Origin of the sequence: Peribacillus sp. Bi96, from assembly GCF_918698115.1 — a bacterium.
GTDB lineage: Bacteria > Bacillota > Bacilli > Bacillales > DSM-1321 > Peribacillus.
In genome coordinates this window covers 1-57,671 of record NZ_CAKKLV010000015.1, presented here as the reverse complement: position 1 = coordinate 57,671, position 57,671 = coordinate 1, and the positions used below count along the sequence as shown (strand labels likewise).

General features: G+C 37.3%; 59 protein-coding genes and 2 pseudogenes (1 of these 61 running past the window's edge). 47 read left to right on the top strand and 14 right to left on the bottom strand.

Annotated features, from left to right (window positions below; translation table 11 throughout):
* Both LQ203_RS17790 and LQ203_RS17785 read left to right on the top strand, forming a co-directional pair.
* Nucleotides 1-244: the final stretch of an alpha/beta fold hydrolase gene (locus LQ203_RS17790; protein ID WP_356714738.1), read on the top strand. 1,289 nt of this gene lie to the left of the window's left edge; the window shows 244 of its 1,533 coding nt (coding positions 1,290-1,533); its start codon lies beyond the left edge, outside the window; the stop codon is at nt 242-244.
* Nucleotides 245-376: 132 nt separating this feature from the next.
* Nucleotides 377-539: pseudogene (locus LQ203_RS17785) on the top strand (IS5/IS1182 family transposase); the annotation flags it as partial.
* 95 nt (nt 540-634) lie between these two features.
* Here LQ203_RS17785 and LQ203_RS17780 read toward each other — a convergent pair.
* Entirely contained in the window at nt 635-922 is a 288-nt protein-coding gene (locus tag LQ203_RS17780) for a hypothetical protein (RefSeq protein ID WP_230159748.1), read from the bottom strand.
* 732 nt (nt 923-1,654) lie between these two features.
* On the bottom strand, nt 1,655-2,278 hold the full coding sequence (lexA, locus tag LQ203_RS17775; RefSeq protein ID WP_230159747.1) for a transcriptional repressor LexA: 624 nt from the start codon (nt 2,276-2,278) through the stop codon (nt 1,655-1,657).
* A gap of 155 nt (nt 2,279-2,433) precedes the next feature.
* Here lexA and LQ203_RS17770 point away from each other — a divergent pair, with 155 nt between their 5' ends.
* The 12 genes from LQ203_RS17770 to LQ203_RS17715 all read left to right on the top strand — a co-directional run bounded on the left by LQ203_RS17770 (nt 2,434) and on the right by LQ203_RS17715 (nt 11,224).
* On the top strand, nt 2,434-2,745 hold the full coding sequence (locus LQ203_RS17770; RefSeq protein WP_230159745.1) for a LysM peptidoglycan-binding domain-containing protein: 312 nt from the start codon (nt 2,434-2,436) through the stop codon (nt 2,743-2,745).
* 19 nt (nt 2,746-2,764) lie between these two features.
* Nucleotides 2,765-3,421: a recombinase family protein gene (locus LQ203_RS17765; protein ID WP_230159737.1), complete on the top strand. Its 657-nt coding sequence runs from the start codon at nt 2,765-2,767 to the stop codon at nt 3,419-3,421.
* Nucleotides 3,422-3,486: 65 nt separating this feature from the next.
* On the top strand, nt 3,487-3,720 hold the full coding sequence (locus LQ203_RS17760; protein WP_230159735.1) for a DUF896 domain-containing protein: 234 nt from the start codon (nt 3,487-3,489) through the stop codon (nt 3,718-3,720).
* A 230-nt stretch (nt 3,721-3,950) separates the two neighbouring features.
* Nucleotides 3,951-5,954, top strand: coding sequence for a transketolase (gene tkt, locus LQ203_RS17755; protein WP_230159733.1), 2,004 nt, complete (start codon nt 3,951-3,953; stop codon nt 5,952-5,954).
* 292 nt (nt 5,955-6,246) lie between these two features.
* Nucleotides 6,247-6,687, top strand: coding sequence for a sporulation inhibitor of replication protein SirA (sirA, locus tag LQ203_RS17750; protein ID WP_230159731.1), 441 nt, complete (start codon nt 6,247-6,249; stop codon nt 6,685-6,687).
* Nucleotides 6,688-6,771: 84 nt separating this feature from the next.
* The gene (locus LQ203_RS17745; RefSeq protein ID WP_230159729.1) at nt 6,772-6,987 is read left to right on the top strand and encodes a YneF family protein; all 216 of its coding nucleotides are present in this window, start codon (nt 6,772-6,774) and stop codon (nt 6,985-6,987) included.
* A 589-nt stretch (nt 6,988-7,576) separates the two neighbouring features.
* Nucleotides 7,577-7,786, top strand: coding sequence for a hypothetical protein (locus LQ203_RS17740; RefSeq protein WP_230159727.1), 210 nt, complete (start codon nt 7,577-7,579; stop codon nt 7,784-7,786).
* A 15-nt stretch (nt 7,787-7,801) separates the two neighbouring features.
* Nucleotides 7,802-7,990, top strand: coding sequence for a hypothetical protein (locus tag LQ203_RS17735; RefSeq protein WP_230159725.1), 189 nt, complete (start codon nt 7,802-7,804; stop codon nt 7,988-7,990).
* A 725-nt stretch (nt 7,991-8,715) separates the two neighbouring features.
* Nucleotides 8,716-9,135: an Rrf2 family transcriptional regulator gene (locus LQ203_RS17730; RefSeq protein WP_230159724.1), complete on the top strand. Its 420-nt coding sequence runs from the start codon at nt 8,716-8,718 to the stop codon at nt 9,133-9,135.
* Nucleotides 9,136-9,244: 109 nt separating this feature from the next.
* On the top strand, nt 9,245-9,631 hold the full coding sequence (locus tag LQ203_RS17725) for an IDEAL domain-containing protein (RefSeq protein WP_230159722.1): 387 nt from the start codon (nt 9,245-9,247) through the stop codon (nt 9,629-9,631).
* Nucleotides 9,632-9,678: 47 nt separating this feature from the next.
* Nucleotides 9,679-9,993, top strand: a complete 315-nt coding sequence (trxA, locus tag LQ203_RS17720; RefSeq protein ID WP_230159720.1) for a thioredoxin — start codon at nt 9,679-9,681, stop codon at nt 9,991-9,993.
* A 106-nt stretch (nt 9,994-10,099) separates the two neighbouring features.
* Complete coding sequence (locus LQ203_RS17715) at nt 10,100-11,224, top strand: NADH-dependent flavin oxidoreductase (protein ID WP_230159718.1); 1,125 nt, start codon at nt 10,100-10,102, stop codon at nt 11,222-11,224.
* Between the two features lie 679 nt (nt 11,225-11,903).
* On the opposite strand, the gene LQ203_RS17710 is transcribed toward LQ203_RS17715, so the two are convergent.
* Complete coding sequence (locus LQ203_RS17710; protein ID WP_230159716.1) at nt 11,904-12,728, bottom strand: hypothetical protein; 825 nt, start codon at nt 12,726-12,728, stop codon at nt 11,904-11,906.
* A 1,537-nt stretch (nt 12,729-14,265) separates the two neighbouring features.
* Nucleotides 14,266-14,664 carry a DoxX family protein gene (locus tag LQ203_RS17705; protein ID WP_230159714.1) on the bottom strand — a complete coding sequence of 133 codons (399 nt, stop codon included), beginning with the start codon at nt 14,662-14,664 and terminating at the stop codon, nt 14,266-14,268.
* 1,230 nt (nt 14,665-15,894) lie between these two features.
* Here LQ203_RS17705 and LQ203_RS17700 point away from each other — a divergent pair.
* The 12 genes from LQ203_RS17700 (at nt 15,895) to LQ203_RS17650 (ending at nt 28,209) form a co-directional block, all read left to right on the top strand.
* Nucleotides 15,895-16,677: an IclR family transcriptional regulator gene (locus tag LQ203_RS17700; protein WP_230159712.1), complete on the top strand. Its 783-nt coding sequence runs from the start codon at nt 15,895-15,897 to the stop codon at nt 16,675-16,677.
* Nucleotides 16,678-16,818: 141 nt separating this feature from the next.
* Nucleotides 16,819-18,036, top strand: coding sequence for a CaiB/BaiF CoA-transferase family protein (locus LQ203_RS17695; protein ID WP_230159710.1), 1,218 nt, complete (start codon nt 16,819-16,821; stop codon nt 18,034-18,036).
* Between the two features lie 32 nt (nt 18,037-18,068).
* Nucleotides 18,069-18,851 carry an enoyl-CoA hydratase-related protein gene (locus LQ203_RS17690; protein ID WP_230159708.1) on the top strand — a complete coding sequence of 261 codons (783 nt, stop codon included), beginning with the start codon at nt 18,069-18,071 and terminating at the stop codon, nt 18,849-18,851.
* A gap of 76 nt (nt 18,852-18,927) precedes the next feature.
* A complete protein-coding gene (locus LQ203_RS17685) occupies nt 18,928-20,103 on the top strand; it encodes an acyl-CoA dehydrogenase family protein (RefSeq protein WP_230159706.1) in 1,176 nt (391 codons plus the stop codon).
* Between the two features lie 15 nt (nt 20,104-20,118).
* Nucleotides 20,119-20,478 carry a hypothetical protein gene (locus tag LQ203_RS27370; RefSeq protein ID WP_253074196.1) on the top strand — a complete coding sequence of 120 codons (360 nt, stop codon included), beginning with the start codon at nt 20,119-20,121 and terminating at the stop codon, nt 20,476-20,478.
* Nucleotides 20,479-20,492: 14 nt separating this feature from the next.
* A complete protein-coding gene (locus tag LQ203_RS27365; RefSeq protein WP_253074195.1) occupies nt 20,493-20,975 on the top strand; it encodes a hypothetical protein in 483 nt (160 codons plus the stop codon).
* Nucleotides 20,976-21,005: 30 nt separating this feature from the next.
* The gene (locus LQ203_RS17675) at nt 21,006-22,199 is read left to right on the top strand and encodes a thiolase family protein (protein ID WP_230159704.1); all 1,194 of its coding nucleotides are present in this window, start codon (nt 21,006-21,008) and stop codon (nt 22,197-22,199) included.
* A 74-nt stretch (nt 22,200-22,273) separates the two neighbouring features.
* Nucleotides 22,274-23,569: an acetyl-CoA hydrolase/transferase C-terminal domain-containing protein gene (locus tag LQ203_RS17670; protein ID WP_230159702.1), complete on the top strand. Its 1,296-nt coding sequence runs from the start codon at nt 22,274-22,276 to the stop codon at nt 23,567-23,569.
* Nucleotides 23,570-23,607: 38 nt separating this feature from the next.
* Nucleotides 23,608-24,519 carry an SDR family NAD(P)-dependent oxidoreductase gene (locus LQ203_RS17665; RefSeq protein ID WP_230159700.1) on the top strand — a complete coding sequence of 304 codons (912 nt, stop codon included), beginning with the start codon at nt 23,608-23,610 and terminating at the stop codon, nt 24,517-24,519.
* Between the two features lie 195 nt (nt 24,520-24,714).
* Nucleotides 24,715-25,887, top strand: a complete 1,173-nt coding sequence (locus LQ203_RS17660; RefSeq protein ID WP_230159698.1) for an acyl-CoA dehydrogenase family protein — start codon at nt 24,715-24,717, stop codon at nt 25,885-25,887.
* A gap of 490 nt (nt 25,888-26,377) precedes the next feature.
* Nucleotides 26,378-26,806 carry a VOC family protein gene (locus tag LQ203_RS17655; RefSeq protein WP_230159696.1) on the top strand — a complete coding sequence of 143 codons (429 nt, stop codon included), beginning with the start codon at nt 26,378-26,380 and terminating at the stop codon, nt 26,804-26,806.
* Between the two features lie 635 nt (nt 26,807-27,441).
* Nucleotides 27,442-28,209, top strand: a complete 768-nt coding sequence (locus tag LQ203_RS17650; RefSeq protein WP_230159688.1) for a hypothetical protein — start codon at nt 27,442-27,444, stop codon at nt 28,207-28,209.
* Between the two features lie 438 nt (nt 28,210-28,647).
* On the opposite strand, the gene LQ203_RS17645 is transcribed toward LQ203_RS17650, so the two are convergent.
* A complete protein-coding gene (locus LQ203_RS17645) occupies nt 28,648-29,385 on the bottom strand; it encodes an IclR family transcriptional regulator (protein ID WP_230159686.1) in 738 nt (245 codons plus the stop codon).
* Nucleotides 29,386-29,534: 149 nt separating this feature from the next.
* Between LQ203_RS17645 and LQ203_RS17640 the strand changes: the two genes are divergently transcribed.
* The 6 genes from LQ203_RS17640 (at nt 29,535) to LQ203_RS17615 (ending at nt 37,563) form a co-directional block, all read left to right on the top strand.
* The gene (locus tag LQ203_RS17640; RefSeq protein WP_230159684.1) at nt 29,535-30,413 is read left to right on the top strand and encodes an arginine deiminase family protein; all 879 of its coding nucleotides are present in this window, start codon (nt 29,535-29,537) and stop codon (nt 30,411-30,413) included.
* 17 nt (nt 30,414-30,430) lie between these two features.
* Entirely contained in the window at nt 30,431-31,192 is a 762-nt protein-coding gene (locus LQ203_RS17635; RefSeq protein ID WP_230159675.1) for an arginine deiminase family protein, read from the top strand.
* 128 nt (nt 31,193-31,320) lie between these two features.
* A complete protein-coding gene (locus LQ203_RS17630; RefSeq protein ID WP_230159666.1) occupies nt 31,321-32,928 on the top strand; it encodes a M20/M25/M40 family metallo-hydrolase in 1,608 nt (535 codons plus the stop codon).
* Between the two features lie 634 nt (nt 32,929-33,562).
* The gene (locus LQ203_RS17625) at nt 33,563-34,324 is read left to right on the top strand and encodes an arginine deiminase-related protein (RefSeq protein WP_230159663.1); all 762 of its coding nucleotides are present in this window, start codon (nt 33,563-33,565) and stop codon (nt 34,322-34,324) included.
* 28 nt (nt 34,325-34,352) lie between these two features.
* Complete coding sequence (locus tag LQ203_RS17620; RefSeq protein WP_230159662.1) at nt 34,353-35,789, top strand: amino acid permease; 1,437 nt, start codon at nt 34,353-34,355, stop codon at nt 35,787-35,789.
* 94 nt (nt 35,790-35,883) lie between these two features.
* Nucleotides 35,884-37,563: a M20/M25/M40 family metallo-hydrolase gene (locus LQ203_RS17615; RefSeq protein ID WP_230159659.1), complete on the top strand. Its 1,680-nt coding sequence runs from the start codon at nt 35,884-35,886 to the stop codon at nt 37,561-37,563.
* Nucleotides 37,564-37,972: 409 nt separating this feature from the next.
* Here LQ203_RS17615 and LQ203_RS17610 read toward each other — a convergent pair whose 3' ends face one another.
* The 7 genes from LQ203_RS17610 to LQ203_RS17580 form a co-directional block, all read right to left on the bottom strand.
* On the bottom strand, nt 37,973-38,590 hold the full coding sequence (locus LQ203_RS17610; RefSeq protein WP_230159658.1) for a cell wall hydrolase: 618 nt from the start codon (nt 38,588-38,590) through the stop codon (nt 37,973-37,975).
* Nucleotides 38,591-39,375: 785 nt separating this feature from the next.
* Nucleotides 39,376-40,005, bottom strand: coding sequence for a 2OG-Fe(II) oxygenase (locus tag LQ203_RS17605; RefSeq protein ID WP_230159910.1), 630 nt, complete (start codon nt 40,003-40,005; stop codon nt 39,376-39,378).
* 404 nt (nt 40,006-40,409) lie between these two features.
* Complete coding sequence (locus tag LQ203_RS17600; protein WP_230159656.1) at nt 40,410-41,246, bottom strand: TIGR03943 family protein; 837 nt, start codon at nt 41,244-41,246, stop codon at nt 40,410-40,412.
* A gap of 14 nt (nt 41,247-41,260) precedes the next feature.
* Nucleotides 41,261-42,115 (bottom strand): permease, encoded by an 855-nt coding sequence (locus LQ203_RS17595; RefSeq protein ID WP_230159908.1) that lies wholly within the window; start codon nt 42,113-42,115, stop codon nt 41,261-41,263.
* A gap of 386 nt (nt 42,116-42,501) precedes the next feature.
* Nucleotides 42,502-43,242 carry a polysaccharide deacetylase family protein gene (locus LQ203_RS17590; RefSeq protein ID WP_230159906.1) on the bottom strand — a complete coding sequence of 247 codons (741 nt, stop codon included), beginning with the start codon at nt 43,240-43,242 and terminating at the stop codon, nt 42,502-42,504.
* Between the two features lie 189 nt (nt 43,243-43,431).
* Nucleotides 43,432-43,605 (bottom strand): DUF4183 domain-containing protein, encoded by a 174-nt coding sequence (locus LQ203_RS17585; RefSeq protein ID WP_356714735.1) that lies wholly within the window; start codon nt 43,603-43,605, stop codon nt 43,432-43,434.
* Nucleotides 43,602-43,790: a hypothetical protein gene (locus tag LQ203_RS17580; RefSeq protein WP_230159917.1), complete on the bottom strand. Its 189-nt coding sequence runs from the start codon at nt 43,788-43,790 to the stop codon at nt 43,602-43,604. Before LQ203_RS17580 ends, LQ203_RS17585 begins: the two co-directional genes overlap by 4 nt.
* 111 nt (nt 43,791-43,901) lie before the next feature.
* Here LQ203_RS17580 and LQ203_RS17575 point away from each other — a divergent pair, with 111 nt between their 5' ends.
* Nucleotides 43,902-44,306 carry a DUF4183 domain-containing protein gene (locus tag LQ203_RS17575; protein ID WP_230159655.1) on the top strand — a complete coding sequence of 135 codons (405 nt, stop codon included), beginning with the start codon at nt 43,902-43,904 and terminating at the stop codon, nt 44,304-44,306.
* Between the two features lie 199 nt (nt 44,307-44,505).
* Here LQ203_RS17575 and LQ203_RS17570 read toward each other — a convergent pair whose 3' ends face one another.
* Nucleotides 44,506-44,679 carry an aspartyl-phosphate phosphatase Spo0E family protein gene (locus tag LQ203_RS17570; RefSeq protein WP_230159654.1) on the bottom strand — a complete coding sequence of 58 codons (174 nt, stop codon included), beginning with the start codon at nt 44,677-44,679 and terminating at the stop codon, nt 44,506-44,508.
* A gap of 236 nt (nt 44,680-44,915) precedes the next feature.
* Between LQ203_RS17570 and LQ203_RS17565 the strand changes: the two genes are divergently transcribed.
* The 9 genes from LQ203_RS17565 to LQ203_RS17525 all read left to right on the top strand — a co-directional run bounded on the left by LQ203_RS17565 (nt 44,916) and on the right by LQ203_RS17525 (nt 53,632).
* Nucleotides 44,916-45,623, top strand: coding sequence for a cytochrome c biogenesis protein CcdA (locus LQ203_RS17565; protein ID WP_230159653.1), 708 nt, complete (start codon nt 44,916-44,918; stop codon nt 45,621-45,623).
* 195 nt (nt 45,624-45,818) lie between these two features.
* On the top strand, nt 45,819-46,178 hold the full coding sequence (locus tag LQ203_RS17560) for a response regulator (protein WP_290370611.1): 360 nt from the start codon (nt 45,819-45,821) through the stop codon (nt 46,176-46,178).
* 115 nt (nt 46,179-46,293) lie between these two features.
* On the top strand, nt 46,294-46,770 hold the full coding sequence (locus LQ203_RS17555; RefSeq protein WP_230159651.1) for a cytochrome c biogenesis protein CcdC: 477 nt from the start codon (nt 46,294-46,296) through the stop codon (nt 46,768-46,770).
* A 167-nt stretch (nt 46,771-46,937) separates the two neighbouring features.
* Nucleotides 46,938-47,993, top strand: a complete 1,056-nt coding sequence (locus LQ203_RS17550; protein WP_230159650.1) for a YeeE/YedE family protein — start codon at nt 46,938-46,940, stop codon at nt 47,991-47,993.
* A 40-nt stretch (nt 47,994-48,033) separates the two neighbouring features.
* On the top strand, nt 48,034-48,261 hold the full coding sequence (locus tag LQ203_RS17545) for a sulfurtransferase TusA family protein (RefSeq protein ID WP_230159649.1): 228 nt from the start codon (nt 48,034-48,036) through the stop codon (nt 48,259-48,261).
* A gap of 123 nt (nt 48,262-48,384) precedes the next feature.
* A complete protein-coding gene (locus LQ203_RS17540) occupies nt 48,385-48,690 on the top strand; it encodes a DUF3219 family protein (RefSeq protein ID WP_230159648.1) in 306 nt (101 codons plus the stop codon).
* Nucleotides 48,691-48,771: 81 nt separating this feature from the next.
* On the top strand, nt 48,772-49,200 hold the full coding sequence (locus LQ203_RS17535; RefSeq protein WP_230159647.1) for a DUF2621 domain-containing protein: 429 nt from the start codon (nt 48,772-48,774) through the stop codon (nt 49,198-49,200).
* Nucleotides 49,201-49,358: 158 nt separating this feature from the next.
* A complete protein-coding gene (locus tag LQ203_RS17530) occupies nt 49,359-50,504 on the top strand; it encodes an exonuclease SbcCD subunit D (protein WP_230159646.1) in 1,146 nt (381 codons plus the stop codon).
* Nucleotides 50,501-53,632, top strand: coding sequence for an SbcC/MukB-like Walker B domain-containing protein (locus tag LQ203_RS17525; RefSeq protein WP_230159645.1), 3,132 nt, complete (start codon nt 50,501-50,503; stop codon nt 53,630-53,632). The genes LQ203_RS17530 and LQ203_RS17525 overlap by 4 nt, the downstream gene beginning before the upstream one ends.
* A 70-nt stretch (nt 53,633-53,702) precedes the next feature.
* Here the strand turns inward: LQ203_RS17525 and LQ203_RS17520 are convergent, their stop codons facing one another.
* On the bottom strand, nt 53,703-54,110 hold the full coding sequence (locus LQ203_RS17520) for an Hsp20/alpha crystallin family protein (RefSeq protein WP_230159644.1): 408 nt from the start codon (nt 54,108-54,110) through the stop codon (nt 53,703-53,705).
* A gap of 775 nt (nt 54,111-54,885) precedes the next feature.
* Here LQ203_RS17520 and LQ203_RS17515 point away from each other — a divergent pair.
* The 5 genes and pseudogenes from LQ203_RS17515 to LQ203_RS17495 form a co-directional block, all read left to right on the top strand.
* Nucleotides 54,886-55,095, top strand: a pseudogene (locus LQ203_RS17515) (SDR family oxidoreductase); the annotation flags it as partial.
* A 607-nt stretch (nt 55,096-55,702) separates the two neighbouring features.
* On the top strand, nt 55,703-56,326 hold the full coding sequence (locus LQ203_RS17510) for a GPP34 family phosphoprotein (protein ID WP_290370610.1): 624 nt from the start codon (nt 55,703-55,705) through the stop codon (nt 56,324-56,326).
* 12 nt (nt 56,327-56,338) lie between these two features.
* Nucleotides 56,339-56,602, top strand: a complete 264-nt coding sequence (locus LQ203_RS17505) for a MerR family transcriptional regulator (RefSeq protein WP_089363280.1) — start codon at nt 56,339-56,341, stop codon at nt 56,600-56,602.
* 299 nt (nt 56,603-56,901) lie between these two features.
* The gene (locus LQ203_RS17500) at nt 56,902-57,135 is read left to right on the top strand and encodes a hypothetical protein (RefSeq protein ID WP_230159642.1); all 234 of its coding nucleotides are present in this window, start codon (nt 56,902-56,904) and stop codon (nt 57,133-57,135) included.
* Between the two features lie 178 nt (nt 57,136-57,313).
* A partial coding sequence (locus tag LQ203_RS17495; protein WP_230159641.1) for an IS110 family transposase occupies nt 57,314-57,671 on the top strand: 358 nt, incomplete at its 3' end.

Sequence of the window (57,671 nt, the reverse complement as noted above, 5' to 3'; positions counted from 1 at the left end):
TCCTATCAATAATAAAAAAGGGCCAATCAGCACCACTTTTATGGTTCATTTGTTAGATGAATCCGGGAATGAAATTAATGAAAAAAGCTCTATTCAAGTAATGGACAAAGAAAATTTTTCAGGTACCCTTCCAGATGTACCTAAATCGGGTGTTTATAATGTAACGATTGATGTCATGGAAAAAAGTGTGAGTGGTGCTGAAAGAACCCGTACGCTAATTCGTTCTGTTTATATTGAAAAATAAGAAGAAGATGCCTTCTCTTTATTGAAGGCATCCCGGACCGAACGCTGAAAGCGAGTGCCTGGAGGCAACGTTCGAATTTACAAACCTAAAAAACTGAGACAAACTCAATTATTTTCGAGTTTGTCTACAGTCGAAGAAATAAATCAAGATCGTGAAAACAGTGGAAAGAAGCCTTTACCACCAGAAATTTATCAAGGAGATTAATGAAAGTTCAACGGATCTTGAGAGTGGTTTCTATGTGAAAGATGAACGAACAAAACAGTTTGCCTATTCGTTCTTACAGCAGCATACCGCAATATAAATTGCGAGTGGTCGATGGCATAGATGCTGTGCAGTAGCCTATGGATTTAATAGATGAATGAATTTCATCGACGGCCATACACCTGATAGCTAATCTGTCTTTTCATTAGATGCTCTATAGGACAAAATGCCAGTTTTGAGCGCAGCGTAATTGCCTATGCTTGCATAGCCATAAAACCAGCCCATAAAAATTCCTGCAACCAAATGATTTCTATGGCTGATGAAAATGGAAATGAACAAGCCAAGAACTAATGCGATGGTAGGGATGAATTTTTTAGGAGTATGAAACAAAACCTTAATCAGTTGAGTTAGTATTATTATGGTAGGAATGGCTATCACTGCATCCCAAAAATTTGTATGGATGGTCGGGAAGTCCATAATTTCACCACCTTAAATTGGAAGATATACAAAATTAACTTTCACCATTTAGGTAGGATTTATACCACAGTAATTTTTACGAAAGAAGTCATTTATCAAAGAAAGGTAATTCGAACAGCTTTGAAGATTTTCAACGGTCAATTTATAAAGCCATCAATCCAAGGAAAGTAATGGATGTGATGGCTTTTTCTACGTTGGAGGATAAAATGGTTTAGGTGTCAACGGTACGCCAGTTTAACGATTCAGAAAATATCCAACTGGGTAGATAGAAATTTATATACTGCTGTCATAGTAGAAAATGACTACTGAGAAGCACAGAAAAATTCGATTTGGGCTATGGCTAAGAACCGAAATATAGAGAAGTATGATTCAGAATTGTTGAAGATAATCATACCGTCAAGATTCCGTCTTTGAGCCTGCCAAAGCATAGGATTTTATGGAAGTACAGATTTTTTAACTTGATCGGCGAAAGTGTAATGAATTTTATCTGAGTGGTGAATTTATTCCTCTCTTTTTTTAATTTAACAAAAGGTTACATTTACATAGGCTTCCACGCACCGAATGGCGATAGTTTACTTTCCTATCAACCTTAAAAGAAAAAGGGGAAATTGAAATAATCCTATAAAATTCCATACTATTAAAAAATAGTAATCAAAACCTAGTCTTACATATGCATAATGAGAGAGTTTGGGACATAAATTAAAACAAACAAAAAAAGCGCCTTTAGCGCTTTTAGTGTATTTGTCTATATAAGCCTATTACTTTTCCAAGTATCGAAACATCTCTTAAAATAATGGGTTCCATATTTGAGTTCTCAGGCTGAAGCCTTATGTAATCCGGTTCCTTAAAGAATCGTTTTACAGTGGCTTCATCATCTTCAGTCATGGCCACGACGATATCTCCGTTATTGGCACTGCTTTGTTGTTTCACGATGACATAATCCCCATCATGAATTCCTGCCTCGATCATACTCTCTCCCATGATTTCGAGCATGAATACATGGTCATCATGTGGAACCATGCTTTCGGGAAGCGGGAAGTATTCTTCTATGTTCTCAATGGCCGTAATCGGCATGCCCGCTGTTACTTTTCCAAGTAAAGGTACGTTCACGACATTCGTTTTCGGAATACTGTTGGCTTCTTCTAAATTCAGGATTTCAATGGCCCTCGGCTTGGTAGGGTCACGTCTTATCAGCCCTTTGCTTTCCAGGCGGGATAAATGTCCGTGAACTGTTGAACTTGATGCAAGTCCCACTGCTTCGCCAATCTCCCTTACGGAAGGTGGATACCCTTTTTGGCGGACTTCTTCTTTAATGAAATCAAGAATATCTTGCTGCCGTTTTGATAGTTTAGTCATTTTTGCACCTCTTCTCCAATGTTCTTTGCTTTATTATATCATGGCCCCCATCTCTATACAAACATAAGTTCGAATTTTGTTATTGACTGAAACAAACGTTCGTATTATAATTTGAATATAACATACGAACGAACATTCGCTTTGGAGGGATATTTATGAAAAATTTATACAAAAACTATATTTATACGATTCTATTAGCGGGATCTGTATTCATCTTTTCAATTTTATTCTCTTGCACATTAAATAACGATCAAAAAAAGGATTTCCTTTCTATAGAAGTAAGTGAAGGTGACACCTTATGGGGAATTGCCGAAGAATATGAAGAAGCTAATTTGACAAAAAAAGAATTCATTGGTTGGATAGAAGAGCATAATGGGGTCAGGGCGGATTCAATTAAACCTGGTCAAGTCATTGTCATTCCTGTTAAAGGGGAAGAACTTGTTCAGAATTTGGCAAGTGAGCAGTAAGTAGCGAAGGTAGGGTATTATGAAGGCAATAATCTATTGCAGGGTTAGCACAGAAAAAGAGTCGCAGGAAACATCATTGGCAAGGCAGGAAGATGAATTGGTCAAATTGGCAGAGAAGATGGATGTAGAAGTTGTTTCCATAATAAAAGAACAGGCTAGTGGTTATGAGTTAAACCGTGATGGCATTTTTGACATGCTTGAACTATTTAAAACCAAAGAAGCTGAAGTTCTATTAATCCAAGACGAAACAAGGCTGGGGAGAGGGAATGCGAAAATTGCCCTCTTCCATGTCATTCTTAAAGAAGGCGTGAAAGTTTATACTCTCTCACACGATGGGGAACTTGAGTTATCGGATTCAGATGCCATGGTCATCCAGATAGTCGGTATTGTCGAAGAATATCAAAGGAAATTACATAATTTGAAAATAAAACGCGGCATGTTAAGAGCCGTTGAAAAAGGATACCGCCCTCAAAAAAATCTTCATAATCAGAGGAATTCTACCGGCAGGGAACGTAAGGAGATTCCTATTGAAGAAATTATTAAACTTCGGGCTAATGGATTGACGTTTGCAGAAATCGCAGCCACTTTAAGGGGCTTTGGCTACCATGTATCTAAAGCTACTGTGAACCGACGCTTTCTTGAACATCAACAAAATACACAGGAAAGTCAATCTTAGAACTTGTAATTTCGCTTTTTTTTTAATACCATGACAATATCCGCAGATTATGAAGGAGCGAAATTATGCTATCACAAGAAAAATTAACACGTATTAATGAACTTTCTAAAAAAGCAAAGGAAGAAGGCTTAACGGAAGTTGAGGCGAAAGAGCAAACACAATTAAGAAGTGAGTATTTGGAAACATTTAGACGGTCCATGTCCAATACGTTGGAGCATGTAAAAATTGTCGATCCAGAAGGTAATGATGTCACTCCTCAAAAGATAAAAGATATAAAAGATAAAAGAAACTTACATTAATGCTTGGAATTTTCTGATGGTACACTCCATTGGAAGATTCTTTTTGCTTTATGATTAATAAGAAATTGCATTCATGTATGTATTCTCCCATTTAGTTTAATCTAAATAGGGGACTTCCAAATTTTTTTAAAAATTGAAGTATTGAGGTAGTAAATAGTGATTTTAGTTGTGATATTATGCAGGTCACTATAATATAAAGAGGTACATTACAGGAAGGGATGTTTTACAATATGTTAGATAAATTAGATGCACTTTCCATCAATACGATTCGTACATTATCGATTGATGCAATTGAAAAGGCTAATTCAGGTCATCCAGGTATGCCAATGGGTGCAGCGCCAATGGCGTATAAACTATGGACTGAATACATGAATCATAACCCAAAAAATCCAGATTGGTTTAATAGAGATCGCTTTGTTCTTTCAGCTGGTCATGGATCTATGCTGTTATACAGCCTTCTTCATTTATCAGGATATGGCTTATCTATCGATGATTTGAAAAGCTTCCGCCAATGGGGCAGCAAAACTCCAGGTCATCCTGAATTCGGACATACTGCTGGTGTAGATGCAACGACAGGACCGCTCGGGCAAGGGATTGCAATGGCAGTTGGTATGGCAATGGCAGAACGCCACTTGGCAGAAAGCTATAACCGTGATTCATATAATGTTGTCGATCACTTTACATATAGCATTTGTGGAGATGGAGATTTAATGGAAGGCGTTTCTGCAGAAGCCGCTTCATTAGCCGGACATCTTCAACTTGGAAGACTTGTTGTTTTATATGATTCTAATGACATTTCCCTTGATGGCGACTTAAGCCAATCATTTAGTGAAAGTGTAGCAGACCGGTTCAAATCTTATGGCTGGCAATATATCCGTGTTGAGGATGGCAATGATCTTCAGGGAATTGCTAAAGCGATTGAAGAAGCGAAATCTGATGATACACGCCCAACATTAATAGAAGTGAAAACCGTTATTGGTTACGGTTCACCAAACCGTTCAGGTAAATCTGCTGTTCACGGCGCTCCGCTTGGTGCAGATGAGCTGAAGCTGACTAAGGAAGCATATAAATGGACATTTGAAGAGGATTTCTACGTTCCTGAAGAAGTGTATTCACATTTCAATGAAGCTTGTGTAGATGCAGGCGCTCAAAAAGAAGAAGCATGGAACGAATTGTTCAAAAATTATAAAGAAGCACATCCTGAGTTAGCTGAACAATTGGAGTTAGCAATCAAAGGTGAAATGCCTGCTGAATGGGATCAGGATATTCCGGTCTATGAAGAAGGTAAAACATTAGCTTCCCGTGCTTCAAGTGGGGAAGTATTAAATGCGATTGCCAAAAGAGTTCCTAGCTTCATCGGTGGTTCAGCAGATTTAGCTGGGTCTAATAATACTGCCATCAAAGGTGAGACAGATCTATTACCAGGCAATTACAGTGGTCGTAATATCTGGTTTGGTGTACGTGAGTTTGCTATGGGGGCGGCTTTGAATGGGATGACCCTTCACGGTGGATTAAAAGTGTACGGGGGAACATTCTTCGTATTCTCTGATTACTTACGTCCTGCCATAAGAATGGCAGCATTGATGGGCTTACCTGTTACTTATGTTTTCACCCATGACAGCATTGCTGTAGGGGAAGATGGACCGACACATGAGCCAATTGAACAGTTGGCATCATTACGGGCTATGCCGAACCTGGGCGTTATCCGTCCAGCTGATGGTAATGAAACGGCAGCAGCTTGGAAAGTGGCTATGGAGTCTACAAATAAACCAACTGCCCTTGTACTTACACGTCAAGGATTACCAACAATAAAAGACACTTCCGAAACTGCTTATGAAGGTGTTTCCAAAGGGGCTTACATCATCTCCGCTTCTAAGAAAGAAGTAGCCGATGCATTACTCCTTGCGACAGGTTCCGAAGTGAACTTGGCTGTAGAAGCACAGAAAGCTTTAGCAACAGAAGGAATTGAAGTTTCGGTAATCAGCATGCCATCATGGGATCGATTTGAAACTCAATCTAAAGAATATAAACAAAGTGTAATTAATCCGGCAGTGAAAAAACGTCTAGCCATCGAAGTGGCGTCACCTTTTGGTTGGGATCGTTATGCAGGTGATGAGGGTGAAATATTGGCCATCAATCATTTTGGAGCTTCTGCACCAGGCGGTAAGATCATGCAAGAGTTTGGTTTCACTGTAGAAAATGTAGTTGCTCGTGTTAAAGAAATGCTTAAATAAAAGTAAGGGAACTGACACCAACTGGTATGGTGTCAGTTTTTTTATCGAAATTTATTCATGTATGTTGAAAGTGCACCTATTCTACGGAAAATCTTTCATTCGACAAAAAAAGAAGAAAATTTCTCCAGCAAACAACATATCTTGTTGGTTTGTCAATATATAATGAGAATAATTAATTTTCGTTTAAATGTGTCAATTAAAGGGGAAAGTCATTATGAATAGAAAATAATGGAAGGTCCTGGTGTTAAGTTGTTCTGGTTACCAAAATAGGAAAGCTAGGAGGCATTGGCTGATGAGAACCTATCAGATTTTTTTAATCGAAGATGAATTTGCCCATCATTATTATGGAAGAGAAAAGCTATTTTTCAATTTGTTTTTGGAGCATATTCAAGCAAGGGGCCGATTGAAGAGTATTTTGCAAAAACAAATCGAATTTGTCACCAAGACAGTCCCCATTCTCCAATTGCAGGTAGCCGTTGAACAACGCTTGCAAAAAAAGATGAATTTTTGGTCTCGAAATGGAAAATACTATCTTGAAAAAACAAACGGATCGAGTAAAGCCGTTTTAATTATCCAGGATGAATCCATTACACTTAAAGCAGAAGGAGATTATGAAGCAGAGACAGCTTTCTTTGAATGCATTCGAAAATACGAAGCGAGTTTTCTGGCCATTGATTTTGAACATGAAAAATACGGCTGGTTAAAACCGATAAAAGAAAGAAAATTTGTCTAAATGGGGGACTTTTCAGTAGCGGGTATTGTATAATAACCTTTGGTCTAGTACACTGATGTTAGACAACACGAAGGAGGAAATAGTATGTGGGTTTACATTCTAGTTGGCGTACTGGCATTGATTGCTGGATTAGTGCTGGGATTTTTCATCGCTCGTAAATACATGATGGATTACTTAAAGAAAAATCCGCCAATTAACGAACAGATGCTGAAAATGATGATGATGCAAATGGGTATGAAACCATCCCAAAAGAAAATTAATCAAATGATGAGTGCAATGAATAAACAACAAACAAAATAAACCTTGTGGCTCTAGGTTTTAACAATTGATTGATAGCAATTATAAGATAAGCAAATCATAAACTACCTTGAAGAGTGAATCTTTCATCATAAATTTTCCTTGTTTTTGCTTTATCTTTCATTTATTAATCCGAAACCTCTTTCTCTGATTGAAAATACAGAGAAAGAGGTTTTTTGTTAGTTTAGAGGAAGAAAATGGAATAACCACAAGTATAAGGTTCAATAGAGAAACCATGAAGAAGGCATGAGAAAGAAAGAAGGATCTTCTAAATAAAAATGAAGCAAGTAGAAAGCAATAGTACCCAAGACTTAAGACTATATAGATGATGGAATGGATGTATAATCGTAGAATCATGGTTGAAACACTTCATGCAAATAAAGTGGATAAATAGAGGGACCGATGCCGTGAAGAAACTCATGATGACATACATTATTTTAGAGCATTAAAAAAGGTAGGAAAAAGCAAATTTGATCTATATGATATATGTATGGGCAATTCGGCAGGGGGTTAAAGTATGGGTTTTTTACGCAGTTTAGGTAAAGGTCTTGGCATTATTGCAGGTACAGTTGTTGGTGGTCCGATTAAATAGGTGGGAGAAGTTACTGGAGCAAGATTACTTGAGGATATTGGAGACGGAGTAAAAAAGGCTTCCACATTTACTGGAGATACATTGGGGACTTTTACAGACGGAGCAGTTAATACGGTTTCAGGAATCGAACAAGATGATTTGAATAAACGTGATATGGGATTAAATAACATGGGAGATGCAGTTGGCAGAACGGCCAAGGGAGTTTACTAAACAGCTAAAAATGCCGTGAAGAACAGTGGAGAAGTGGTTGTTGGAGCTATAGATGGCGATATGGAAATGGTGAAAAAAGGGGCGTCAGGCCTTATTACTACTGTAGCAGTTGTTGGAGTGGTGGATATAATGGATCATGAGGTAAGTCCTGGTTATGTTGATGACTATTCAAGATCAGATGGTACAGCAGTATCAGGTTATTAACGTGATGGAGATGGCGGTCCCGATACTCATTTAAACGTAGAACAAGGCGGAGGTTATGAACAGTCCAATCCTGATGAGACTCCCAATAACAATATAAAAGACTAACATATAACATACTCTCTTGCTTTTAAGTAAAGTAAGGGATTTTTTTCTTTGTTTCCCCGGAATGATAACTTTATCTCCAGGTTTGACTCCTGAACTTTCTTTGAAAATAATCAAAAATAATGAATAAGACCTTTTGAACAACGAAAGATAAGGAAGTAATTTTAAAGTAAAGGAGAGATACCTTTAATGGGAATATTAGAAATGCAGGAGAATCAGGTGATTGCAACTGCCTTTTTATTACTGACAAATCAGGAATAAGAAATACTCCATTCGCAATAACTGAAACAGCTAAGCCTGAATTGAGGGCCGCATTACGGGAAAAGCTAAGGGCAGTTGTATCAACAAACGGGGACATTAGTGAGATTATATGGTCTCTAGAGGTTCTTATCATCCCGAGGATATTAGTGATCAATCACAAGTGAATGTAAGAGCGACTAATGCGGCAATAACCTTTTCGCAACAATGGTCAATGAAAACTCCTATCCTAAGTGAATAGGGGAGAATTTCAATGCAATGAAAAAGTAATCAACAAAGTTGAATAGGCTGTTCAGTTTTTTGAGTTGACTTAATCAACTGTAAAGATTAAAATTACAGTAATCTCCTTGAGGAGGATGTAAAAAGTGAATAGTGATTTTACAATAGCTGTGCATAGTTTGGTCTATTTAGCTTATCTACCAGATCATATGGCAAGCAGTGAGTCTATCGCAGAAAACGTTTGTACAAACTCGGCAAGGATTCGGAAAATGATGAGCTGCTTGCGAAATAAAGGATTCGTTAAGACTAAAGAGGGTGTTGGCGGTGGCTATATTCTTGACTGCAATCCTGAAGAGGTAAGTTTGGCTGATATCTATATTACGGTCTCACATGGAACCTTGAAGCCTAAGTGGTGTACAGGTGATCCGGAGAAACAATGTGTGATTTCTTCCAATACCCAAGTGGTTATGGATCAAATATTCGATGAAGCTGAATTATATTTTGAGAAATATTTAGAGAATATAACGCTAAGCACTTTTTTGAAAAAAATTAAACAATGTCCGTGATATTGATTTAATTTTTTTCTTTATACTTACTGTATATTTTATTTTTACAGTTAATAAACTATAACTTATAGCGTGAAAGCCAAATGAACATATAAGGGGTGTTATGGATATGACCGAAAATAATCTATTTGAAAATGGTGATTGGGTACAAGGAAGATCAAGAGACGGGGAACTAATCCATGGTTTCATTGAAATAATAAATGATAATCGAGAAATCGTTAAAGTGAATGTTGTGGAAAGTGACAATGAAAAAACGGTTGGGAAATCAATTTGGATTCCGAGTAAATGGACTGAAAAGCTTCCGGATTTAGATGTTAGTAACGAAAGTCATCTTATGGCATTAATTGATTTGGCTTTACTTTCTAAAGATGAGACGTGGTTTATGGAGTTATCTGGTAAATTGGAATCCATTAAAATCCACCCAAAAATAAAGGCTAAGAAATCCGAGTTTTTCACCTCGGAAAATAGAATCAGGAATCTCGATTTAAATAGATGATGAGTCAAAACCATAAAAATTTCAGATAATACAAGGAGGAAATGATTATGACAATCGAACATGTAACAGATGATAATTTTGCTAGTGAAATAAAAGAAGGTTTAGTACTGGTTGATTTTTGGGCACCTTGGTGCGGTCCATGTAAAATGATTGCACCAGTGCTTAATGAAATTGATGATGAAAAGGGTGATCAGGTTAAGATCGTAAAACTTAATGTGGATGAAAATTCAAATACTACAAGCGAATATGGAGTGATGGGAATTCCAGCCCTAATTCTTTTCAAAGATGGAGAAAAGGTAGATCAAGCTATTGGATTCCAGCCCAAGGAGGCAATTTCGGCATTAATTGAAAAGCATGCATGATTTTTTGTTGATTTTAACATTCGTGATATGTGATGTAGTATTAAAGCTTATATTAACAAGCACTTGTAAAAGGGCAGAAAACATAATTTAAATGGAGGATTACCTAATGAATTCTAAATATACACCATTGTTCGAATCATTCAATTTAGGAAAAGGGTTAGAAGTGAAAAATCGATTGGTAATGGCGCCTATGACAAATTTCTCTTCGAATCCTGACGGGACGGTAACTGATGCTGAAGTTAAGTATTATGAACGCCGGTCAAACGGGGTGGGCATGGTTATAACAGCATGCACATATGTGACGGCCAATGGTAAAGGTTTTCATGGTGAATTTGGCGCAGATACGGATGAAATGATTCCTAGTTTACGTCGATTGGCTTCTGCCATTAAAGCAAAAGGTGCAATAGCCATTCTACAAATATTTCATGGCGGCCGCGAGGTTCCACCGGAATTAGTTCCGAATGGTGATGTTGTAAGTGCAGGCAATATCCCATCGGAAGGCGAAGGGAAACCTGTACCACGTCAACTGACTGAAAAGGAAATTGAATCGATCATTCTTGATTTTGGTGAAACTACTCGACGAGCCATTGAAGCTGGTTTTGATGGAGTCGAAATTCACGGTGCCAATGGTTACTTGCTTCAACAATTCTTTTCACCTCATTCAAACCGTCGTGAAGACAAGTGGGGAGGTACCCTTGAAAAACGTCTGACTTTTCCATTAGCGGTAGTTGACGAAGTGAAAAAGGCAGTTGCTGAGCATGCCAAAAATCCGTTCATCGTAGGATATCGCTTTTCACCAGAGGAGCCTGAAACACCAGGAATCACTATGGATGATACACTTGCATTAGTTGATGGACTTGCGAAAAAGAATCTGGATTATCTTCATGTTTCATTAATGGATTTCTGGTCAAAAGCAAGACGTGGAGCAGAGGTTGAACGAGCTCGAATAGAAATTATTAAAGAACGTGTCGGAGATCAAGTTCCCGTCATCGGTGTAGGATCCATCTATACAGCAGATGATGCGATCAAAGCATTTCAATCTGGCGTTCCATTAATCGCATTGGGCCGTGAACTCATAATCGACCCTGAGTGGGTACAAAAAGTGGAACAAGGAAGAGAATCAAAAATCATAACAAAGATTAACAAGGATAACCAGCAGCAACTTGAGATTCCAGATCCATTATGGCAAGCGATCATCCACTCTCCAGGATGGTTTCCAGGGATTGAATAAGTAGACGTTCATATATTAGTGATAGTAAATGATGTTCAATGAATTGATCGTAGTTGGATAGACGAAAAAAACCAACAATCGTATTGAGGAATCCCCCGGAAAACGGACACACATCAAAAAGTGTTCCATTCGGGGGTTTTTAGTGTGGATGAAGGGTTTTTTAGAATATATATAAAGGTATATCATAGTTGCTTCAGGATGATTTAAGGCAAGCTTTTACGAATATAAAAAGGGAAAGACCGCTCACGGCTACGCCTTTTCATTAACCAGTGGTTTATTATGGTGGAATTTGTAAGGGGAAACCCGAACTTGTTTATAGCGCTTGCATGATATATTTGAAAGGTTTGGTGAGGCAGTTAGATTCCTTTTCAGAGCGCCTTAGAATAGGTAGGCGGAACACTTCTCTTCACAATCTGTAGAAGGACCAACTTAGGATGGCCGCAAAAAAATAACAGAAAAGATCACCCAATAATGGCTGATCTTTTCTGTTATTTTCTTTTTAATAGAATGGCTAGTATTAATGAAACTTGTATGGAAATTATAATTAAAAGAGACAATATAAAATGTTCATCTAAAGATGCATCATAGCTAAGGATAAAAAATAAAACTACTGATATTACTAGAATGAAAATGAAATTAATAATGATTTGCCTCATAGTCCCCCCGTTCTAACAACAGATCAATAAGATAGCGTTAATGCATATGACCTTGTATCTGTAGCTGTAGTTGGTGTAATAGATAAGCCGGCCGGATAAACGGACACAGAAGGTGTACCAGCAACTCTTCTATGACCATATGCTAGTTTTATGTTTATTTTACCATTTTTAGATGTAGGAACATATACGTATTGTCCAATATACCCTTTATGCTTAGTTTTACTAGTAGAAGCTTTTAAATCATATGAACCAGCCACACCAGCACTTGGTTCCCAATTACTTGGAGAATATTTGATTGCATAATCAATCCAACGTCCATTTCCTTGTTGATCTTGAGAATATCTGTGTTGGTGTTGTTTTACTTTTCCTCCACTAGTAGGCAAATATAGTCCTGAACTTGAAGGGAAACCAATAGTCATTTTATCAACTAAATTATAGGAAGGTGTTTTTAACCATTGAAAGTTACCGTATATATAAAATTTATCTTCTTTTGATCGATCACTTTTTACTTTATATACAGTTCCACCTAATTTTAAAGTTGTGGCAGCGATAGAAGCAAAATTACTAATTTGCATTTGACCTGACTGATTAAATTCTGGTATATATATTTCCATAATTTCTGTTCCAGAATCAATAACTTCAGCTTCCTCTTCAATTAATTGTCTTGAAACCTCAACAGGTAATTCCTCGGATTCTTCTTTAGTATTGCCAACTTCATTTACAAGATAATCTAACTCTTCTTGTGTGAGTTTCACATCACTAACGTTTGTACCATTTTCCTCAGCAAATCCAACTGTAGCAAAACTAAAAGAAAATAAAAATACGGCCACTACTGATAAAAACCTCATTTATTCTGCCCCCTTTTACTTTATTAGTACTATTTTTCTGTTTTGAAATGTTAAATATCATCTGAGCAATGTGTTAATCTAGTGGAATTTTTTTGTTTTTAAAGAATATATCTCAATCGTATGCAACTGAACATTAGAAAACTTTTATGAACATATCTAGATGAGTTGATTCCTAAAACCCTCGGATAGGAGTACTTTAACTCTCCCTGGGGGAATATTTCTTTCATCAAAGAATAGGTGTTCTATTGATTCATTGAGGCCACTCTGGAGATAAAATAAACCATCATGTGATCTGATCATTCTCACTATTACTGTACCTTACTTTTACTGGTTTTTGATTTTAGTTTTGAGATGTGATATTTCAAATTTGAATGAAAAACCACCTATTTTTTCTTGTGTATTCTGCTTATATTCACCAATAAAATAATTTGAGCATAAGTTCTGTAAAAACATCCAAAACAGGAGAGGAGTAACTGGATGATGGAAAATAGGATACGTTAGTCCGCAAGTATTCATGGCATTAAACCAGAAAAATGTGAAAAGGTGTAATTATCTATGGAGGGTTTGAAGGGAAAAAGTCTCCATCCTAGGCTATAATTCCTCCCGTACAATTTCGCTCTCACAGGTGGTTTTTATTTCATTATTGACACAACATATTTTATATTGGGGACAACATCCATCCCTATTTCCTTTACACCACAATCGAAGTACGTTTGCTCGAGATGTATGCTAGCCTATAGATAATGAATTACTTTTTATAGATAGATATCTTAACGACTTATATTGAGGTCTAAAAATCGCTGAATCTTTAAACCTTTAAATGGTGCTCTTAAGAAATCACTTATAACTTCAATCAAAATTATGAAGTCTAGTGTTCAAGTAGATTTGTAATGACCAATGAACTATCTCGATAATTTCATAGAACAGAATACGTGAGAGACAGTTACCAAATGAAAGAGGTATCTTTTTGAAAAAGAATCGCAATTTTTGTTCAAGATAAACAGGTTAAAAAAGGGAACTTCAAGAAATACGCTATTAGGTTTTTAAGAAATGAAAAAAACTTGTATTACCTTTTTAAAATAGATATATGGATGAACTGAAGATAAACTTTCTACTGATAGATTTAATAAGAAGAAAATTCAAAAAAGCTAGCATGAAAAAAATTCTAGTTTTCAAGGTTATTTATGGGAGAAAAAATGAACTGATACAATCTCATTTAAAATTATTCATTATCTACACATGATAAAAGATAAAAAAATATTCGAATAGAAGCTGACAAGAAAGGGTATCAACTTGTGGAGAAGCACTCAGAGAATTCTTAAAATGGATAAAACCCTATTGTTGGAGGATGACATTAAGCATTCATGCCAAAGATTAGAATCTAGTGCAAAAATAATTTAATTGAGGCGCACAGCCTATATAATCTGTTGCTTTCGTCAGGCGAAAATGAGGAGAATAGAGAAAAGAAAAAACACGGAGTGGTTTAACCAACTCCGTGTTTTAATAATGTATGGATTACTATTCTATGCTCCATTCTTTAAAATAGAAAGGAATCAAGTGAGTAGGGGCCAGCTCCAGTTATCGCTACACCAATCGCCACTGCAAGGATGGCAAGATTATATTCATAACCGTTTTGGGTTGCCCAGTATCCATTTGCACCGTGAACTTTAACGATTGCAACCAGCATTGTAAGTGCAATTAATATGCCTGCTAGTGGTGTAAGAAGACCTAAAGCAAATAACGCACCGCCAATTAGCTCTGATAAACCAGCAAATAGGGCCATGGTAACTCCTGGCTTCATGCCAATCGAGTCAAACCAGCCTCCAGTACCTTTTAAGCCATGACCGCCAAACCAACCGAACAATTTTTGAGCACCATGACCAACAAACGATAAACCAATTACTACACGTATAACTAATAAACCTATACCAATCATTTATGATTCCTCCTGGATTTTATATTGAATTTAGATATTTTTAATTCGAGATTATTGCGAAAAAAATAATGAATTATCTCGAATTAGTTTATCTTTAATTAAAGATAATATTTTTTAAGCGATTTGTCAAATAAATTTTTTTCATTTTGTACGAAGGATAGGTGATGTTTCCTTTCGATTTTACGGATGAAAAGCAAATTTAAAGCCATTTTTTCATTCAAACCTTATTTGAGGATTATATTTCTGGTATTTTTTTATTTTTTGGTGATCCGTGATCTCTTTTTGATAATGCGAGCGCTGTTTTAGTTGTACGGATGGTTTTGGATTGTACATTAGCTAGAAAAGGGAAGAAAACGAATGGACAAAGAACCTCCAAGTATTGATGAAATGCTGTATTACCAATCATAAGATACGTGTGCATTCGCACTGTGAGCTATAAGTTTTTTGCTTGAATAACCATCATTTGTATTAGCCATATTATTAACATGATGAAAATTATAAAACGACTAATTATTGGATTTTTTAAACGGTTGTATTCATTGCTTAAGAGCCTCCCAATATTGTTTCAATTATTATTTGTTTACATATTTGTATTTCTGCTTATTGTTGCTGGCAGTTTTCTCTTAAAGAAATATGGCCTTTAACCTTCGTAACAAATTCACTTTAGGGCTAATAGGTTGTGGGATTGGGTGATATCTCATCCTTTTTGGGATTGGAGGCAGATGGTTACTTGTTCCAGTACTTATTTATCAATTTAAAATCCCCCCTCATATAGTAACAACAACTTCTATTTTTACACTATCCATTTATTCATTGGCGTTTATTAGCCATACTTGTTATTGATATAGGTTTAAAGCTAGAATATAGAGTCACTATAATTTAGCATATTAAGCAACTAAAAGAGTTATGAGCCACTTCAGATAGCCCAACTTTCCTTGACGATAAGCATTATGAAAAGGACCAGCTTCATATCCAAATAGCTCAGTTCATAGTAAATACTCTGGGTAGCTCCGCAATTGATTTCGTTGGCGTATTTGAGGACTTAGTTGTGGTATTGTTTTGATCCAAATCCAGTAAAGTCTATTACAATGATGTCCATACTAGTTAATGGTTCAATGAGAATTCAACTTTATAATTCTATAAAAATACATCTGAATTGTGTGAATGTTATATTATTTCATTGACAAAATATTTTTTTCTATATAAAATTAATCTTGAGAGGTGCACATGATGGAAAATCTAAAACCTAAAGAAAAACGGAAGTATTCAGTACCCGCAGTGGAAAATGCTTTTGAAATCCTTAAATTATTAAGTCGTAATCGTTTTCGCGAAAGCACGGTTACAGAAATCGCAAATGCTCTTTCGTTGAGTCCAGCAACTTGTTTTAGAATATTACAAAGTTTAGAAGGACTATCAATCGTTCGATATTTGGATGATAAAAAAAGGTATACGCTAGGTCCTTATTTAGTTGTCCTAGGTGAAAGAGCAAAAGAACATTTAGATTATATAAACATAATTATGCCGCATCTTGAAAATTTAACGAAAGAAACAGGGATGACCTCGATACTTGTTAATAAAATTGGTGAACAAAAGCTTGCGATTGTAGCAAAAGTGGAAGCAAATGATTTTGGAGTGAGTGTTTCAGTAGGCAGACATTTTTCAATTACGGATGGTTCATTTGGGATGTGTTTTCTTGCATATATAGATCAATCATCGAGAGAATATTTTTTAAAAAAAGAACAAGGTTTAAAAACATTTTCTGAAGAAGACATACACGTGATTGAACAAGAGATTGATCATATTAGGAAAAATGGCTACCACATTACATACGGAGAATACATAAAAGGTTTATGTGGAATTGCTGCACCAATTTTCAGTCATGAAAATAAGGTGGAAATGTCCATTGCAGTAATAGGGTTTTCGTCCCAGTACGAAAAAGAAGATCTGCATTCTATCGGTAGCTTAATTAAAGGAGCTGCGGATGAAATAAGTAAAAAAATTAAGGATTTTTAAAGTTTTATGAACGAATGGGAAGCATAAAAAGCTTCCTGTATTTTATCAGAAATGTAAGCGTATACAGACGAGTGTTCTGTCGAAGGTAATAAAGATTTTTCATATATATTATCATAAAAGGATATTGAAGGAGGGGAAAGCTTGGGTGCACTAAGTGGAATCAAGGTATTAGATTTATCAAGATTACTGCCGGGACCGTATTGTTCATTAATGATGGCTGATTACGGTGCAGAAGTGATAAAAATCGAAGAACCGGGTCGTGGTGACTATATTCGCTGGAGAAAACCAGCCATTAAAGGAATTGGAGCCAGACATTTAACGATAAACCGAAATAAAAAGAGCATTGAGTTGAATCTAAAGTCTGATGAAGGTATAGAAATATTTAAAAAAATGGCAGCAAACGCTGATGTCATTTTAGAAAGTTTCCGTCCAGGCGTAATGGACCGTTTGGGGATTGGATATGATGAAATCTCAAAGATCAATGAAGGCATTGTTTATTGTTCATTAACAGGGTATGGACAGACTGGACCATATCGTAATTTACCTGGACACGATATCAATTATATAGGTTATAGCGGAATTTTAGGTCTTATTGGTCAAAAAGATGGAAAACCGGTTGTCCCTGGCGTGCAAATTGCAGATATCGGCGGTGGTGCGTTAATGGCACTTTCCGGAATCAGTATGGCACTCCTACATAAAGAGCGGACAGGCGAAGGGCAATATGTTGATGTATCCATGTTAGATGGTGCGGTTTCATGGTTATATGCTGCAGCTTCAGACTACTTTGCCTCAGGTTCAGTCCCGGAAAGAGGAAAAACTCGCCTGTCCGGACAATATGCCTTTTATGACGTGTATGAAACGAAGGATAAAAAATACATTTCCGTTGGGGCTTCTGAAGAGAAATTTTGGAAAGAAATTTGTCTGCTTGTAGGGAAACCAGAGTGGATTGAACTCCAAAATGGATCAGATGATGTTCAAGAACAATTAAAGAAAGAAATGTCAGAGCTATTCAAGCAAAAGAATCAAAAAGAATGGCTTGAATTATTGCAAACAAAGGATACATGTGTAGGACCTGTCTATGATATAGATGAAATCTTCTCTGACCCTCAGATTATTGAACGTCAATTGTTTACAGATATGAACCACCCAGTTGCTGGAGTCATTAAGCAATTTGGTTTTCCGATTAAATTTTCTCAAACACCGGGAAAAATACATACACACTCACCAATGCTTGGAGAACATACAGAGGAAATTCTATCAGAATTAGAATACTCAACAAAAAGTATAGAGAACCTGAGAATGAAAGAAGTTATAGGGAAAAGACAATTAAATAAGACTGAATATTCAAAAAATAGATAGACTTTTCACGTTTTAACTAGGAGGAGAACCATATGGCATTTGTTGAATGGAAACGCATTGGAGAAAAAGAAACTATTGCAGAAATTGTCTTGAATCGACCGGAAGCTAGAAATGCATTTACATCCGAAATGGCCGAACAAATTCTTGGGATATGTCAAACTATTGAAGAAAGTGATGTTAGGGTCGTTATGATTACATCCTCTAACGAAAAGTCATTTTGCTCAGGGGCTGACCTAAAAGAACGAAATAACATGACAGAAACAGAATGGAAAATCCAACACAAATTGTTTCAACAAATGTTTAATAGCATCGCTGATATGAAGCAACCAGTTATTGCGGTTGTGGATGGGTATGCATTAGCAGGCGGTTTTGAAATTGTGCTAAATTGCGACATGATTGTAGCGGCTGATACAGCAATATTTGGCCTTCCAGAAGTGACAAGAGGAATCATGCCAGGTGGTGGCGGAACAAGATTACTTTCCAAGAGAATCAATGTTCATCGAGCCAAAGAATGGGTGTGCACAGGTAAATTGGTCTCAGGTGAGGAAGCTGATCGAGCTGGACTTCTTAATATATTGACAAAATCCGGTGATCTACGAAAAAAAGCAATCCAATTAGCCGAGAAAGTAGCGAATAACGCCCCTCTTGCGGTCCAAAATTGTAAAGCATCCGTTGATGAACTATTCGGGATGACAAATGAAGAAGCGAGAAAAGTAGAAATAGATTATTACAATCGCTGTATAAACACAGATGATCGTTTGGAAGGAGTCCTTGCTTTTGTTGAAAAACGCACTCCTGTGTTTGTTGGAAAATAAATTAAAAGGCTACTTAGAACAACATAAACCTGCATTTGAACAATGAAAAGACGATTCATACTAGGAGGAATTACAAATGACTGGAACAAGTGTAAAGGAAAATATTAAATTTCACGAGGAATTAAGACAAAGTGTTCGTAGTGTTTGTAGTAAATACCCTGATTCTTATTGGAGAGAACTAGATGCTAAAGGAGCTTATCCCGAAGAATTTGTTAATGAGATTACAAGAAATGGATTTTTAGCAGCTCTTATCCCTGAAGAGTTTGGTGGCTCAGGCCTAGGAATCACAGAAGCTTCTATTATTTTGGAAGAAATTAATCGTTGTGGTGGAAATGCCGGAGCATGTCACGCCCAAATGTATACAATGGGGACACTCCTTCGTCATGGGAATGCGGAACAAAAAGCAAAATATTTACCAAAAATTGCAGATGGATCACTAAGGTTACAAGCATTTGGAGTCACTGAACCTACTACTGGAACAGATACGACCAAATTAAAAACTTTTGCAGAACGTAAAGGGGATAAATATATCGTCAATGGGCAAAAAGTGTTCATTTCACGTACAGAGTATTCAGATTTAATGATTTTATTAGTCCGTACAACCCCACTCGAACAAGTTCAAAAGAAGACGCATGGCCTCTCGGTTTTACTGGTCGATCTTAGGAAAGCGGTAGGAAATGGCATCACGATTCGCCCTATACGTACAATGATGAACCATGCTACTACAGAGCTATTTATCGAAGATTTGGAAGTTCCTGTAGAAAACCTAATTGGGGAAGAGGGGAAAGGCTTTTCATACATTTTAGATGGAATGAATGCAGAAAGAATCCTTATCGCAGCTGAATGTATCGGAGATGGCCGCTGGTTCATCGAGCGCGCAACCAATTATGCTAATGAAAGAGTAGTGTTCAATCGGCCTATCGGGCAAAATCAAGGAGTCCAATTTCCCATTGCAAGGGCTCACATTAATATTGAGGCAGCCGATCTAATGCGTTTCCAGGCAGCTCAATTATTCGATTCTGGTCAAAAGTGCGGAGCCGAAGCAAATATGTCCAAACTTTTAGCAGCAGACGCATCTTGGGAAGCCGCAAATGCAGCACTTCAAACACACGGCGGTTTTGGTTTTGCAGAGGAGTATGATGTAGAAAGAAAATTCCGGGAAACTAGACTATATCAAGTTGCACCAATTTCTACCAATTTAATCCTTTCCTACGTATCGGAACATGTGCTTGGGATGCCGAGATCGTATTAAGAGAGGTGGCAGAAAATGTTTTTTCCAAAGGAAATCGAAATTATTGAAGTAGGACCCCGAGATGGACCGCAAAATGAACCTGTTGCCATTCCTACAGAAAAGAAAAAAGAGTTGATCTCAAGGTTGGCGAAAGCGGGGATTCTCCGGATGGAAACAACTTCTTTTGTACATCCGAAATGGGTACCACAGATGGCTGATTCTGAAGAAATTGCACATTTTTGTAAAGAACTTGGTATTATCCAAATTGCCCTAACACCAAACCTCAAAGCTTTGGAAAGAGCCATTGTAGCTGAAGTACCGCAAATTGCTGTATTTGTAGGAGCGAGTTCTGATTTTAATAAAAAAATATTAATAAAACGACCTCCGAATCCTTAGATGAATGTGAGCCCATGTTTGCTCGGGCAAAAAAAGAAGGGATGTTCATTCGTGCCTATATCTCAATGGCTTTTTCGTGTCCATTTCAAGGTCCGGTATCATTTGAAGAAGTAAATGATGTTTGTGATCGCTTTATAAAACTCGGTGCCGATGAAATTGATATAGGAGATACGAATGGGCAAGCAGACCCCAAAATGGTTTACGAACGCTTTTCAAGATTGCGAGACTTATATCCTGACACCACCTTTGTTGGTCATTTTCATGATACCCGCAAAATGGCATTGGCGAATGCAGTTGCCGCCATGCAAACAGGTATAACCAAGTTTGATAGTTCCGTTGGTGTACTCGGTGGTTGCCCATATTCTCCAGGGGCTACAGGGAATGTTGCAACGGAAGAAATACTGGATATGGTCACGAGTATGGAGTGTCAGACCGGTGTTGATTTTAATGAATTAGTCAAAATAAGTCCCTATGCGAAAAGCCTTTCTACATGTTAATAAAGATAAGAATAGAATAGGAGAGCTAAAATGAGAAATGCAGTAATCATTGACTCCGTCCGAACAGCTGTTGGTCGTATGGGAGGAACTTTAAAGAACATAGAAGTGGATTATTTAGCCGCCAAAGTAATTGACGAAATTTTAGTTCGAACGGAAATAAATAAAAATGAAATTGATGAAGTAATTATAGGACAGGCAAAACAAAGTACTGATCAGCCAAACTTAGCTCGTCTAGCACTATTGCGTGCGGGGCTTCCGGTTGAAATTCCTGGATATACTGTTCATCGCCAATGTGGATCCGGTGTTCAGGCAATGAATAATGGCACCCAACAGATCATGTGTGGACTATCTGATATTGTCATTGCCGGTGGTGCTGAAAGTATGAGTACAGCGCCATATTACCTCCGAAACGCCCGCTACGGGTTTGGGGCTGGGAATGCAGAAATACTAGATTCAAATACTGAGAGTCAACCTCGTGCACAGCCTATCGAAACATATGGAAATTTGACAATGGGCATGACAGCCGAAAACTTAGCGGAGAAATATTCTATTTCCAGGACTGAACAGGACGAATTTGCCTTAAGAAGCCAAGAAAATGCTCAAAGGGCCATTTCAGAGGGACTTTTCACTGATCAAATTGTTCCTTATGAAGTGAAAACGAAAAAAGAGACGTTTGAATTTAAAGTCGATGAGCATCCAAGAGAAACAAGCATGGAAAAGCTATCTCAGTTAAAGCCAGTTTTTAAAGAGAACGGAACCGTTACAGCCGGCAATACTAGTGGTCGTAACGACGGGGCAGGCGTCATATTGTTGATGTCTGAAGAGGCAGCCGATCGCTACGGTAAAAAGCCAAAGGCGAAAATCATTGCTCAGGCAGTAGCTGGTGTGTCTCCGGAAATCATGGGAATTGGTCCTGCTCCATCAACTCGTAAAGCTTTGCAATTAGCTGGCTTAAAGCTAGATGACATTGGACTTATAGAATTGAACGAAGCCTTTGCAGCTCAATCACTTGCCGTCATAAAAGAACTTGGGCTTAATATGGATCGTGTTAACGTAAATGGAGGAGCCATTGCTTTGGGGCACCCAATTGGGGGAAGCGGTGGAGTATTGGTAACAAAATTGCTTCATGAAATGGAAAGGCGTGGAGAAAAATACGGATTGGTTACATTCTGTATTGGCGGCGGCTTAGGAATTACCTCGATAATTGAAAATTTACAAGTTTAATTACAATTACCGATTATTTCCGTATTTCTTATACTAGATGGAGTGAATATAGAATTTGCGGAGGCGAATCAATCGTGGTCAATAAAACATGGGATGCTGTATATAGTACCCGTCAAGTAAGCGCTAAGCAGGCGATATCAACCATACACTCTTTTCAAAAAGTATTTCTAGCTCCTTTCTGTAATGAACCTCAAACACTTGTAGAGGAGTTAGTTCGACAGAAGGATCGTTTTAAGAATGTTTTCCTGTATAACATGGTGATCGGGAGTCCATGCGTCTACGCCGATACAGATTGCCATCCACACTTTAAAATACGTACTTTTTTAAGTTCGCCCCTATTGAAAAAAGCATTTTTAAATGATGCATGTGAATATCTGCCTGTTAATCTTTCAGAAATACCTCGTTGGATTAAACATGAAAAAATAGATGTGGCGCTAATCCAGGTCTCACCTCCAAACGATGCAGGATATTGTAATCTAGGTATATCTGTAGATATTGTGCAAACATTGATAAAGAAAGCGACATATGTGATCGCTGAAGTGAATAGCCAAATGCCATTAACCAATGGAGACACTTTACTGCATATATCAGAGATTGACCAATTTGTACTTTCCGATCGACCGTTACTTTCCATACCTTCTGGAGAACCGAGTGAAGAGGAAGTGGCTATTGGTAAATTCGTTGCAGAACTCATACCTGACTATTCTACCATTCAATTGGGGGTTGGTAAAATAGCTGATAGTATTCTTTTATCCCTTAAATCCAAAAAGGGTTTAGGGATTCATTCGGGATCGATCACAGACCCGGTAAAGGAATTAATAGAACTGGGAGTCATCACCAATGAGAACAAAGAGATCAATCAGTACAAAACGATATGTGCAACCATAACGGGTACAGAAGAATTATATGAATTTTGCCATCTTAATGAATCTATAGAAATATATTCCACAGATTATACACACAACGCAGCGATCATATCTAAAATAAGTAATTTTCATTCTGTCAATTCAGCACTGGAAGTAGATATATTCGGTCAAGTTAATGCTGAGCAAGTTGGCGACTTCACCATGGCAGGAGTTGGAGGTCAAATGGATTTCATTCGCGGAGCAAGATTTTCAAAAGGAGGAAAGGCGATTATTGCTCTACCTTCCACAGTGAAAAAAGGAACACAGTCCCGAATAAAGACCAAGATTTCCTATGTAACTTCTTTAAAGTCAGAAATTGATTACGTTGTAACCGAGTTTGGAGTTGCCTCTTTGTTTGGAAAATCACTTAGAGAGAGGGCTAAAGCGTTAATCAAAATTGCTCACCCGAATTTTCGTGAACAATTACTTGCTGAATATGAAGAAAGTTTTCCCGTGAATGTATAGATCATAAATGGAAATTATTTTAGAAGGGTCGGATTAATATGAATAAATTGGAAAATAAAGTCGCTATAGTCACAGGTTCTGGACGCGGTATCGGCCGGGATATCGCCTTATATTTAGCTGAAGAAGGAGCAAAGGTAGTTGTGAATGACCTTGGTGGCGGATCTGATGGCCAGGGTAACGATTCAAAAGTGGCAGACGAAGTGGTACAGGAAATAAGAGAGTTAGGTGGAGAAGCAGTAGCAAATTATGATTCAGTTGCCGAATATGAAAGCGCTAATAATATTGTGCAAACAGCATTAAATGAATTCAAACGCTTGGACATAGTGATTAATAATGCCGGTATTTTAAGAGATCGCATGCTATTCAAAATGAGTGAGGAAGAATGGGATTCCGTTATCGCAGTTCATCTAAAGGGTTCGTTTAATATGACAAGGTCTGCTGCTCCATACTTTAAAGAACAGAAGAGTGGCCGTTTTATCAACTTTACTTCCACATCAGGCTTAATAGGAAATTTAGGCCAAGCTAACTATGCAGCCGCAAAACTAGGAATTGCTGGACTTAACAAAATTACTGCTCTAGACATGGCCCGCTATAATGTAACGGCCAATGCGGTAGCGCCGTTCGCTTGGAGTCGTCTTATTGGCTCTATCCCAACAGACACAGAAAAGGAAAAGGAAAGAGTGAAAATGCTCCAGCAGTTGTCACCAGCCCATATTGCACCCTTAGTGGCTTTCCTAAGTTCAGATGAAGCAGCTGACGTATCAGGACAAATCTTCGGTGTTAGAGGAAAAGAAATTATGGTCTTTTCTCAACCTCGACCAGTTCGATCCGTCTATAATTCAGAAGGTTGGTCGATAGATAGCATCAAGTCTATTAAAGGATCTTTACAATCAGCCTTTACCCCACTTGAAGTAAGCGCTGATGTTTTCCCATATGAACCATTAGTTTAATGTGTAAGAATTTTATAAATGGTGTAATTCTCGATTAAAGTTGACCGCTCCATTAAAAAACATCTTTTCGTTAATGTTCGTACTTGTTGACTGGCTCCACCTATTCATGTTCCTCTAACTTGAATACATATTGATGGTAAGTGTGCTATAAAAATAAAAAATTCTAAAGCTTGTAAAATTAAAGGAGTGTTTATAATGAACTTTACCCTTTCAGCTGAATTATTAGAAATGAAAAAATCAATTAGGGATTTTGTCGATAATACTGTGGATCCACTAGCAGATCAAATTGAAAAGGAAAATAAAATTCCAGAACATATTATGAAAATGAGCAGGGATATTGGTTTATTTGGTCTAAGTATTCCTGAGGAATATGGTGGTTTAGGGATAGATATGGTAGGGAAATGTGCGATTTACGAAGAAATTGGTCGTACGCATAACGGTTATACAACAGTAATCGGTGCGCATACAGGTATCGGCTCGGTCGGAATCGTTGAGATGGGTACAGAAGAACAAAAGAGAAAATATTTGCTGGAAATGGCAGCAGGAAACCTAATTGGAGCATTTGCTTTAACTGAACCTAGTGCTGGTTCAAATGCAGTGGCATTAAAGACTAATGCTGTCCGTAAAGGAGATAAATATATTATAAATGGCTCAAAACATTATATTACAAATGGCCCCATTGCCGACGTATTTACGGTCATGGCCGCTACGGATCCGACAAAGGGGGCAAAAGGAATCACTTCCTTTATCGTTGAAAAAGATTTTAAAGGATTAGTGATTGGCAAGACCGAAGAAAAAATGGGATTGCGCGGTTCCCACTCTTCTGAAATTTTTTTTGAAGATTGTGAAGTACCAGTCGAAAATGTACTTGGTGAAATAGGTTTGGGATATGTAAATGCACTAAAAATCCTGGCTAATGGTCGTGCTGGATTGGCAGCTCGGAACCTTGGATCTTGCCAAAAATTGTTCGAATTGTCGGTCAAGTATGCCCATGAACGCGTGCAGTTCGGAAAACCAATATTTGAACAGCAAATTATCCAGCATTATTTAGCGGATATGGCATTGGATATTGAAACATTACGCTCAATGACCTACCGAGTTGCTTGGATGGTCGATCAAAAAATGAATGTAATCAAAGAGGCAGCGATGGCAAAGCTTTTTGGATCTGAAGTTTATAATCGCATTGCCGACAAGGCTGTGCAAATCCATGGAGGACTAGGCTATATTAAAGATTATCCAATTGAAAGATATTACCGTGATGCCCGAATCGCAACAATCTATGAGGGAACATCTGAAATACAAAAAAATATTATTGCCGCCCAGATTCATAAGGAATATGTAAAGACCGCACAAACAGTTAATGTTTGACGTATTATTTTTTTGAAATGTAGGATTAAGACTAACGTTGTAAAGTGGTACAAGGGGTAAGGTTTCCCTTGTATTTTTTTATGGTGAATACGATCCGATTCACCCCGCAGTAAAGCTGAAGGGATTGGCCACATAGAGAAGACAGCTTCCAAGCAATAACCTCATCAAAAAAAAGGTCAAACATTAGAAAGCATTTTAGCACATTAGAGATCCATTAATTTCTAGATAAGTATACTAAAACCGGTAAGATTGATAAGATTTTACCGGTTTTGCTTTGAACAATGATAGAGAAAATCATTATTGGCATTGGATTTAATCGAAGAGAATCCCAACAAATGAGTCGGGAGAATTGTTAGTTTTCAATTAATTTTTATTGACGAACATACGTTCCTTAATATAAAATGTGGTTACTATCACTGACAAGTTCAAAAAGCGGCTTGGAAGTTTCTCAAGCTATGTAAAAAAATAAGAACCAAGGAGCTGTTTAATTATGACAATGCGTTTATCTCCCTATTTAATGATGAATGGAAATGCGAAGGAAGCGATCCAATTTTACGAAAAAGCATTGGATGCGAAGGTCCTTTTTACTCAAACTTTTGGAGAAATGCCTGAAAACCCCGATTTTCCTTTACCAGAAGAAGCAAAGGACCTTGTGTCACATGCAATGTTAAAAGTTGGGGAAACTGACCTCATGTTTTCTGATATGTTTCCGGGTCAAACCAGTCAAATGGGTGATCAAGTTACGATTTGTATCTCAACTAATGATGTCGAAAAATCAAAACAAATTTTTGAATCCTTGTCGCAAGATGGACAAGTAAAAATGCCGCTGCAGGAAGCTTTTTTTAGCCCAGCTTATGGAATTGTTTCCGACAAATTCGGTGTTACCTTTCAAGTTTACACAGAGGGGCAACAAAACTAATAAGGCGATGCTTGTATAAAAGTATTTCCCGTGATCCCCGACGTAGGGCGCAATTGTTGAATGATTAAATCCCAATTTCTCATATATATCACAGAGAGAGATTGGGATTTTTAATACTGAAATCCTTAACATTGTAAATACGCGATGTAAGGATGTGATTCTTCAGTAAGTAGGATCGTCTTTTCTTATGCAGGTAAAGATCATCGGTTTTCCCTTTGTGTGGGCACGTTCTTAATCTGAAAAAAATGTTGGTATTTAACTTATAAAAGGATTAGAAAAAACAAAGAGGGGACTCAGTTTTCATAATGAAGATCGAGAATTCTCATGAAATATACAATTGGGTAGCTTGTGTAATCCACCATATTTTCTCCAATACAGTACAAAGCCTCCGATTTAGATGCCTTGTGAATTCCTTCAATCCAAAAAGAAATACGGGAAGGTAAGCCTATACTATTGCACGTCGATTATTCTAGCATTATTTTAATTTTGATATGTTATCGTTATGCTTCTGTTATATTTGTCATCTATTATTTATCTATTTGTTCTTTGTATAGAAAATAGCTATGCTATTATTTAAAACATTAGCTTACATTACGGAATGATAATAACCTATGAGAAAATCACGGAGGTACATTGTGAACACAGATCAAGCTTTCAATCTGTTAAAGGATGCGGGTGTTACGGAAAGTATCAGTATTCAAACTGTTAGACGTTGGCTGCGTGAAGGTAAGATTAAATACGAGGGTGGAAACGGGAATCGGATAACTGGATACATAATGGAAAATACAGATCAAGCCTTTGACTTGTTAAAAGACGCAGGAGTAACAGATAGTATTAGTATTCAAACTGTTAGACGTTGGCTGCGTGAAGGTAAGATTAAATACGAGGGAAACGGAAAGCGGAAGACTGGATACATAATCGATGACACAGCCTCAAAGCCGTCTATAAATCAAAATAAGGACGAAATCATCCAGCGATTAAAATTAAAAATACAAGCACAAGATAAGCATATAGAAGGAATTGAAGAACTTCATGAGAATGCAAAAAAAATACTGATCCAACAAAGAGATATGTTTAAAAAGGAAGTTGTAATTCTAAAGAATGAGAAAAGTGAATTACAAACTGAAACAAAGGATTTATTAAAAGAAAATATTGAATTAAGTAATGAATTAATAAAAGTAAAAGAAAATATAAGACACAAGTACAATTTTGACTCTACTACTCAATCAAATGATTACAGTAAAAAATTAGGGCTTTCAAAAATGGCGAGTAATAAAGAAATGGTAGCAGAATATAAAAGGTTATTAAAAATAACTCATCCAGACCATGATGGCAACGCAAAGGTATTTCATTACATTAAATCTGATTACGATAATTTTAGAAATAGTACCAAAGGTAAATGATTATACTGTTAAATTCCTAACTTTAATGCAGAATAGGGAAAAGAATGCAAAGGAAAAGCTAATCAGCATTTGGATTTCCAAGATGCCGCATGATAATAAACCTCTAAAAGAATCCGATATCCTTGATAAAAAAACACCCGATTATTCGGGTGCATACTTGCTCATTCCATCTAATTAAATCATGTATTTTTGCAGAATACACTCTCTTATTTTGACTTTTCCTTCACCAATTCTTCCATCATATTTTCATCTTCTTTAGTAGTTTTAGGAATCTCTCTTGAATAAAACACTTTGAACGGCATTCAGAAGTTGTTTGTAGAGTCTATTTTTTTTCATGAGCGATCCCCCTATAACTCCTCACCGTGAAGTAAGTTCACAGGTACTATATTCTATCGTCCACAATTTCAAAAGTTACTTTCTCCAATACAGATATTGAACTTATCCACTATAACCCAATTTTGTGGAAACTCGTTTGCCAGTTTCCATCACATTCTTAATGAGAAAATCAAGCCTGTCTTCTGTCAAGTTAAAGCTGACAAAGCCAATACTCACTGCCCCGTGTACTTCCCCAAAATGGTTCAAGATCGGAACAGCAACAGAAGATGTACCCTCTGTTCTTTCACTGTGACTGATTCCGTATCCCTTCATTTTAGTCTCTTGCAGTGTTTTCCAAAAATCAGGTCTTTCTTGTTTTGGGAGAAGAGCATCTATAATTTTTTCCGCTTGATTATATGGCATAAAGGCGAGCATCACCTTATTAGCGGCTCCAAGATGCATAGAGACACGTGATCCGAGCTGATCATAAACTCGGATTTGGTTTTTTTCACTATCGATTCGTTCGATGATAAGTGACTCCAATTCTATTGGCTGACTTAGATAGACGCTTTCCTCTACTATGTTCATAAGTCTTTCCAGTTCAGGTCTTATTTGACTGATGTAATCCATTTTGTCATACATACGCAGACCATATTCGAGCCAAATGTTACCTAAACCATATTGTTTGGATTGTTCGTCTTGTTGAATTAAACCGTGTTTGGACATGGCTTTTAACAAACGATGCATGGAACTAACAGGAAGATCACATTCTTGGGATAGTTCCGTAATAGATAGCCTGTTTTCCGATGAGTTGGAAACTAAAACCTTAATAACGTTCATGGCTCGGTCAATTGATTGCATAAACTTACCACCTATCTTTCATTTACGAGTAACATAAAAAAACTAAAAATTTAAAACATATTGACAGTATACCATAATTAATTTTATAATTTAAGAAAATTTCCTATTAGCGGAATTGTTTTCCGTTATGCGGAAAAAGGAGGAATGTAATGAACTATTGTTCGTCTATGTACAAACCATTGCAACGTGTCATTGTAAAACATCCAAACGACGCTTTTATTAGTCAAGAGCATATAAGCCAAGAATGGAGGAAGTTCAACTATGCAGAAGAGCCAGATTTCAAAGAAGCCTTAACAGAGTTTGGTGACTTTATTTCCATTTTGGAGAAATATGTTCCAAACATCGATTATTTACCCGCATCTTCGGAAGTGGGCATGGACTCTTTGTATGCACATGACCCTGTCAAATTCACAAGCGAAGGAGCCATAATTTTAAATTCTGGGAAAGAATTGAGGCAGCCTGAAGCAAATGTATACAAGGAATTTTGTAAGGAAAAGAACATCCCGATCATTGGTGTTTTGACTGGTGATGCTGTCGCTGATGGCGGGGATATCGTTTGGCTTGATGACCGGACACTTGCTGTCGGACATGGCTATCGAACAAACGCTGAAGCGATTCGACAATTAAAAGAAATGACTGCCCATCTTGTCGATGAATTCATCGTTGTCCAGCTTTCGCATGATCAGGGCGAAGGAGAATGTCTCCATCTTATGTCTTTCATCAGCATGGTCGACCATGATTTAGCGGTTGTTCATTCTCGTCTTATGCCAGTCTTTTTAAGAAAACTGCTTATAGAACGTGGCATTCAGCTTATCGAAGTGCCGGATGATGAGTATATGAACCTAGGTTGCAATGTGCTTGCATTAGCCCCGCGTGTTTGTGTAATGTCTAGTGGCAACGCTTACACCAAGCAAAAGCTTCTCGATGCCGGGGCCACAGTATATGAATACAAAGGAAATGAAATCAGTTATAAAGGCACTGGAGGACCCACCTGTTTAACCTGTCCGGTTGTGCGCACAAATATATAAAAATGGGGGAATAAAAGATGTTTAAACATACAATTGTAAAAAAACCAGGAAAAAGTTATGTAAATGGATTAACAACATCCGACTATGGAAAACCAGATTATGAAAAATTATTGGAGCAGCATGCTGCATATGTAGAAGCTTTAAAAAAATGCGGGGTTTCAGTTACAACCTTGGTGGCAAGCGAGGAGTTTGCCGATTCAACATTCGTTGAAGATACCGCTGTTTTGACTCAGGAATTTGCCGTCATCACTAATCCGGGAGCTGATACAAGAAACGGTGAAATAAAAGAAATGGAGTCCGTTCTGAAGGATTTCTATAAAAAGTTTCACTATATAAACGCTCCAGGCACATTAGATGGAGGAGATGTCCTTCAAGTCGAAGAGCATTTTTATATTGGTATTTCCGATCGTACAAATGAGGAAGGTGCCCGCCAGTTAAAGGAAATCTTAGAATCTGAAGGCTATAAAGGGACGATTGTTCCTTTAAAAGAGTTCTTCCATCTGAAAACAGGAGTTGCCTACCTTGGCAATAACTTAATTGTAGCTGCAGGTGAATTTATCAATCATCCAGATTTTGCACAATACAAGAAAATAACGGTTTCAGCAAAAGACGAATACTCAGCAAACTGTATCCTCGTAAATGACTATGTGATTATTCCAAAGGGATATGAAGAAACGAAACGTAAAATGAATGATGCTGGTTATAAAACGATTGAACTTGAAATGTCGGAAGTCCAAAAACAAGACGGTGGATTGAGCTGCCTGTCACTGCGCTTTTAAAAATCAGAAAATTGAGAGAAATGGAAGGTGGTTCGTCCTATGCTGGGATGAATGAACAAATCATTTCATTATGATCTTGAATCTTTCAAGACTACTCATACATTTGTTTAATCCGGAAGGTGAATTCAATGAGTCAATTACTATGGGGTAGCCCGAAAACGCTTCGTGCTTTGTTATGCGAACTAGTTAGTTGGGAAAGCCGTACACATACAGAAGGGGAACGCACATTCCCTTATGAAGTTCAAGAGAAATTAAGTGAACTTGATTATTTTAAAAAGAATCCAGAGCACTTATCACTTCACAAAGCTGATCTGGGGAGGAATTTTGTCAATGCCTTTTACAAACATCCTGAAGCAAAGGAGACAGTTGTATTAATTAGCCACTTTGATACGGTTCAGACTGAAGAATACGGCGATCTAGAGACTCTTGCTTTTCAACCGGAGGAGCTCACAAAGAAACTTCATGATCGAAAAGATGATTTACCGGAAGAAGCGCGCATTGATCTCGAATCGGGAAAGTACTTGTTTGGAAGAGGAACAATGGATATGAAAATGGGGCTTGCCCTTCATATGTCTCTCATTGAAAAAGCAAGTACCGAGCAATGGTCGATCAATTTGCTGCTGTTAACCGTCCCTGATGAGGAAGTGAATTCCGCGGGAATGAGAGCGGCAGTTAAAGAACTTGTGAATTTACGTGATAAATATGATCTTTCTTATAAAATGTTTATTAATAGTGAACCATCTTTTTCACAGAAACCGGGGGATGATAGACATTATATTTATTCTGGAACGATGGGGAAAATCATGCCGGCTGCTCTTTTTTATGGGAAAGAAACTCACGTAGGTGAACCATTAAAGGGAATAACAGCCAACTATATTTCCACGTTCCTTACGCAGCTCATGGAGTGGAACCCTCTGTTTCAGGAAAGTGACCTTGGAGAGAAAACACCTTTACCCGTATCGCTCCAGCAAAAAGATTTGAAATTACAATATTCAACACAGACGCCTTATCGTGCAGCAGCGCTTTATAATGTTTTCCTTATGAAAAGAAGTGCAGCTGAAATTATGAATTTATTCGAACAGGTTTCACAGGAAGCGGCACACATGTGCAATGATTCATATAAAGCTCTTTGCCGACGAGAACAAATTGAAGGTGTAGGCGAAGTGAAAGTGTTGCGCTACGAAAAATTACTTTCTTATGCAGAGGGAAAACTTGGTGGGAATTTTGTTGAGAAAATAAAGAGTGAAGTCCAAGGAAACATGGATTGGGATGAGCGGGATAAATCACTCCGAATCGCTGACAAATTGATGATTCAATGTCAGGAACTTGCACCGGCCATCGTATTGCTTTTTGCGCCGCCATATTATCCGGCGGTCAATGCGTCCGATGACCCGCTTATCATCGATTCTGTTCAATTAATAAAGGAAACCGCCGGCAAGTTTGATGTAGAAGTCAGCCAAATTCATTATTTTAATGGCCTTTGCGATTTAAGCTATGTTCAATATAGTGATGAGGCTGACGGCTGGACGGCTTTTGAACGGAATACGCCAGTCTGGGGCGATACTTACAGCATTCCTTTCGCTGATATGCTTCAACTTCAAGCGCCCGTGCTCAATGTCGGACCGTTTGGAAAAGATGCCCACCAGCGTACTGAGCGCCTTCACATCGATAGTGCCTTTGTTCATACTCCTATTATGCTGGAGAGTTTAATGAAGAGTTTGGTTGAGCAGTTATAAAGGCATCCTATCATTTCTGTAAGGTTTTCGGAAGAATCTAGATTAAACGATGCCAACGTAGGATTTGATTCTCTAACACACAAGATTGAGTGAAAGCTAAACCCGGAATAACAATACTTATGAATCCATAACATTAGCAAATTACTTAAAAAGTAAAGAAAAACCTATTTTAAGAGCGATAACCGGTACAGGAAGATTTGAAGGAGGATATGTCTATTGACGGATGAGTGCACTTTGCCTGCAGCAAGAGGGGATCTGACCAATGATGAAGTGATTAGAAAATTGAAAGTAAATTTCGTCACCTAGTTAGAAAGTAATCATGCTTCCTCTTCTTCATGGAAAGGGTGCGTTGTCTATTCTCCTCTCAAGCCTGTATGGGGAAACTGCAGCTGAATAGAGGAACCAATCCAATTGAAGTTTCTGATAACGAAAAGAAACAATAAGTTGCCGTGTGTTATCTACTACATTAAGAAGATGTAATATGCTTGCTGGAAAACCATTACATAAAACGGATTGAACAGCATCTCGTGAAAGAAACAAATAGGAAGGAACAGAAATTTCATTTAAATGTACGGGGGGTCCATTTAATACACGTCCCTTATTTTAAAAGTTCACTATATTAGGAGGAATATATATGTTTAAACAGGCGATTGTACGAAAGATAGGAAAAAGTTTTGTAAATGGATTAACTACATCCGATTTAGGAACCCCAAATTATGATAAAGCGCTTGGACAGCACGTCGCTTATGTAAAAGCCTTAAAACGCTGTGGTGTGAAAGTGACCGTACTCGAAATGGATGAAAACTTCCCTGATTCAACATTTGTAGAAGATACGGCGGTGTTGACGCCAAAATGTGCCCTTATAACCAATCCTGGTGCAGAAAGCCGAAATGGTGAAATTATTGAAATGAAAGAAGTATTAAAGGACTTTTATGACACAATTGAATATATTCAATCCCCTGGAATGTTAGATGGCGGAGATGTTATGCAAGTTGAAGATCGTTTTTATGTCGGCCTTTCTACCAGAACCAATGAAGCTGGAGCTCTGCAGTTTAAAGAGATTATGGGTAAATATGGATGTGATACGACCGTTATTCCTCTTAAGAAATTCTTTCACCTAAAAACAGGAGTAAATTATTTAGGCGACAATAATTTATTAGTGGCTGGAGAATTCATCAATCACGAGGCTTTTACTAGCTATAATCGAATCGTTGTAACAGAGGAAGAAGAATATGCGGGTAATTGCATCCGGATGAACGACTACGTTATTATCCCGAAAGGATTTGAGGGAACTAAGAAAAAGATTGAAGATGTGGGATACACGGTGATTGAAGTGGAAATGTCAGAATTCCAAAAACAAGATGGCGGTCTTAGTTGTCTTTCTTTGAGATTCTAAGGTAAGTAGGGAGAAGAAGGAATAAGGGATGAGAAAAGGACGTGATAATATGGGAAATGTTCTGGAGAACAATGATCAACTGCAACGCTCTATGAAAAGCCGTCATTTATTTATGCTTTCACTCGGTGGTGTTATTGGTACAGGCCTTTTTTTAAATGCAGGCTATACAATTAATCAAGCAGGTGCCGGAGGAGCTCTGGTGGGTTATTTAGCCGGTGGTCTTATTTTGTATATGGTAATGGTCTGTTTAGGCGAGCTTGCCGTTCATATGCCGGTTACAGGATCATTCCAAAAATATGCTGCTGATTATATTGGACCTTCCGCTGGTTTTTCGCTTGGATGGATGTATTTCGTCGGTTCAGCCGCAACTGCAGGAGTTGAGTTTACCGCTGCAGGAATATTGATGAAACAATGGTTCCCTCATGTTCCTACCTGGATTTGGTGTGCTGTGTTCATTGTGCTTTTATTTACATTGAATGCATTAACAACAAGGGGTTTTGCAGAGGCGGAATATTGGTTCGCTGGAATAAAAATCGTTGCAGTAATCTTGTTTATCATCATTGGAATCGCGGGCATCTTTGGCTTTGTCTCTTTCTCAGATCGTCCAACCCCATTCTTGGATAATCTGGCTCCTACAGGCCTTTTTCCAGCAGGGGGTATTGCCATTGTCTTTGTCACAATGATGAATGTAATATTTTCTTATCAAGGCTCAGAACTAATAGGAATTGCAGCAGGGGAAAGTGAAAATCCTGAAAAGAACATCCCTAGGGCCATTCGAAATGTAATTTTTAGAATCATTGTATTCTACATTGCGTCTATCATTATTCTTTCTGCCATATTCCCTTCTTCTGAATTGGGTTTATTAGAAAGTCCCTTTGTCACTTTAATGAAGATAGCGGGGGTTCCGTATGCAGCAGGTATCATGAATTTCATTATTTTGACCGCTATACTTTCTGTTGGGAATTCATGTCTTTATGCATCTTCACGTTTACTTTGGTCGATGGCACATGATGGAATGGCACCCAAGATGTTTGGTATTTTGACTAAGCGAAAAGTGCCGTTGAATGCTCTGTTATTTACCATAACTTTTTCACTTTTGTCGTTATTAACTAGCTTTATTGCTGCTGATACTGTGTTCGTATTACTAATGTCTATTGCGGGTATTTCCGTTACAATCTCATGGATGGGAATTGCTTTATCACAATATATGTTTCGAAGGAAGTTTATAAAAGCGGGTGGGAAATCGGAAGAATTACATTTCAAAGTACCTTTTTATCCATTTGTCCCATTGTTTTGTATAAGTTTTTGCTTGCTGATTCTAGTATTCCTTGCTTTTGACCCCACTCAACGAGTTGGATTATTTTATGGGATAGGATTTTTGGTAGCCTGTATATTATTCTATAAATGTATACTGGCAAAGAAAGAGGAGTCAAAAAATGATAGTAGTAAAGAAAAAATAATATAGTAATGACGATTCTGTTGATTACCCAATATTATAAGTCTTAAGCTAGATAAAAAGAGAAAGCGTTTCCATAATGATGAATATGAGGAGTGAGGGTGTGTATCATCAATTACAGAAAAAAGATATACCTGGACAGGTTGAATTTTTGACGCGACACCTAGTGGGAATTCAAAGCATTAATGGGACAGAAGGTGAAAGTGCTGTAGCAGATTTTATTAAAGAAGTTCTTCAAAGCTTTCCTTACTTTAAACAAAACCCTGGTTTTGTATGGGAACAGCCTGTTCCAAATGATACGGTTGGAAGGAAAAATATCTTTGCTCTCGTACGAGGAAAGAAAGCGTCCGATAAGACCGTTATTTTTCACTCTCATATTGACACGGTAGGAATTGAGGACTTCGGTCATTTAAAATCTGATGCTGTAAATCCTGATGTTTTGGAATCGTTTTTTTCCACATACGAGTTAGACAGCGACGTGCAAGCAGATGCTCAATCTGGGGATTGGATGTTTGGAAGAGGCTCTGTCGACATGAAGAGCGGAGCTGCAGTACACCTCGCTAATGTTTTGTATTTCACCGAACATTTAGATGAGCTATCAGGCAATATCCTTTTGATGATGAATCCTGACGAGGAAAGCCAGCATAAAGGTATTATTACGGCCATCCCAGAATTGAAAAGGTTAAAAGAAGTGTACGATTTGGATTACGTATCAGCCATTAATAATGATTTTATCACCCCTCTTTATGAAGGTGATCCTCACCGCTATATTTATACAGGAGCAGCCGGGAAGCTTCTACCAAGCTTTTATGTATATGGGCGCGAGTCTCATGTAGGCGATACGCTTTCAAGCATTGACCCGAACTTTGTTGCGGCAGAAATCACACGCCGTATCCATAACAATTTAGAGCTGGCAGAAAATATTGAAGGCGAACTGACACTGCCGCCAACATGCTTGCAGCAGCGTGATAATAAAGAGTTTTATACGGTACAGACTGCGACAAGCAGTTATTTATACTTTAATTATTTTCTTTATGAATCAACAGCTAAAGAAGTGATGGATAAGCTTACGGCTATCACAAGAGAAGCCTGTATAGAAGCTGAGTATTATTTATTTAAACAGTACCAGGAATTTCTCAAGCGTTCGTGTTTACCAGGAAAGGAACTTTCTTGGTACATCGAAGTCACGAGTTTAGCGGATTTTATAAAAGAGCTGGAAAGCAAAGGACTTCCTGCTGCTAGAACGGCAAAAGAAGTGCAAAATGAACATCAGCATATGGAACCAAGAAAACGTTGCTTTAAAATCGTGGAAGCATTGCAAAATCTAGATCCGAATAAAAAGCCAAGGGTCATCATTTTCTTTGCTCCGCCTTATTTACCGCACAATTATTTGAATGAAGAAAATGACCGTGATGCAAAGCTTCTGCAATCCATCAAAGAAGTATTAGCGGAAACGGAACAACAAACCGGTGAACAATTTGCCTTGAAAAAGTTTTTCCCTTATTTGGCAGATGGCAGCTTTCTTTCCCTGCATGAAACGGATGAAGAAATCAGTTCTTTGACTAATAATTTTCCGGAATGGGAATCGATTTACCCAGTCCCGATTAAAGGCATTCGTGAACTGAATATCGCTTCAGTGAACATGGGCGTTTACGGGAAAGACGGTCATAAGTGGACGGAGCGAGTCTATAAACCGTATACGTTCCATGTACTTCCTGAACTCATCCGCAAAACAGCTATTAAACTATTGGAACAGGAAGAAAACACGCTGTTGAGTGTTTGACATTATTCCTGCTGCTACCTATATTCTTTCGGGGAGTGACAGGCATTTATGGACATCCACTAGAATGATCATATTATGACTCATCCACCATTTATGAATAGTGAGTGGTTCAGTAGCTATAAATCTTTTTGTTTTTTTGAACTTAGTTACAGGGGCAGCGTCACAAGCCCCATCAAGATAACAGGGTGGACCACTCAAAATGTTAAAATGAACATTTCTATATCAACGAGATGAAAAAAATTTCGTTTTGGGGGTTATCCATTTTCTTAGGTTGATGGCTATGAGGGACGCCAAAAAGGTCGGGCAAATACTGCCCGACCATTCAACTACACCCCACGAAATAGTTAATTGGGATAATGATCATTCGAAACTATAAAAATATAATTGCAATATGTATGTAGATTAGTTTTTACTTTGCAAATAAGTGGTTGCCTATTTTAATGACCTTTTCCCTAGTGAAAATCCATTCATCTGTTGCCAAGTGTGGATTATAATAATAAACAGAACCCATAGTAGGATCCCAACCTTTTAATGCATCAATAACAGCTTGATAAGAATAGCTGTTTGGGGTCAAATAATATTGGCCATCATGTATAGCTGTAAAAGCATTTGTCTGAAAAATAACATCGTAAGTATTTTTAGGAAAACCCGGTGTTGACATTCGATTCAAAATTACTGCAGCGACAGCAACTTTTCCTTCATAAGTTTCTCCTCGAGCTTCTCCATGAACAACCCTGGCCATCATTTCAATACCATTTACCTTTTGTTGTGTTTGTAATCCAAAAATTCCATCTGGTAATAGTCCAGCATCTAATTGAAGTTGTTTCACAGCATGATCAGTAATTGAACCATAATATCCTGTTGGTTGGCTTTTAAAGTAACCCATTTTCTTTAACTTTTCTTGTAGGTCATAAACTGTTTGTCCTTGACTTCCATTGTGTAAAATTTCTTGAGCAAAGATTGAATTGGGTATGAAAAACAAGAAACAAATGAAAACAAAAACCGACATTTTTACATTTAACTTCAAATAATGCCACATCCTTCGATTAATTTTGCTACCATTCTACTTTATCATACAAAGAAAATAGATTTATCTTACAATAGTTCTATTTTTAACCTAATATAGAATTAATTTTCAGACGATTGAATTTGTTGATAAAAAGAGAATGAATCTACTAAAATGGAAGTTTTTCATGGAACCAGGACCTATAATCAAAACAGATTTTGCTATCGTTGCAGTATCATGTTCCAGAGAAGCTATTACGTACAAGTAAGCGGACAATTATTAAACCTGTATCAAATGGTGGAATTTCTTTGATGAAAAGACTTGGTTTTGAGGAGTTTTTATTAGGCCGAAGGGCTTGCAGATTGGTTTAAAAAGGGAATTAAAAAACCCCGGACAAATAGCCGGGAATGGGTATAATGGTGTTTGGGTTATATTATTGCGCATAGGTCGAAGTTTGGCTAACTAACATGTTGGTACTCATTATTTTGGCATTGTGTCCAAAATAATGACTCAAATCCAATCTGGACATTTTTTCATACATTCGAATATGTAATCCATTTTCAAAACGGAATTATGATGAGCACGACACTCTTGAGTTCAAAATTCAAAGAGCGCTCTGAATAGTCGACTTTCTTCTAATATTAAAAGATAGGGGAGGCCATTAAAAAGAATGTCGATATTTTGTGAATTTTTTGTCTCCGACCTCATTCCTAAATGATAATAACAAATATAATGGATTGGAGGGGACAGTTATTTGGAAAGAATACTCTAATTTACCGTTTTGAACATTGAATGTCTATCAGTTGCTACTTTTTTTGTCTTCTCATCCATTGTGTTGCAACCCATTTTTCTTCATTAATTACTGGCGCTCCACCATGTAAAGTTAGCTCGTTTATGTGATTATCGTTATAGAAATATTCGAAATACACTGCCATCCCTTTTTTTGGGGATACAGAAAAATTCAGTTTAGGAAAAAACGTTTCTCCTCCATGCTCTACATCATTTAAGTACATGACAATTGTGCTAATTCTATTATTTTTGGTCTCTTTACTTGTAAAAAAATCAAAATGGGCTTTATACTCTTGACCTGGAGAATATTTAAGAATTTGAATCCCATCCCCATGTTCAATGGGTATATTCATTATAGATGATATTCTTTTTTCAATTCTGGTAATGATATCACTTTCATTTTCTTGAAAAAACATACCACTACTTGTTCTTATCTCATTTACTTCATGGGAATCTCCAATTTTAGAACGATGCAATTTGTCTTTTGACAATCTAATTAGTTCGTCACATTCTTCGTCACTCAAAACGCTTCCTAAAACTACTATTAGTGGTTCTTCTAATCTGGCAATGATATTAATTTCTCTATCTTCTGTTATGATTCTATTTCCAACATGGTTAAAAATAGTTTGTTCTTTACTAATATTCATTGTCAATTTTCATCGACTCCCAAAGGTTTCAATTTTCAGAATGCGGTTATCTATGATGATTATATCATGAACCTCTCGTAATATACCTGTTCTGTATTCAGCTAACAGGTACAATCAAATAAAAAGGCCGACCAGTAAATATTACTGGTTGACCTTTTTAAGAGAATTTATTATATGAGCAGCCGAGGTAAGACATACGGTGTATGGGGCATGTAACAAGCGAAGCTATAAAACAAGCCCATCCTTAAAGATGGGCGCTTTGAATTTAGTATTAAAGTTTAAGACATTATGCATCTTCAAAAAAATTTCCTCGATAAACCAACAACATAATCTCTCAAGCTATGGTTACGTGCAATCATTTGAATGTCTGCAGGATATATAGTTACCTCGTAATGAATAGTTCTTTAATATTTTCTATAAACATAAGGATCATCGGGCTCAACGGTTTTGGTCTGTGATGTTACTTTGAGTATAGGAATGGTTTTCTTAAATGGCTGATAATAAATGGTTTCTAGTTTACCTGTCACGGAATACCACTCATCATTTTTAGGATGCATTCCTTCCGGAAATTCAATTAGCATACCGAATACCCCAGAGTCCGCGACACAATGGATGACCCCAAAGCGAAACAGAAATACCTGGTTTTTAGATAAATCCTTTGAATTGTAGGAAAATCCAGTTAACGTAATGTTTTTACCTGTGAACTTTCCAGGAGAATAATAGATGGCTTCCAAATCTTTAAGGTAGTTGTTGTCGGTTAAATGCAGGCTATCACGTTTTACTAAGCTGTTTAGAGACTCATCCATTAAAGTTAAATAGTCATCCTTACCATAATATAAACTTGTATCAGGTTGCAGAAATTGATGCTGGCTATATTCATCTGTGTCATCGTATACGGGGAAATGAAATCCTTTCTTCTCTACGATATTCGAATCCATTGTGGCAACAGGCAAAAAGAGGCCGGTATAAATGGGAATCAAAAATAGCGAGTAAGTAAGGACTTTTTTCCATCTTTTGTTTTCTTTTGAATGATCATGCCCGCAATGACAATCATCACACTCTTTTTTATCATCTTCTTTAATATATAAGTAGGAACCCATTAACGTAAAAATAGCTAATATATAGATAGCAATCTGTGAAACATAAGAATATTCCATATTAATGTATTTCGATATATTCCCTGAGGCGTGTAAATGCATGAATAAAAAAGTAAGTCCAAGTAATATGAATAAACGTCCCATATAAAACACCCTCTTTAAGAAATGAACAATAAAGTTAAGCCTAGTACGGAAATAAAAATATAAGCCATCAAACATAAAACAAATTTTGTTTTGAATGTACCTAAAAGCATGATCGTATTTTTAATATCGAACATGGCCCCAAATACAAGAAACGCAACGATTGAAGAAGTCGAGAAGGTGCTTCTAAAAGAACTCGCAACAAAGGCGTCTGCTTGGGAACACAAGGACATCACATAAGACAGTGCCATCATAACTACATTCCCGGATAAATTTCCTTGACCAATCTCAAGCAAGAGGGATGTTTTCAAAAAGGTTTGAATGGCAGCTGCCAATAGTGCGCCAATTATTAAGTACTTTCCAACAGAAAAGAACTCTTCAATCGAGTGTTTAAACATTCCTGTTATTTTGTCTTTAACCGTATGGGAATGGTGATTGGTATGTCCGATAAGTTCATGTTTAAGTTGATTTGTCTTAAATTGGAAAGAGAGTATACACGCAATGATTAAGACGACCAAGAGTGCTATTCCGCCACGATAGATAACCATGCTCCAGTTATTCCCAAATGCAATATAGGTGGAAAACAGAACAATCGGATTCAGAATAGGTGCAGAAAGCATAAAGGCAATGGCAGCTGAAAGTGGAACGCCTTTAGCAATCAAACGGCGGGTAATCGGGACTATCCCGCACTCACATGCAAGAAAAAAGACCCCAGCAAATATTGCGAATAAAACAGATAAGATCGGATTTTTCGGTATAACCTTTGCTATCATTTCTTCTGACACAAAAATTTGGATGATTCCAGATATAAGGACTCCCAATAGAATGAAGGGAAGGGATTCAATTAGGATGCTAATAAATATCGTATTCATTTGTAAAAGTGCCTGAACGTTCAAATCATAAACCGCCTTCCATATAGCTGACTTAACTATACTAGTTTCGTAATAGAAGGAAGTCAATTTATTATTACTGGGAGTAATAGGATGGAAGTTAAATGAACAAGGGATAGGCTTAAATGGAAGGTTAAGTGAAGAATTCCGGAGAGATGAAAGAACGGCAATTACGATACAGGAATAAATGACTGGAAAGTCGTAATATGTAATTCGGATAGCCCCATTATTGTTTTTCGTGATCCTTTTCAGAAGCGAGAGCTTGAGGAGGACCTGATCGTCCATCGATAGGTCCAATTATATGCCGCCTAAATGAATGATTTTGGAATGAACTTCTGGTAAATAAAAAAGCTCTTTTACGATCATGCTCATTCAACAGGGAAGGTTCTGAAAAATCCGGGTATGCTTACGTTGGAACGAAATATTAGATCAGATACCGTAACACATTCATAGCCGTTTTTATACAAATAATCCAATGTCGTTTCTAATGCTTTTACTGTTTGGGGACGATCACTCCAATCGTGCAGGAGAATGATATCACCAGCTCGTAACGAATTGATTATATGAGTGGAGATTTTATTTGGTGCCGGTCTTTTCCAGTCTTGGGGATCTTGATGCCAGGACCACAGAATAACCTTATATCCTTTTTTGACTGCTGTATTAATGATTATATCGTTATGAAGTCCGCCTACAGGACGATATAGGGATGGTTTGTATTTGGCAATGTCCCAAATCACTTTATCTGTTTGATCTAATTCAGAGGATAATAACTCGGCTGTCATATTTTTATTGTAATAATGATGATAGGTGTGGTTAGCAATTTCATGACCTTCTTTTATTTCTCTCATTAGAATGCCAGGATTACTTTTCACTTTATTACCTGAAACAAAAAAGGTTGCTTTGGCATTATATTTAGCCAATATATCCAGGATTTGAGGTGTGTAGGAAGGGTGTGGTCCATCATCAAAAGTTATGGCTACGATTTTTTCTTTTGTATGCCCTTCCCAAATAACATTTCCTGTTTTTTCGTATGCTTCTCGACTGGAAGTTATGGCCTGAATATATGGAGTGTCACAAAATAAAAAAAGAATGAAAACTGAAAAAGCCATGATTAAGGTTTTCAAACTAATGCCCTCCTGTACATGTATATACGACATAGTATATGGAGTTCAACTTTATTTATTAAAGACGTTCAACATATCAGCCCATTTATTAAAGGATTACTTGTCGGTGATTTTTTGTATTACAATAAAGTGCAGGATTCAAACGTTTCCTGATCGCTTATTGAGGGAAGTTGTTTAAATAATGAACATTTGCAATATGATAGGTGCCCCTTTTATTGGTGTATCAACCGTATTCAATTTAAGCTTTCCCTTTTCAACCGTGTAATTAGCATGAGGCTGTAAAACGCCATTTATAAATAAATTCATAAAGGAAGTATTTGAGGGATCAAGTATTGTCTGATTACCTATGTCTGTAATTCCGTCTTTCTCTTCAAATATTCGTTGGCAGCCATTTGCAATAGCATAAAATTCGCAAGCAACAATGCTTCTCGGAATCCTTGTGCGAATTTCTTTGGGAGAGCACTTAGGGAAAAACAACAAAGGTCTCGGATTTGGGTATCCATTTTAATGAAACGGCATTTTTCATGATCCATTTTTAAACTCTCCCCCTTTTTCTTAACTCCTTATCTATTTTATAAAAAGTGCAGATTATCGCTGGGGACCATTTTTGGATTTAGTCTATACAATTCCATTCATGAAATAGCATGAAGAGTAGAGAGGTGAATATATTACCGTTAAAAATAATGAAATTAGCCCTGGAGGCTACCTCGGTGATTAATGTAAATCCGCTTGTCACCCGATTTTTTTATGAGGTACTCGCTGCATTGGATGGTCCAACGACACTTTCCATTGATGCAGCAAGTTTTTGGTCGGATACAGGAGCTCCTGCTACTGCGTTGCCTGTATTAAGTACTGAAAACAGCTCATTTGAAGTGTTTATTAATGGTGTTCTGCAAATGGAGGATATATCCACATACACTCCAGGGGCCACTGGAGTAGGAAGTCTTCTAATCACTGTTCCAGCCGGTTCCTCCATTATAGCTGGATCTCCGGTAACTCTTGTCGTGACTAACTATGCACCGACATCCGATGTTGATATTGTTACGTAATCGTTGTATGTCATCTTAAATAAAAAGATGAAGACAGGCAGTGCCGAAAGGAATTGCCTGTTTTTTTATATGAGGGTTTGTCATTTTTATTATCATTCACATTATGGAAGGATTTAGAAAAAGGGAGATTGACTGTCAAAAGTAAGCATATAATGACAGAGGTGAGATCAATGGGAGATAAACTGGTAAGAAATCAGGATTAAAAATCTGTACCAGTTTTATAAAAAAGTTCATTATATTTATTTAATAAATGATCAAGCTGCTGGCTATATTCAACTGCTACACGGGAGTTTAAACCATCTTTAGCGACAATTTTGATTAGCTCATTTCTCTTTAATTCAATCTGTTCGAGAAATTCATTCTCTTTAGCCATTTTATTTCCTTTCTTACCCCAACATTTTTTCAAGGTACCTTTTTAATAAGTGTTAGTTGTAAAATCTGTATGAATATAACAATTATATCGGCTTGGACTTATGAATTCAAATAAGTTCACTTTAATAAAACTTAGGCACGATTCTTTGTCATCAATTATTCAAAGTTCCATAAATGTATTTTTTTATCTTATTTGTTACAATGTTTATAGTTTGACATACATAGGGGTGAGCTTATTTGAATGATATAAACATATTTTTAGCTTTTGGGGCAGGCTTTTTGAGTTTTATTTCTCCGTGTTGCTTACCGCTATATCCAGCTTTCTTATCTTATATCACTGGTATGAGTGTTGGAGAAATCAAATCCGAGAACGCCATGCTCCAAAGGAGAAGTATGCTGCATACTTTATTCTTCCTTCTTGGATTTTCATTGGTTTTTATTGCAATAGGTTTTAGTACAACCTTTCTAGGTTCTTTTTTCTCGGATTACAAAGAATTAATTCGTCAAATTGGTGCCATTTTAATTATCATTTTTGGATTATTCATTGTAGGGATATTTCAGCCGAAATCTTTGATGAAAGATAGTCGGTTTGAATTTAAAAACCGACCTAGCGGCTATTTAGGTTCCATTCTTATCGGTCTTGCTTTTGCTGCTGGATGGACACCTTGTGCAGGTCCACTATTAGGTGCCGTCATCTCTTTAGGTGCAACAAATCCTGGGGCTGCGATGAGCTATATGACTGCCTATATATTAGGTTTTGCCATACCGTTTTTCATTTTATCCTTCTTTGTGGGAAAATTGAAATGGATCAAAAAATACAGCCAATACATTATGAAGATTGGCGGATATTTAATGATTGTAATGGGTATCATTTTGTTTTTTAATTGGATGACCAAGATAATTGCAGTCCTATCTAGACTATTCGGTGGCTTTACAGGATTTTAGTGCATAATAAGACATTTATTGAAAAATATTCTAGCTGGATGATTTTCGAAACTTTTTACCCCGTTTTTTTGTTCGTTCCTATGTTAACGCTATTGATTTTGAGTCTAAAGTCACGTATTCTACATATGATAAAAGTCAATACATTTCTAATGATAGGTTTTGCAGTGCTATTGTTTGAAATGAGGAGGAACGGACATTGCCCGAATATTAATAGTTGATGATGCCAAGTTTATGAGAATGACACTTTCAAATATTTTATCAAAAGTAGGACATGTTGTGATTGGTGAAGCTGAGAATGGAAAAGAAGCGGTTGATTTATATCGAAATCTGAATCCTGACTTGGTGAAAAGGGATATAACGAAGCCAGTATTGAGCGGTCTGGATGCGGTTAAAGAAATTAAAAAGGAATTTCCATTTGCAACGGTTATAATGTGTTCTGCAATGGGGCAGCAAAAAATGGTTGTCGAAGCAATTGAAGCCGGGGCAAAAGATTTTATCGTTAAGCCTTTTGACGAAATCAGAGTACTGGATGCCATCCATAGGGCACTTAATTAAAAACGCTCTCCTTGTTTATCTTAAATAGGTACTATATACTTTGTTTATTAATGGAAGTCATATATAATTTTTTATGGTACTTACCTATTTTTAGTTAAAAAGGGATGGTTATGGAATGATATATATATCAACAGGTATAGCGATTGTGATGGCTATGGGTGTATTCATGTTAAGGATGAAGGAAACAAAAAAACCAGTGAATGAAAAGAAAATCATCTTACCACCGCTGTTCATGAGTACAGGTGCTTTAATGTTCATTTTCCCAATGTTCCGGGTAACTCGATACGAATTTTTGGAGGCACTTGTTGCAGGGATGTTATTTTCCATCCTCTTAATAAAAACTTCAAAATTCGAAGTTCGAGAAGATAAAATTTATATTCTTCGTTCTAAAGCGTTTATATTCATTCTGATTGGGCTCATGGTGATTCGGCTCGTAGCGAAACTGATGCTTGGTAGCACAATTGAAATTGGCGTCTTAAGTGGAATGTTTTTCTTACTTGCTTTTGCAATGATCGTTCCATGGAGAATCGCCATGCTATACCAATACAAAAAGGTTAAAGCCGCTAGTTTCAGCGGAAGTAATTTGGTGTGAGGGATAATTTTTGTAACCTGAGTCGATATTTATGATGACTCAGGTTTTTTCATTTGTCTGGAACGTTTCATGCTAATGATCACTTTTTTTGATTAAAAACCTAGTATTTCCATAAGAATTATATTATATTAGTACTATTATTATTTTACTTAAGGAGGAAACGGTTCATGTTACAAATGATTGTATTCGGGATTATTTGTGGTTTACTGCTGGGATTTGTGCTTCAAAGAGGCCGTTTCTGTGTTGTTGGTGCATATCGTGATTTGATTTTAGCTAAAGATGGACGTATGTTTTTAGCTACATTTGTTGTTATAGCGATACAAAGTATTGGCGTTTATGCATTGAATGATACAGGGATCATTCAATTTGGAAATGACGGTTTTCCATGGTTGGGAACTATAGTCGGTGGATTTATTTTTGGCATTGGAATGGTGCTAGCCGGCGGTTGCGCTACTGGAACTTGGTACCGTGCCGGAGAGGGCATGATTGGCAGTTGGGTTGCTCTTTTCGGATATATGCTTGGAGCTGCAATGACAAAGTACGGAGTTTGGAAAGCGGCAGGGGACAATCTGTTGTCGTATCGTACAAGTGATACGTACATTCATGAAACATTGAATGTTTCGCCTTGGGTGCTTGTAATTGTTGTGACCACTTTGGTGGGCCTCTTGGTGATTCGTGAATTAAGAAAACCTAAACTGCCAATCTTCAAAATGAAACAGAAAAAAACCGGATTGGCTCACATTTTATTCGAAAAACGGTGGCATCCATTTGTTACAGCATTATTGATTGGCCTGATCGCAATCATGGCTTGGCCACTAAGTGCAATGACAGGCAGGATGTTCGGTCTTGGAATCACAGCTCCGTCCGCTAACATTCTAACCTTCCTTATAACAGGAGATAATGCGTTGATCGATTGGGGTACGTTTTTAGTATTGGGTATTTTCCTTGGCGCTTTCATCGCAGCAAAAGGGAGCGGCGAATTCCGTTGGCGCTTGCCTGATATGAAAACGTTGCGTAATAATGCAATTGGCGGCGTAATCATGGGATTCGGTGCAAGTGTTGCCGGAGGGTGCACAATAGGGAATGGCCTGGTGAACTCGGCATTATTTGCTTGGCAGGGTTGGATCGCCATTGTCTTTTTCCTATTAGGTACATGGGTAGCCACTTATTTCACGATTATCCGTAAGCAAAAGAAAACAGCGGCTATTTCAAAAGCTGCATAAGATTCGTGATGAAAATAATTTATTGGGGAGTGTAATGTATATGGCGAAGGTATTGGAAACGACTGGGATGGTATGTCCATTCCCTCTAGTGGAAGCTAAAGAAGCAATTGTGGATATGACCAAAGGAGAGGAACTAATCATTAATTTCGATTGCACCCAAGCAACGGAGAGCATTCCTCGCTGGGCAGCTGCTGAAGGTCATGAAATCACGGAATTTGAGCAAATCGATGACGCTAAATGGCGTATAATCGTAAAAAAGGGAAATTGATTTACAGAAACGTGCCAAGGTAACTTGTGCACGTTTTTTTTTATTATCTAAGGCTGAATCGTTGGAGCTGAAAGCCCTAAGTGATAACATATCATTAACCACATTTAAGGAGATGTTGATAAAATGGTAGATGAGGTCATTTTAAATGATGTTCCACTGAAGGTTACTGATTTTCTTGCTGAAACTGTAAAGGATTCTGAAGGTGGAGAAATCAGAAAAGTCAGTTTTAATTTCAAGGTTACAAATAGTGAATATCATGATATTACTACACTTCTTTATCAAATGGTTTTTGATGTGAAAATTCCAGATTCAAATGAGGAATTTAGGGCAGAAATTTTTAACTATGCAACTTCAGTTACGAATCTTTATGAAGAAAATGCTGTGGGTGACTTTTCGCTGGTCTTACTGGAAGTGAACGAAACGGAATGATTACATTGCCAGTCTTGTAAAGATATGGGTTACTGTCTATAATAATAGTGACAATCATTCTATACATATGAGGTGGTACTTTTGCTAAGTGGCTGGTTTTTATGGTTTATTCTATTTTGGGTAGCCCTTTTAATTATATTGATGAGCATAGGTGGCTTTTTCATGTTTCGAAAGTTCCTCAAAAGATTTCCTAAAGAAGATGGGAAATCCGATATGGATTGGGAAGAATACTATTTGGACCAAACAAAGCACCTATGGTCAAAGCAGCAAAAGGAATTACTTGAAGATTTAGTGAGCCCTGTACCAGAACTTTTCCGCGATGTTGCCCGTCATAAAATTGCGGGGAAAATCGGTGAATTGGCTTTAAAGGAAAAAGCGGGCGATATTTCGGAGGATCTAGTGATACGCGGATATATCATTGCCACACCAAAACGTGACCATAAATTCTTACAAAAAAAATTAGCCGAAAGAAAAGTGAATATGAGTCCATATGAACATTTATTCAGCTAATGATGAAAAAGGCAGACTCTTAGGAGTTTGCCTTTTTTATTCTGTAGAAATGAAAACTGACTATGGTGGTAAAAATTAGAACGTTTGTACCCAAACCATGCTAATCGTTAAATTTTTGATATAATAATAGTAAGTAAAAATGAGGACGGAGTGAAACTATGAAATTTATCCATACGGCCGATTGGCATTTAGGGAAAATCGTTCACGGGGTACATATGACCGATGACCAAAGGCATGCGCTCTTGCAATTCATAGAAATTGTCGAAGAAGAAAAACCGGATGCGGTCGTGATTGCCGGTGACCTATATGATCGTTCGGTTCCGCCGACTGAAGCGGTAGAACTTCTTGATGAAATCCTATATACGATTAATGTGAAAATGAATACACCGATCGTTGCGATATCGGGAAACCATGATTCAGCAGAAAGGCTTGCATTCGGTTCATCATGGTATCGTCATAGTCAGTTATACATTCATGGCAAATTGACAAAAACATGTGAGCCGGTCCGCATCAAGGGAGTCAATTTTTATTGTGTACCATATGCAGAACCAGGTACGGTTCGCCACCTTTTTGAAGATGATAGTATCCATTCTCATCAAGACGCGATGAAGCGGATAACCGGAACGATTGCGGAAACCTTCAATAAGGATGAACCGAACGTCTTCGTAGGACATGCTTTTGTATTAGGCGGTAAAACGAGCGATTCAGAACGAGTCTTGTCAGTAGGTGGCTCTGGCTGTGTTTCATCGGACTTATTCGATGCGTTCGATTATACGGCACTTGGACATTTACATAGTCCGGATGCGATACGCCATCCTAAGGTGTTTTACTCTGGTTCACTATTAAAATACTCTTTTTCGGAGGCTAAGCAAAATAAGTCGCTTTCCATCGTCGATATGAAGGAAGATGGAAGCTTCGATTTGCGCTATCGATCTTTGGTACCCAAGCTAGATATGAGGGAAATATCCGGAACAATGGAAGAACTACTTGATCCCTCTTTTTATCAAGCGCAAAAAAAGGATGACTACTTGAAAATAACACTTAATGATGAGGGATCACTCATCGATCCGATTAATCGCTTGAGACAGATTTTCCCGAATGTACTTCATCTGGAGAGAAAATGGGATTTGACTGACCTTAGAAGAAAAAAATCCTTTTCATCTGTAAAAGATGAACGGAAATCAGAATTGGATTTGTTTGAAACGTTTTATCAAGAAATGACAGATCGGAACTTTGATTCTCAAAAGCAAGATTTGATGGTTTCGGTAATTGAAGCTGTGAAGAAAGAGGAGGCTTTGAAATGAGACCACATATTTTAACGATGCAGGCTTTTGGACCGTATGCAGGAAGAGAAACCATTGATTTTAATTCCCTCGGAGAACGGACCATGTTTGTCATTTCTGGAAAGACAGGTGCTGGGAAAACCACGATTTTTGATGGGATTAGTTTTGCAATTTATGGAAAAGCGAGTGGGGAAGATCGAAGCGGCCAAGATTTGCGAAGTCAGTTTGTCGAAGATGATATATTGACGGAAGTCTCGCTGCAATTTTCTTTGCGCGGAAAAACCTATTTAGTGATCCGGTCACCTCAGCAGGAACGGAAGAAAAAAGCTGGTGAAGGAACCACAACCGTTGGTGCAAAGGCTGAATTATATGAACTATCGACCGATGGAAAAAAAATACTTGGTGCAAATGTCCGTGAGGTTGAAGAAAAAATCAAATTACTTATTGGTCTTGATGCCAATCAATTTCGGCAAATCTTGATGATACCACAGAATGAATTTCGAAAGCTGTTAACTTCCGATAGTAAGGATAAAGAACAGATTCTCCAGAAATTATTTCATACTGAACTTTATAAACGAATCGAAGAAAAATTAAAAGAAGAGGCTTCGATCCTTAAAAAGCAAAGTGAAAAAAGCGCTCAGCGTCGAATTGAATTAATGAAAGGTATCAAGCCTGGTAACCATGAAGAACTGTTGGCGCAATTGCAAACGGAAGAGCCTAACGAGCAGCAGGTCTTACCACTTTTACAAGAAGTCATTTTGGCAGCAACAGAAAAAAATGAAATTGTAGATAAACAAATACAGGCAAAGCAGAAAGCTCGTGATCAAATAAATCAAGAGCTTTCAAAAGCGGTCGATTTATTAAATAGATTTTCGGAAAAAGAAAAACTGCGAAAAGAAAAGGATTCCCTGGAAGCAAAGCAGCCTGAAATGGAATTAGTGAAAGATCAAATCAAAATGGCACATAAGGCCGTGTCGCTCGAAAAGCAGGAACAATACTATTTACGTATTGGCAAACAAGTACATGATGCAAAAACGGAACTTGAAAAGTTAAGTGAGCAGGCGGAGAAGTTGCAAGCTGAGCGCAATGTGAAGCAGAATTCCTATGGACAGGAAATGTTGAAAGAAAACCAAAGGGAGCAGGCCATACGAAATGTTCATCAGCTAGAGCAGGTTAAAGAAGCTGTCTTGACTTTTGCAAGCTTAAAAGCTCAAGTTACTTTAGATGAAAAAGCGTGGCGAGCAAGTAAAGAACTTCGGGAAAAATATGTTTCGGACCAAAAGGCAATTGAAGTGGAGGCCGAGAGAGTAGCTCAAGAAAAAACTGAAGCGGAAAAAGCAGCGGTTCTGTTTCGTGATAAGGAAATCGAAGCAGAAAGAAACAATCAATCGTACCTGCAAATAAAAAAGCTTCAAGAAGTACTTTCTGAAATACAGAGTATGAAGAGGTTTCTGGATGAAAAGCATGATCGGTTCCAAGAGATTCAAAGCAGTCATATTCAGGAAAAGGGAAAACTGGAAGCCCTCACTCAAAAGTGGCGATCAGGTCAAGCAGGTATGCTTGCTTCCATGTTGCACTCAGGAGAAAATTGTCCTGTGTGCGGATCGATAAATCATCCTGAACCAGCGCTAATGCATGAGGATATGCCGACGGATGTGGAACTGAAAGAGCAAGAAAACAAGCTGAAAGTTTCAGAACAACAAAAAAGCCAAGCTGAAAGTGCATACTATCAAGCAAAATCCAAATATGATGCACTAGTGGAGTCTTCACAAGAAAAGTTGGCAGACTTACAAAAAGACATGCCGCAGTTTAAAGATGAAGATATCGATGATCATTTGAAGCATTTTGAACAAAATGGAAAAGCGCTGCAAGAGCAGGTAACAGAATTGAATCGTAAAAAGTCTTTATTTAGCAATTTGGAAAGACGGTTGCTGGAGTTAAAAGAGAAAGCAGCCCAGCTCCAAGAGAATCTGACTTCTTTAGAAAGTAAAGAGGACCATGAGAAAACGAGGTTTATCGAAAATTCTACAAAACTATCAGGAATAAAAGATTCCCTGCCGGATGGAATACGGACAGAGGAAGAATATGATGCTGCCTATCAAATCGCTGTAAAGACGCAGAAAAGCTTACAATTGGCCTTGGAAGATGCACAAAAAAGCCTTCAAATGGTAAAAGAAAAAGAATCGGCCATCAATGCAAAAAAAGATTCACTAAGTGGAAATATAAATGCTTTAAATCAAGAATTGAAGGAAGAACGGGAAAAGTTAATCACGGATATGACAATTCAAGGTTTTTCCAACTATAAAGAATATACAGCCGCAAAAAGATCGGAATCGGCTCTTGGAAACCTAGAGGACCAAGTCCAGCAGTATAATCAAAATTGGCAAAGTGTTTTGAGTCTGTTTCATGATTTGGAAATGAAATTAAAAGATGTAATCAAACCGGACCTTGAAGGATTGAAAAAGACTTTTGATTTCATAGATGGAGAATTGGAATTGTTACGTCAAAATCAGAATGAATTGCATGCCGAAAAACGGACTAACGAAGAAATTGAAATGAAGCTGGCGCAAATCAGGAAAGATCAGAAAGAACTGGATGAAAAGTACAGTATTGTCGGTCATCTGTCAGAGATTTCAAAAGGACAAAACTCCTTCCGAATAACTTTTGAACGGTATGTATTGGCCGCTTTTTTAGATGATATCTTAAAAGAAGCCAATTTAAGATTACTGAAAATGACCAGTGGCCGCTATCAGCTGTTACGAAAGCTAGATCCTACACGCAGGAATATCCAGAGCGGTCTGGAGTTGTCTGTGTATGACCAATATACCGGGCAGGAGAGGCATGTCAAAACCCTATCGGGAGGAGAGAGCTTTAAGGCATCACTTGCTCTTGCTTTAGGTCTTGCGGATGTTGTCCAACAGAATGCAGGCGGAATCTCACTTGAAACGATGTTCATTGATGAAGGTTTCGGCACGCTTGATCCCGAATCACTAGATCATGCGATTGAAGCGTTAATGGATATACAAAGCACTGGAAGATTAGTCGGGATAATTTCGCATGTTCCAGAATTGAAAGAAAGGATTGACGCCCAACTCCAGGTCATTTCGACACAAAAAGGAAGTCGAACGTCCTTTTACTTTGCAGGATAAATCAAGTTAAAAAAGAATGGCTAAGGAGCAGGGTGCTCTCTACGCCATTCTTTTTATTATGATGATCGTATTACTCGATATTAATATCTTCGACTGTTTTTCCGGGGGAAAACTTATGGATGCGAATCACCAATATCGGATTTGAAAATTCAGCGGTAATCCGTCGTGAGCAAATCGAAAAGGGGAAGGGGATTTTCCTCTGTGTGGGTAGTGTATCCACTTTTTTTTCAAGAAAGCGCTTTTGATTATCGTCAACGATGATCGATAGCTCATTATCACTTAGGCAAACTTTAATATCTTTAACATCATGATTTTCCAAAACCGCTTCCACCATATACTCATCGTCACTTTCGTATATATCAATTGAAAAAAGTTGATGATCCAACGCACAAGTTTCCGGATCCAGAAAAAATTTTTTTACCCATTCATCAAACTTTTCAACCTCGTTCATTTGCGATCCATGTTGATTGTCTTGCATGTTGATACCCCCGGTTTTACTTTGTTAATATTGTATGTTTGAAGGATGAAGATGGTGATTGAAAAAATGAAAATGGTTACAAAAAAATTAGGCTACTTTAAGTCTTCAAAAAACAGAGATGAAGAAGCCTGATTTTTTTTTATAAATTCCTCGATTATGTAATTTTTTTAAATACCATGATTTAGAAAGAACGATTCATTGCATTCGTATTTTCAGATCCGTTTTAGGCTTTTAACACGGTGGATGGAGCCTAGCGGAAGTTATGGATAACCGTTTTCCGATGATTTAGATACCAGCACTCTCATTACATCCATAGCCCTATCAATTGTTTGCATGTGTATACCACAAACTCCAGAAGTCGTTTTTTGAAAATTATTAATATATTGACATTTTGCTCTTTTTAAATTTATAATTAAATAAGATTTCCATTTCAAGAAAATCATTTCCACTATGTGGAAAAAGAGAGGGGCCAATATTGTTTTTCTATGTATTAACCATGAAAACGAGGAATCTGACACCCAAAGGAAGCGTTTATCAGTTATTCCGAAAGGATAGGAAAATTGAAAATGTCGGAGTTTCAAAAGCAAGATGCGGGCTTTAGCTGTTTATCCTAATTATGAATAGTTTTCAAAGAACTCCTTTGGAAGTGTAGTAAAACTATTTATTTAATTGGAAAAGGTGAGATGTAATGAGTCATTTACTATGGGGATCATGGAATATCCGCCTGATAAAGAGGGATATGTAAATCGTGAGAAAGCAATCAACCCTTTTTTGAGTTAATGCTGTTGCTCCTACGATGGTTAATACTCCCATGATGGGTACGATACCTGATTGGAGAAAAGAGGAGTATTTAAGTCACCAACTCATCAATACGCCTGTCCTGCCTGAAGATGTGGCTGATACTGTTGTCTTCTTATTATCAGGTAGAGCCAAGCATTATACAGACGCAACATTCGATATTAATAATGGAGGATATCTAAGATAGATCTGCTTCTTGTTGAACAATACGTACGTTTGTTGAGATCGGGGTTGCTGCGGCAATCCTTTTTCTTATGGCACTAACGTGGCAGGTTAGTTGAAGATAAAAATGCTGTAATTTAGATAATAGTAGAGCTTAGAGGGGTACCACCAGCAAAACGCGGATTTACAACGTTAAGGATATCTCCGTATTAAAAATCCCAATTTCAGTGATATAAATGAGAATTGGGATTTATTTATTCAAAAAATCACTAAGCCCGATAATTATGGAATAATTTTTGTATCTGTTTCTAATTTTTTTTAAACTATTTTCGTTCCATCTCACGAATCATTAAAATTTATATTGCATTTCTGATTTTCTTAATAATCAAAAAAGAAGGGGCTGTCTCAAAAATCTTGAAAAATGATTTTGGGACAGCCTATTTTTTGCTCCCAAATATTAATTTACTTGACACTAAAAGAAATAAAATGCATAGTATAAATCGTAAGTAGTAAGTGATATGTAATAAGTGATAAGTAATAAGTAATAAACGGTAAGTTACATTATAGAATTGGACTAAAACTAATGAGAGGTGTTTTTTATGAAAGATATGGAAATTTAGCAAAAATATTTAATATTAGCACTAAATGATAAAGGTAGTGTTGCTGCTATTGGTAGTATGAGGATTCGTGCTTTTATGGTTGCAAGTGGCATTTTAGAACTTGCAGCAGAAGATATTGTTTCGTTTTCGGAGAATCAAGTGACAGTAAAACAAGATTTACCAAGTAATAAAGGGTATTTGGGTTCAATCTATAATATGATTTCCGAAGATAATTCAATATCCCTGAAAAAATTAGCAAGGGGAATTGTTACTAAACGAAATTTATTCAAGGCATTATTCAACTCAGTCGGTGATTCTTTAGTTGAATTGGATTTGGTCTCCAAAACAAATACTGGCTTATTAGGACATTCCAATCATTTTATACCCAGTGAAGGTGCTAAAAAACTAATTGTAGAGCAAATTCGTGCAGAATTATTAGAAGAGGGACCAGTTTCAACCGATACAGTTGTTCTTTCAAGTTTGTTAATAGGCAGTCGTATTTTGAAGAACTATTTCAGTAAATTCGAGGAAAAAGACCTTAACGACAAATTATCTATACTTCGCAATGATACGGCTAACAAAGAAATTTTTGCAATGGTTGATGCTTTATCACACACAATTACTACAATCATTGCTTCTGCTTCTGCAGGTTCATAAGGGGGGATTTAAGTGTCAAGGAGACGTTCATTAGAAGATATTTTGAAATCTGAGTATATATCTATCGGTGAACTGGCTCGAATAACTGATTTGAGATACAGTACATTAAAATATTATACCGAAGCTAATTTAATTCCATTTGAACAATTAGATGAAAACTTAACACGTCGTTACCCTCGAGAAGCAGCAGTGGAAAGAGTTGAGACTATTAAAAGCTTAAAGAAATCTGGTTTATCCATTGCGGAGATTAGAGATAAAATAGCGAAACAAAGTTAACAAAATATAACTTTTAGAGTATCGATTTGATCAAAAAAGGGTCGTTGAACAACCAATAATAGTAATAAGTACCGGTTACACCCTTACCGTGGTGAAAACCGGTTATTTTTTACACAAATCTTCTTAGCGCTGTAAATTCGCGTTTTGCTGGTGGTACCCTTAATGAACTAACGGGTGCGTTAGCTGAAAATCAAAGCTGTCATTAAGGCAGCTTTTTCTTTATGCAACAATAGGGGAAGATTTGTTGAAGAGTAATATATACTAAGATAATGGTAGGATGAAAAAGGGAGTTCGATGGAATGGAGGAAATGATAGGTGGTTCATCTGTTTTTGTAACGGGAGTTATTTTTCTATGGATTGGTTTGTTTCAGTACAAGTGGTTGTATAAGGGTATAAAGGAAGTTGAAGAAGGAAAAATCGATATTTTACCTTTTATAGGTAGTTATTGGTTCTGGCGGATTGTTTTCATCGGTAGTGGTGTATTACTCATTTTTACAACTGGAAATTCATTCATTAGGTATGTCTTTCTTTAACTATCGGATGCTTTACTTCATTACCGGAGCTGATCAGCAGCTCCTTTTCTTATGGAACTAAAGGGGCAGGTTAGCATTCCTGTAGTTCGTTATTTTTCAGCTTTGAAAAAAATAGGGCTCCTCAGTAAGATATGAGTAAGACACCACTCTAACTCAAAACCTTAGGAGGAACCCTAATATGAAGTTTAAAATGCAAGATAAACAAAATCAACTAATAGAGAGAATTTCCGATAAACACCTTGTTGTTGGAGTGGATATTGCCCAACAATTACATGTGGCTAGAGCAGTGAATTTCCGTGGAATTGTAGTCGGAGATCCACTTGCATTTGAAAATAATGAAGATGGATTTGCTTGTTTATTAAAATGGATGGATAAGCTTCAAAGATTAAATAAACTGGAGGTAGCCATTGTGGGAATGGAACCTACAGGCCATTACTGGATTAATCTTTCAAAATGGCTATTTAAACAAGGAATTGAGGTAGTAACAGTAAACCCTCACTTAGTAAAAAGGAATAAAGAAAACCGTGATAATACTC

Excerpts from the sequence above, each read along its gene's own strand:
- LQ203_RS17780 (WP_230159748.1), bottom strand. The coding sequence starts at position 922 with ATGGACTTCCCGACCATCCATACAAATTTTTGGGATGCAGTGATAGCC.
- lexA (WP_230159747.1), bottom strand. The coding sequence starts at position 2,278 with ATGACTAAACTATCAAAACGGCAGCAAGATATTCTTGATTTCATTAAA.
- LQ203_RS17770 (WP_230159745.1), top strand. The coding sequence starts at position 2,434 with ATGAAAAATTTATACAAAAACTATATTTATACGATTCTATTAGCGGGA.
- LQ203_RS17765 (WP_230159737.1), top strand. The coding sequence starts at position 2,765 with ATGAAGGCAATAATCTATTGCAGGGTTAGCACAGAAAAAGAGTCGCAG.
- LQ203_RS17760 (WP_230159735.1), top strand. The coding sequence starts at position 3,487 with ATGCTATCACAAGAAAAATTAACACGTATTAATGAACTTTCTAAAAAA.
- tkt (WP_230159733.1), top strand. The coding sequence starts at position 3,951 with ATGTTAGATAAATTAGATGCACTTTCCATCAATACGATTCGTACATTA.
- sirA (WP_230159731.1), top strand. The coding sequence starts at position 6,247 with ATGAGAACCTATCAGATTTTTTTAATCGAAGATGAATTTGCCCATCAT.
- LQ203_RS17745 (WP_230159729.1), top strand. The coding sequence starts at position 6,772 with ATGTGGGTTTACATTCTAGTTGGCGTACTGGCATTGATTGCTGGATTA.
- LQ203_RS17725 (WP_230159722.1), top strand. The coding sequence starts at position 9,245 with ATGACCGAAAATAATCTATTTGAAAATGGTGATTGGGTACAAGGAAGA.
- trxA (WP_230159720.1), top strand. The coding sequence starts at position 9,679 with ATGACAATCGAACATGTAACAGATGATAATTTTGCTAGTGAAATAAAA.
- LQ203_RS17715 (WP_230159718.1), top strand. The coding sequence starts at position 10,100 with ATGAATTCTAAATATACACCATTGTTCGAATCATTCAATTTAGGAAAA.
- LQ203_RS17710 (WP_230159716.1), bottom strand. The coding sequence starts at position 12,728 with ATGAGGTTTTTATCAGTAGTGGCCGTATTTTTATTTTCTTTTAGTTTT.
- LQ203_RS17705 (WP_230159714.1), bottom strand. The coding sequence starts at position 14,664 with ATGATTGGTATAGGTTTATTAGTTATACGTGTAGTAATTGGTTTATCG.
- LQ203_RS17700 (WP_230159712.1), top strand. The coding sequence starts at position 15,895 with ATGGAAAATCTAAAACCTAAAGAAAAACGGAAGTATTCAGTACCCGCA.
- LQ203_RS17690 (WP_230159708.1), top strand. The coding sequence starts at position 18,069 with ATGGCATTTGTTGAATGGAAACGCATTGGAGAAAAAGAAACTATTGCA.
- LQ203_RS17685 (WP_230159706.1), top strand. The coding sequence starts at position 18,928 with ATGACTGGAACAAGTGTAAAGGAAAATATTAAATTTCACGAGGAATTA.
- LQ203_RS27370 (WP_253074196.1), top strand. The coding sequence starts at position 20,119 with ATGTTTTTTCCAAAGGAAATCGAAATTATTGAAGTAGGACCCCGAGAT.
- LQ203_RS27365 (WP_253074195.1), top strand. The coding sequence starts at position 20,493 with ATGTTTGCTCGGGCAAAAAAAGAAGGGATGTTCATTCGTGCCTATATC.
- LQ203_RS17675 (WP_230159704.1), top strand. The coding sequence starts at position 21,006 with ATGAGAAATGCAGTAATCATTGACTCCGTCCGAACAGCTGTTGGTCGT.
- LQ203_RS17665 (WP_230159700.1), top strand. The coding sequence starts at position 23,608 with ATGAATAAATTGGAAAATAAAGTCGCTATAGTCACAGGTTCTGGACGC.
- LQ203_RS17660 (WP_230159698.1), top strand. The coding sequence starts at position 24,715 with ATGAACTTTACCCTTTCAGCTGAATTATTAGAAATGAAAAAATCAATT.
- LQ203_RS17655 (WP_230159696.1), top strand. The coding sequence starts at position 26,378 with ATGACAATGCGTTTATCTCCCTATTTAATGATGAATGGAAATGCGAAG.
- LQ203_RS17645 (WP_230159686.1), bottom strand. The coding sequence starts at position 29,385 with ATGCAATCAATTGACCGAGCCATGAACGTTATTAAGGTTTTAGTTTCC.
- LQ203_RS17640 (WP_230159684.1), top strand. The coding sequence starts at position 29,535 with ATGAACTATTGTTCGTCTATGTACAAACCATTGCAACGTGTCATTGTA.
- LQ203_RS17635 (WP_230159675.1), top strand. The coding sequence starts at position 30,431 with ATGTTTAAACATACAATTGTAAAAAAACCAGGAAAAAGTTATGTAAAT.
- LQ203_RS17630 (WP_230159666.1), top strand. The coding sequence starts at position 31,321 with ATGAGTCAATTACTATGGGGTAGCCCGAAAACGCTTCGTGCTTTGTTA.
- LQ203_RS17625 (WP_230159663.1), top strand. The coding sequence starts at position 33,563 with ATGTTTAAACAGGCGATTGTACGAAAGATAGGAAAAAGTTTTGTAAAT.
- LQ203_RS17620 (WP_230159662.1), top strand. The coding sequence starts at position 34,353 with ATGAGAAAAGGACGTGATAATATGGGAAATGTTCTGGAGAACAATGAT.
- LQ203_RS17605 (WP_230159910.1), bottom strand. The coding sequence starts at position 40,005 with ATGAATATTAGTAAAGAACAAACTATTTTTAACCATGTTGGAAATAGA.
- LQ203_RS17600 (WP_230159656.1), bottom strand. The coding sequence starts at position 41,246 with ATGGGACGTTTATTCATATTACTTGGACTTACTTTTTTATTCATGCAT.
- LQ203_RS17595 (WP_230159908.1), bottom strand. The coding sequence starts at position 42,115 with ATGAATACGATATTTATTAGCATCCTAATTGAATCCCTTCCCTTCATT.
- LQ203_RS17590 (WP_230159906.1), bottom strand. The coding sequence starts at position 43,242 with ATGGCTTTTTCAGTTTTCATTCTTTTTTTATTTTGTGACACTCCATAT.
- LQ203_RS17580 (WP_230159917.1), bottom strand. The coding sequence starts at position 43,790 with ATGGATCATGAAAAATGCCGTTTCATTAAAATGGATACCCAAATCCGA.
- LQ203_RS17575 (WP_230159655.1), top strand. The coding sequence starts at position 43,902 with ATGAAGAGTAGAGAGGTGAATATATTACCGTTAAAAATAATGAAATTA.
- LQ203_RS17570 (WP_230159654.1), bottom strand. The coding sequence starts at position 44,679 with ATGGCTAAAGAGAATGAATTTCTCGAACAGATTGAATTAAAGAGAAAT.
- LQ203_RS17555 (WP_230159651.1), top strand. The coding sequence starts at position 46,294 with ATGATATATATATCAACAGGTATAGCGATTGTGATGGCTATGGGTGTA.
- LQ203_RS17550 (WP_230159650.1), top strand. The coding sequence starts at position 46,938 with ATGTTACAAATGATTGTATTCGGGATTATTTGTGGTTTACTGCTGGGA.
- LQ203_RS17545 (WP_230159649.1), top strand. The coding sequence starts at position 48,034 with ATGGCGAAGGTATTGGAAACGACTGGGATGGTATGTCCATTCCCTCTA.
- LQ203_RS17540 (WP_230159648.1), top strand. The coding sequence starts at position 48,385 with ATGGTAGATGAGGTCATTTTAAATGATGTTCCACTGAAGGTTACTGAT.
- LQ203_RS17530 (WP_230159646.1), top strand. The coding sequence starts at position 49,359 with ATGAAATTTATCCATACGGCCGATTGGCATTTAGGGAAAATCGTTCAC.
- LQ203_RS17525 (WP_230159645.1), top strand. The coding sequence starts at position 50,501 with ATGAGACCACATATTTTAACGATGCAGGCTTTTGGACCGTATGCAGGA.
- LQ203_RS17520 (WP_230159644.1), bottom strand. The coding sequence starts at position 54,110 with ATGCAAGACAATCAACATGGATCGCAAATGAACGAGGTTGAAAAGTTT.
- LQ203_RS17500 (WP_230159642.1), top strand. The coding sequence starts at position 56,902 with ATGGAGGAAATGATAGGTGGTTCATCTGTTTTTGTAACGGGAGTTATT.